This is a genomic window from Cyanobium sp. NS01 (assembly GCF_014280235.1).
GTDB lineage: Bacteria > Cyanobacteriota > Cyanobacteriia > PCC-6307 > Cyanobiaceae > NIES-981.
In genome coordinates this window covers 1,756,885-1,811,394 of record NZ_CP047940.1, presented here as the reverse complement: position 1 = coordinate 1,811,394, position 54,510 = coordinate 1,756,885, and the positions used below count along the sequence as shown (strand labels likewise).

Annotated in this window: 54 protein-coding genes, 1 tRNA gene and 2 pseudogenes (2 of these 57 cut by a window edge); 26 read left to right on the top strand and 31 right to left on the bottom strand. The window is 66.9% G+C overall.

The window, feature by feature from the left end; translation table 11 throughout:
- Positions 1-198: the end of an acyl-CoA desaturase gene (locus CyaNS01_RS09390; RefSeq protein ID WP_186696857.1), read on the top strand. The gene continues 603 nt to the left of window position 1, outside the view; 198 of the gene's 801 nt are visible here — the last part of the coding sequence; the start codon falls outside the window, past its left edge; it ends in the stop codon at positions 196-198.
- A gap of 148 nt (positions 199-346) precedes the next feature.
- On the opposite strand, the gene CyaNS01_RS09385 is transcribed toward CyaNS01_RS09390, so the two are convergent.
- The 3 genes from CyaNS01_RS09385 to CyaNS01_RS09375 all read right to left on the bottom strand — a co-directional run bounded on the left by CyaNS01_RS09385 (position 347) and on the right by CyaNS01_RS09375 (position 3,663).
- On the bottom strand, positions 347-658 hold the full coding sequence (locus CyaNS01_RS09385; RefSeq protein ID WP_186696856.1) for an RNA-binding protein: 312 nt from the start codon (positions 656-658) through the stop codon (positions 347-349).
- Between the two features lie 177 nt (positions 659-835).
- Entirely contained in the window at positions 836-3,244 is a 2,409-nt protein-coding gene (locus CyaNS01_RS09380; RefSeq protein ID WP_225875609.1) for a glycogen/starch/alpha-glucan phosphorylase, read from the bottom strand.
- Between the two features lie 137 nt (positions 3,245-3,381).
- Positions 3,382-3,663, bottom strand: a complete 282-nt coding sequence (locus CyaNS01_RS09375; protein ID WP_186696854.1) for a 2Fe-2S iron-sulfur cluster-binding protein — start codon at positions 3,661-3,663, stop codon at positions 3,382-3,384.
- Between the two features lie 223 nt (positions 3,664-3,886).
- On the opposite strand from CyaNS01_RS09375, the gene CyaNS01_RS09370 reads away from it, so the two are divergent.
- Entirely contained in the window at positions 3,887-4,528 is a 642-nt protein-coding gene (locus CyaNS01_RS09370; protein ID WP_186696853.1) for a histidine phosphatase family protein, read from the top strand.
- 19 nt (positions 4,529-4,547) lie between these two features.
- On the opposite strand, the gene bioA is transcribed toward CyaNS01_RS09370, so the two are convergent.
- Positions 4,548-5,861, bottom strand: a complete 1,314-nt coding sequence (gene bioA, locus CyaNS01_RS09365; RefSeq protein WP_225875608.1) for an adenosylmethionine--8-amino-7-oxononanoate transaminase — start codon at positions 5,859-5,861, stop codon at positions 4,548-4,550.
- Positions 5,862-6,025: 164 nt separating this feature from the next.
- Between bioA and CyaNS01_RS09360 the strand changes: the two genes are divergently transcribed.
- Entirely contained in the window at positions 6,026-6,778 is a 753-nt protein-coding gene (locus tag CyaNS01_RS09360) for a phycobilisome rod-core linker polypeptide (protein WP_186696852.1), read from the top strand.
- Positions 6,779-6,782: 4 nt separating this feature from the next.
- Here CyaNS01_RS09360 and CyaNS01_RS09355 read toward each other — a convergent pair whose 3' ends face one another.
- The 6 genes from CyaNS01_RS09355 to CyaNS01_RS09330 all read right to left on the bottom strand — a co-directional run bounded on the left by CyaNS01_RS09355 (position 6,783) and on the right by CyaNS01_RS09330 (position 11,774).
- Positions 6,783-7,466 carry a hypothetical protein gene (locus tag CyaNS01_RS09355; RefSeq protein WP_370561499.1) on the bottom strand — a complete coding sequence of 228 codons (684 nt, stop codon included), beginning with the start codon at positions 7,464-7,466 and terminating at the stop codon, positions 6,783-6,785.
- Positions 7,467-7,487: 21 nt separating this feature from the next.
- On the bottom strand, positions 7,488-8,123 hold the full coding sequence (locus CyaNS01_RS09350; RefSeq protein ID WP_186700576.1) for a TMEM165/GDT1 family protein: 636 nt from the start codon (positions 8,121-8,123) through the stop codon (positions 7,488-7,490).
- A 64-nt stretch (positions 8,124-8,187) separates the two neighbouring features.
- Positions 8,188-8,634, bottom strand: coding sequence for a universal stress protein (locus tag CyaNS01_RS09345; protein WP_186696851.1), 447 nt, complete (start codon positions 8,632-8,634; stop codon positions 8,188-8,190).
- A 95-nt stretch (positions 8,635-8,729) separates the two neighbouring features.
- On the bottom strand, positions 8,730-10,817 hold the full coding sequence (locus CyaNS01_RS09340; RefSeq protein ID WP_225875607.1) for a cation:proton antiporter: 2,088 nt from the start codon (positions 10,815-10,817) through the stop codon (positions 8,730-8,732).
- A 3-nt stretch (positions 10,818-10,820) separates the two neighbouring features.
- On the bottom strand, positions 10,821-11,492 hold the full coding sequence (locus CyaNS01_RS09335; RefSeq protein ID WP_186696850.1) for a ParB-like protein: 672 nt from the start codon (positions 11,490-11,492) through the stop codon (positions 10,821-10,823).
- Between the two features lie 75 nt (positions 11,493-11,567).
- A complete protein-coding gene (locus CyaNS01_RS09330) occupies positions 11,568-11,774 on the bottom strand; it encodes a chlorophyll a/b-binding protein (RefSeq protein WP_186696849.1) in 207 nt (68 codons plus the stop codon).
- Between the two features lie 202 nt (positions 11,775-11,976).
- Here CyaNS01_RS09330 and CyaNS01_RS09325 point away from each other — a divergent pair, with 202 nt between their 5' ends.
- Both CyaNS01_RS09325 and CyaNS01_RS09320 read left to right on the top strand, forming a co-directional pair.
- Entirely contained in the window at positions 11,977-13,083 is a 1,107-nt protein-coding gene (locus CyaNS01_RS09325; protein ID WP_186696848.1) for a sirohydrochlorin chelatase, read from the top strand.
- A 382-nt stretch (positions 13,084-13,465) separates the two neighbouring features.
- Positions 13,466-13,708 carry a DUF2811 domain-containing protein gene (locus CyaNS01_RS09320; RefSeq protein ID WP_225875606.1) on the top strand — a complete coding sequence of 81 codons (243 nt, stop codon included), beginning with the start codon at positions 13,466-13,468 and terminating at the stop codon, positions 13,706-13,708.
- A 250-nt stretch (positions 13,709-13,958) separates the two neighbouring features.
- Here CyaNS01_RS09320 and CyaNS01_RS09315 read toward each other — a convergent pair whose 3' ends face one another.
- Positions 13,959-15,593, bottom strand: a complete 1,635-nt coding sequence (locus CyaNS01_RS09315; protein WP_225875605.1) for a GMC oxidoreductase — start codon at positions 15,591-15,593, stop codon at positions 13,959-13,961.
- 10 nt (positions 15,594-15,603) lie between these two features.
- Positions 15,604-16,935 (bottom strand): Zn-dependent hydrolase, encoded by a 1,332-nt coding sequence (locus CyaNS01_RS09310; RefSeq protein ID WP_186696845.1) that lies wholly within the window; start codon positions 16,933-16,935, stop codon positions 15,604-15,606.
- Positions 16,936-17,142: 207 nt separating this feature from the next.
- On the opposite strand from CyaNS01_RS09310, the gene CyaNS01_RS09305 reads away from it, so the two are divergent.
- On the top strand, positions 17,143-17,895 hold the full coding sequence (locus CyaNS01_RS09305; protein ID WP_225875604.1) for a DUF1028 domain-containing protein: 753 nt from the start codon (positions 17,143-17,145) through the stop codon (positions 17,893-17,895).
- Here CyaNS01_RS09305 and asnB read toward each other — a convergent pair.
- The 10 genes from asnB to CyaNS01_RS09260 form a co-directional block, all read right to left on the bottom strand.
- Complete coding sequence (gene asnB / locus CyaNS01_RS09300) at positions 17,865-19,931, bottom strand: asparagine synthase (glutamine-hydrolyzing) (protein ID WP_186696844.1); 2,067 nt, start codon at positions 19,929-19,931, stop codon at positions 17,865-17,867. The two genes, CyaNS01_RS09305 and asnB, sit on opposite strands and share 31 nt — an antisense overlap.
- A 73-nt stretch (positions 19,932-20,004) precedes the next feature.
- The gene (locus CyaNS01_RS09295; protein WP_186696843.1) at positions 20,005-21,090 is read right to left on the bottom strand and encodes an aspartate carbamoyltransferase; all 1,086 of its coding nucleotides are present in this window, start codon (positions 21,088-21,090) and stop codon (positions 20,005-20,007) included.
- Between the two features lie 183 nt (positions 21,091-21,273).
- Entirely contained in the window at positions 21,274-21,465 is a 192-nt protein-coding gene (locus CyaNS01_RS09290) for a hypothetical protein (protein WP_186700885.1), read from the bottom strand.
- A gap of 3 nt (positions 21,466-21,468) precedes the next feature.
- Positions 21,469-22,902: an urea transporter gene (locus CyaNS01_RS09285; RefSeq protein ID WP_186696842.1), complete on the bottom strand. Its 1,434-nt coding sequence runs from the start codon at positions 22,900-22,902 to the stop codon at positions 21,469-21,471.
- 12 nt (positions 22,903-22,914) lie between these two features.
- A complete protein-coding gene (locus tag CyaNS01_RS14790) occupies positions 22,915-23,043 on the bottom strand; it encodes a hypothetical protein (RefSeq protein ID WP_255460020.1) in 129 nt (42 codons plus the stop codon).
- A gap of 78 nt (positions 23,044-23,121) precedes the next feature.
- Positions 23,122-23,198: transfer RNA gene (locus tag CyaNS01_RS09280), tRNA-Met, on the bottom strand.
- Positions 23,199-23,244: 46 nt separating this feature from the next.
- Positions 23,245-24,216, bottom strand: coding sequence for an asparaginase (locus tag CyaNS01_RS09275; protein ID WP_186696841.1), 972 nt, complete (start codon positions 24,214-24,216; stop codon positions 23,245-23,247).
- A gap of 27 nt (positions 24,217-24,243) precedes the next feature.
- Entirely contained in the window at positions 24,244-24,738 is a 495-nt protein-coding gene (locus CyaNS01_RS09270; RefSeq protein WP_186700572.1) for a CGLD27 family protein, read from the bottom strand.
- Positions 24,739-24,746: 8 nt separating this feature from the next.
- The gene (gene rsfS / locus CyaNS01_RS09265; RefSeq protein WP_225875603.1) at positions 24,747-25,205 is read right to left on the bottom strand and encodes a ribosome silencing factor; all 459 of its coding nucleotides are present in this window, start codon (positions 25,203-25,205) and stop codon (positions 24,747-24,749) included.
- Positions 25,198-25,833: a DUF3318 domain-containing protein gene (locus tag CyaNS01_RS09260; RefSeq protein WP_186696840.1), complete on the bottom strand. Its 636-nt coding sequence runs from the start codon at positions 25,831-25,833 to the stop codon at positions 25,198-25,200. Before CyaNS01_RS09260 ends, rsfS begins: the two co-directional genes overlap by 8 nt.
- A 125-nt stretch (positions 25,834-25,958) precedes the next feature.
- Here CyaNS01_RS09260 and carB point away from each other — a divergent pair, with 125 nt between their 5' ends.
- The 3 genes from carB to CyaNS01_RS09245 all read left to right on the top strand — a co-directional run bounded on the left by carB (position 25,959) and on the right by CyaNS01_RS09245 (position 31,502).
- Positions 25,959-29,279: a carbamoyl-phosphate synthase large subunit gene (gene carB / locus CyaNS01_RS09255; RefSeq protein WP_186696839.1), complete on the top strand. Its 3,321-nt coding sequence runs from the start codon at positions 25,959-25,961 to the stop codon at positions 29,277-29,279.
- 44 nt (positions 29,280-29,323) lie between these two features.
- Positions 29,324-30,040: a DUF3386 domain-containing protein gene (locus tag CyaNS01_RS09250; RefSeq protein WP_186696838.1), complete on the top strand. Its 717-nt coding sequence runs from the start codon at positions 29,324-29,326 to the stop codon at positions 30,038-30,040.
- Between the two features lie 97 nt (positions 30,041-30,137).
- Complete coding sequence (locus CyaNS01_RS09245) at positions 30,138-31,502, top strand: alanine/glycine:cation symporter family protein (RefSeq protein WP_370561820.1); 1,365 nt, start codon at positions 30,138-30,140, stop codon at positions 31,500-31,502.
- A gap of 31 nt (positions 31,503-31,533) precedes the next feature.
- Here CyaNS01_RS09245 and CyaNS01_RS09240 read toward each other — a convergent pair whose 3' ends face one another.
- From CyaNS01_RS09240 to CyaNS01_RS09230, 3 genes are read right to left on the bottom strand one after another with little or no spacing between them, the layout of a single operon-like run.
- A complete protein-coding gene (locus CyaNS01_RS09240) occupies positions 31,534-31,755 on the bottom strand; it encodes a DUF6447 family protein (protein WP_186696836.1) in 222 nt (73 codons plus the stop codon).
- A 22-nt stretch (positions 31,756-31,777) separates the two neighbouring features.
- Positions 31,778-32,140 (bottom strand): hypothetical protein, encoded by a 363-nt coding sequence (locus CyaNS01_RS09235; RefSeq protein ID WP_186696835.1) that lies wholly within the window; start codon positions 32,138-32,140, stop codon positions 31,778-31,780.
- Positions 32,137-33,921 carry an ABC transporter ATP-binding protein gene (locus CyaNS01_RS09230; protein ID WP_186696834.1) on the bottom strand — a complete coding sequence of 595 codons (1,785 nt, stop codon included), beginning with the start codon at positions 33,919-33,921 and terminating at the stop codon, positions 32,137-32,139. The genes CyaNS01_RS09235 and CyaNS01_RS09230 overlap by 4 nt, the downstream gene beginning before the upstream one ends.
- 24 nt (positions 33,922-33,945) lie before the next feature.
- On the opposite strand from CyaNS01_RS09230, the gene CyaNS01_RS09225 reads away from it, so the two are divergent.
- The 3 genes from CyaNS01_RS09225 to folP are packed head-to-tail and all read left to right on the top strand — an operon-like array spanning position 33,946 to position 35,787.
- On the top strand, positions 33,946-34,155 hold the full coding sequence (locus tag CyaNS01_RS09225; RefSeq protein WP_186696833.1) for an RNA-binding S4 domain-containing protein: 210 nt from the start codon (positions 33,946-33,948) through the stop codon (positions 34,153-34,155).
- Between the two features lie 45 nt (positions 34,156-34,200).
- A complete protein-coding gene (tpiA, locus tag CyaNS01_RS09220) occupies positions 34,201-34,941 on the top strand; it encodes a triose-phosphate isomerase (RefSeq protein ID WP_186696832.1) in 741 nt (246 codons plus the stop codon).
- Positions 34,942-34,944: 3 nt separating this feature from the next.
- The gene (gene folP, locus CyaNS01_RS09215) at positions 34,945-35,787 is read left to right on the top strand and encodes a dihydropteroate synthase (protein ID WP_186696831.1); all 843 of its coding nucleotides are present in this window, start codon (positions 34,945-34,947) and stop codon (positions 35,785-35,787) included.
- On the opposite strand, the gene CyaNS01_RS09210 is transcribed toward folP, so the two are convergent.
- Both CyaNS01_RS09210 and CyaNS01_RS09205 read right to left on the bottom strand, forming a co-directional pair.
- A complete protein-coding gene (locus tag CyaNS01_RS09210; RefSeq protein ID WP_186696830.1) occupies positions 35,784-36,554 on the bottom strand; it encodes an SDR family NAD(P)-dependent oxidoreductase in 771 nt (256 codons plus the stop codon). The genes folP and CyaNS01_RS09210 overlap by 4 nt on opposite strands.
- A gap of 25 nt (positions 36,555-36,579) precedes the next feature.
- Positions 36,580-40,587 (bottom strand): magnesium chelatase subunit H, encoded by a 4,008-nt coding sequence (locus CyaNS01_RS09205; protein ID WP_186696829.1) that lies wholly within the window; start codon positions 40,585-40,587, stop codon positions 36,580-36,582.
- Positions 40,588-40,690: 103 nt separating this feature from the next.
- Between CyaNS01_RS09205 and dapB the strand changes: the two genes are divergently transcribed.
- The 5 genes from dapB to CyaNS01_RS09180 all read left to right on the top strand — a co-directional run bounded on the left by dapB (position 40,691) and on the right by CyaNS01_RS09180 (position 44,137).
- Positions 40,691-41,572: a 4-hydroxy-tetrahydrodipicolinate reductase gene (gene dapB / locus CyaNS01_RS09200; protein WP_186696828.1), complete on the top strand. Its 882-nt coding sequence runs from the start codon at positions 40,691-40,693 to the stop codon at positions 41,570-41,572.
- 34 nt (positions 41,573-41,606) lie between these two features.
- The gene (locus tag CyaNS01_RS09195; RefSeq protein ID WP_186696827.1) at positions 41,607-42,254 is read left to right on the top strand and encodes a hypothetical protein; all 648 of its coding nucleotides are present in this window, start codon (positions 41,607-41,609) and stop codon (positions 42,252-42,254) included.
- A gap of 112 nt (positions 42,255-42,366) precedes the next feature.
- Entirely contained in the window at positions 42,367-42,612 is a 246-nt protein-coding gene (locus CyaNS01_RS09190) for a high light inducible protein (RefSeq protein WP_186696826.1), read from the top strand.
- Positions 42,613-42,708: 96 nt separating this feature from the next.
- Positions 42,709-43,899, top strand: a complete 1,191-nt coding sequence (locus tag CyaNS01_RS09185; RefSeq protein ID WP_225875602.1) for an FAD-dependent monooxygenase — start codon at positions 42,709-42,711, stop codon at positions 43,897-43,899.
- A gap of 25 nt (positions 43,900-43,924) precedes the next feature.
- Positions 43,925-44,137, top strand: coding sequence for a DUF2949 domain-containing protein (locus tag CyaNS01_RS09180; RefSeq protein ID WP_186696825.1), 213 nt, complete (start codon positions 43,925-43,927; stop codon positions 44,135-44,137).
- A 14-nt stretch (positions 44,138-44,151) separates the two neighbouring features.
- Here CyaNS01_RS09180 and CyaNS01_RS09175 read toward each other — a convergent pair whose 3' ends face one another.
- Complete coding sequence (locus CyaNS01_RS09175; protein WP_186696824.1) at positions 44,152-44,676, bottom strand: adenine phosphoribosyltransferase; 525 nt, start codon at positions 44,674-44,676, stop codon at positions 44,152-44,154.
- A 41-nt stretch (positions 44,677-44,717) separates the two neighbouring features.
- On the opposite strand from CyaNS01_RS09175, the gene CyaNS01_RS09170 reads away from it, so the two are divergent.
- From CyaNS01_RS09170 to CyaNS01_RS09155, 4 genes are all read left to right on the top strand, one after another.
- Positions 44,718-45,278 carry a DUF3038 domain-containing protein gene (locus CyaNS01_RS09170; RefSeq protein WP_186696823.1) on the top strand — a complete coding sequence of 187 codons (561 nt, stop codon included), beginning with the start codon at positions 44,718-44,720 and terminating at the stop codon, positions 45,276-45,278.
- A 7-nt stretch (positions 45,279-45,285) separates the two neighbouring features.
- Positions 45,286-45,906: a DUF4335 domain-containing protein gene (locus CyaNS01_RS09165; RefSeq protein ID WP_186696822.1), complete on the top strand. Its 621-nt coding sequence runs from the start codon at positions 45,286-45,288 to the stop codon at positions 45,904-45,906.
- Positions 45,907-46,011: 105 nt separating this feature from the next.
- Positions 46,012-46,260: a hypothetical protein gene (locus tag CyaNS01_RS09160; protein ID WP_186696821.1), complete on the top strand. Its 249-nt coding sequence runs from the start codon at positions 46,012-46,014 to the stop codon at positions 46,258-46,260.
- Positions 46,257-46,613, top strand: a complete 357-nt coding sequence (locus tag CyaNS01_RS09155) for a hypothetical protein (RefSeq protein WP_186696820.1) — start codon at positions 46,257-46,259, stop codon at positions 46,611-46,613. Before CyaNS01_RS09160 ends, CyaNS01_RS09155 begins: the two co-directional genes overlap by 4 nt.
- 22 nt (positions 46,614-46,635) lie before the next feature.
- On the opposite strand, the gene CyaNS01_RS14785 is transcribed toward CyaNS01_RS09155, so the two are convergent.
- Positions 46,636-46,764, bottom strand: a complete 129-nt coding sequence (locus tag CyaNS01_RS14785; RefSeq protein ID WP_255460158.1) for a hypothetical protein — start codon at positions 46,762-46,764, stop codon at positions 46,636-46,638.
- Between the two features lie 87 nt (positions 46,765-46,851).
- Between CyaNS01_RS14785 and CyaNS01_RS09150 the strand changes: the two genes are divergently transcribed.
- The 3 genes from CyaNS01_RS09150 to CyaNS01_RS09140 all read left to right on the top strand — a co-directional run bounded on the left by CyaNS01_RS09150 (position 46,852) and on the right by CyaNS01_RS09140 (position 50,030).
- Positions 46,852-47,205, top strand: coding sequence for a hypothetical protein (locus CyaNS01_RS09150; protein ID WP_225875601.1), 354 nt, complete (start codon positions 46,852-46,854; stop codon positions 47,203-47,205).
- A gap of 8 nt (positions 47,206-47,213) precedes the next feature.
- Positions 47,214-48,851, top strand: a complete 1,638-nt coding sequence (locus CyaNS01_RS09145; protein ID WP_186696819.1) for an alpha-amylase — start codon at positions 47,214-47,216, stop codon at positions 48,849-48,851.
- Between the two features lie 300 nt (positions 48,852-49,151).
- Positions 49,152-50,030, top strand: coding sequence for a hypothetical protein (locus tag CyaNS01_RS09140; protein ID WP_186696818.1), 879 nt, complete (start codon positions 49,152-49,154; stop codon positions 50,028-50,030).
- A 1,666-nt stretch (positions 50,031-51,696) separates the two neighbouring features.
- Here CyaNS01_RS09140 and CyaNS01_RS09135 read toward each other — a convergent pair.
- Entirely contained in the window at positions 51,697-52,950 is a 1,254-nt protein-coding gene (locus CyaNS01_RS09135; RefSeq protein ID WP_186696817.1) for a class I SAM-dependent DNA methyltransferase, read from the bottom strand.
- A gap of 346 nt (positions 52,951-53,296) precedes the next feature.
- Between CyaNS01_RS09135 and CyaNS01_RS14990 the strand changes: the two are divergent.
- A pseudogene (locus CyaNS01_RS14990) lies at positions 53,297-53,395 on the top strand (hypothetical protein); the annotation flags it as partial.
- Positions 53,396-53,438: 43 nt separating this feature from the next.
- Here CyaNS01_RS14990 and CyaNS01_RS09125 read toward each other — a convergent pair.
- Positions 53,439-54,002 (bottom strand): annotated as a pseudogene (locus CyaNS01_RS09125) (ISAs1 family transposase); the annotation flags it as partial.
- A 148-nt stretch (positions 54,003-54,150) separates the two neighbouring features.
- Here CyaNS01_RS09125 and istA point away from each other — a divergent pair.
- Positions 54,151-54,510: the 5' end (the start) of an IS21 family transposase gene (istA, locus tag CyaNS01_RS09120; RefSeq protein WP_186696815.1), read on the top strand. The gene runs 936 nt beyond the window's last position; the window shows 360 of its 1,296 coding nt (coding positions 1-360); its start codon is at positions 54,151-54,153; its stop codon lies beyond the right edge, outside the window.

The following is a 54,510-nucleotide window of genomic DNA, read 5'->3' as shown; positions in this document are numbered from 1 at the left end:
ATCACCCTGGGTGAGGGTTGGCACAACCTGCACCATGGCTTCCAGGCTTCGGTGCGGCAGGGGTTCACGCTGCGCCATGGCAAGGTGCGCCGGCTGCCTGATCCCACCTACAGCTTCGTGCGCCTGCTGCAGAAGCTCGGCTGGGCCAGTCAGTTGCGGCTGCCGAGTGATCACGCGCTCCTGGCCAGGGCACGCTGAGGCTGGCGCCACTGCGGCCCCTGCCGGCGCCGTGAGTCACACAACAGGTCACAGCAAAAAGCCGCCCCCGAGAGGGACGGCTAGGTGGGCTGAATCAATGCGTGCCGGTTGAATCAGCTGGTGAGGCCAGCCGAGTCAACCGGTCTGATCACCAGCGGCTGCCGCCGCCACCGCCACCGCCGCCGGCGCCGGCGTACTGGCGGCCACCGCCACCACCGGTGCGGGGCTCAGCCTTGTTGACACGGATGTTGCGGCCCATCCATTCGACGTTCTGAAGATCGTCGATGGCCTTGGTCTCGTCGGCCTCGTTGGCCATCTCAACAAAGGCGAACCCGCGCTTGCGACCGGTGTCACGGTCGAGGGGCAGGGTGCACTTGCGCACAGCGCCGTATTCGGAGAACAGGTGCTGAACGTCTTCAACCTCAGCGTCGAACGAGAGGTTGCCTACGTAAATGGTCATGAAATCTGGTCTTTGAGTCAATGAATCGATTCGTCGAAGCCCTGAGAAAAGTTGCTGGCCTAGTGGAGAAACCTTGTTGGAGCCGCCGTTTCGGAGAGAAACCTGCTGAAGACTGCTTTTGAATCCCTTTCACCCTACACGACTGAAGCAGGACGCTCCGGAAGCTGGCCCAGGGCCTCAGGCCTTCTGGAAGGCGTTGGTTGTGGCCTCCACGGCGATGGGCTGCACGTTCCAGATCCGCTCGGCGTACTCCTGAATCGAGCGATCGCTGGAGAAGAAGCCGCAGCCCATGGTGTTCGCCACCGACATGCGCGCCCAGCGGGTCGGGTCCTGCCAGCAGGCATCCACCTGCTCCTGGGCCAGCCGGTAGCCGCCGATGTCGGCCATCACCTTGAACGGATCGTGGCTGGTGAGGTTGGCCAGCAGTGGATGGAAGAGGTCGCGATCGCCCTCACTGAAGTGGCCGGCGCCGATCAACTCGATCGCAGCACGCACCACGGGGTCTTTCTCGATCCAGGGCATGGGGTGGTAGCCCATCTGATCGAACTCCTGCACCTGTTCAGCGGTGTGGCCGAAGAGGAAGAAGTTCTCGGCGCCTACCCGGTCGCGGATTTCCACGTTGGCGCCATCGAGGGTGCCGATCGTGAGGGCGCCGTTGAGGGCCATCTTCATGTTGCCCGTGCCGGAGGCCTCCTTGCCGGCGGTGGAGATCTGCTCGGAGAGGTCCACGGCGGGATAGATCTTCTGGCCGAGGCTCACACTGAAATTCGGCACGAACACCACGCGCAGCCGCCCCTCCATGGCGGGATCCATGTTCACGATTTCAGCGATGCCGATGATCAGCCGGATGATCAGCTTGGCCATGGCATAGCCCGGAGCGGCCTTGCCCCCGAAGATCACCGTGCGTGGCGGCAGGTCCTCGCCGTTGCGCAGCCGCAGATAGCGCTCCACCACGTGCAGAGCCGCCAGGTGCTGGCGCTTGTACTCGTGGATGCGCTTCACCTGCACATCGAAAATCGAGGCCGGATCGAGCAGCAGTCCCTGGCTCTGGTGGATGTGGTGCACCAGGCGCTGTTTGGAGGCGTCACGCACCTGCATCCAGCGGGCCAGGAAGCCCGGATCCTCCATGTGGCCGGAGAGATCCTGCAGATGGGTGAGATCACGGCGCCACTGGCTGCCGATCACCTCATCCAGCAGGCTGGCCAGGCCGGGGTTGGACACCAGCATCCAGCGCCGCGGTGTGACGCCGTTGGTGACATTGGTGAAGCGATCCGGCCAGAGCTCGGCGAAGTCGGCGAGCACGTGGCGGCGCAGCAGGTCGCTGTGCAGTTCGGCCACCCCGTTGGTCTGGTGACAGCCCACCACGGCCAGGTTGGCCATGCGCACCTTGCGCTGCGGACCCTCCTGGATCAATGAGAGGCGCGCCAGCTTCTCAGGCTGGCCCGGGTACTTGATCCGGGCCATGCGCAGGAAGCGCGCGTTGATCTCGTAGATGATCTGCAGGTGGCGCGGCAGCAATTGCTCGAACAGCTCCACCCCCCAGGTTTCGAGGGCTTCCGGCAGCAGGGTGTGGTTGGTGTAGCTGAGGCTGGCGGTGGTGACTCCCCAGGCGGTCTCCCAGTCGAGCTGGTGCTCATCCAGCAGCAGCCGCATCAGCTCGGCCACGGCAATGGCTGGGTGGGTGTCGTTGAGCTGGACGGCGAACTTGGTGTGGAAGGCGGTGGCGGGCAGCCCCTGACCCTTGAGGATCCGGAACATGTCCTGCAGAGAGCAGCTCACGAAGAAGATCTGCTGGGAGAGGCGCAGGCGCTTGCCCTGCTCCATCTCGTCGTTCGGATAGAGCACCTTGGAGAGGGTTTCCGACTGCATCTTGTGCAGCACGGCCTTGGTGTAATCGCCGGCGTTGAAGGAGGCGAAGTCGAGGGCCTCAGGCGCTGCGGCGGCCCACAGGCGCAGGGTGTTGGCGGTGCGCACCCCATAGCCGAGGATCGGCGTGTCGTAGGCCACGCCGATCACCGTGTGCTGGCCGATCGTCACCGGGTAGCTCCACTCCGGCCGGATCACTTCCCAGGGGTTGCCCTGGGCCAACCAGGCATCGGTGATCTCCTGCTGGCCCCGGGAGGTGATCTGCTGACGAAAGATGCCGAACTCGTAGCGGATGCCATAGCCGATGGCCGGAAGCTCCAGCGTGGCCATCGACTCCTGGAAACAGGCGGCCAGCCGGCCGAGACCGCCGTTGCCCAGCCCCGGTTCCGGCTCCTCGTCGATCAGCTTCTCCAGGTCGAGCCCCAGTTGGGCACAGGCGTCCTCGGCCTCCTGGCGCAGGCCCAGGTTCACCAGGTTGTTGTCGAGGTGAGGTCCAAGCAGATACTCCGCCGACAGGTACACCGCCGTGCGCACCTGGGCGCGGGTGTAGGTCTCGGCGGTGTCGACCCAGTTGTGCAGCAGGCGATCGCGCACCGCCAGGGCGAGGCTGCGGTAGTGGTCGTGGCGGGTGGCCAGCGAGGGGGCCTTGGCCTGGCTGAAGAACAGATGCCGCTGCATGTCTTCGGCCAGGGGCCGGTGGATGAAGCAGCTTCGGCTCATGGAGCTGGGATCGGCCATGGGAGCCGGGATGGGCTGAAAGAAGATCCGTTCTGCTTCTGGCGCAAGTTTGGTGCTGTCGGGATCACTACAGAAGGCCGGCCCTGTGAGGGAAGCGGGTCAGGTCTTGCCGGGGCAGCTCAGAGTTCGCTCTCCATGTCGGGCTTGATTGAGCAGTCGCTCTGGGGGTAGCTCACACACAGCAGGGCAAAGCCGGCTTCGATCTGTTCGTCGTCCAGGAAGCTCTGGTCCGACTGGTCGACGCTGCCGCTGAGCACCTTGCCGGCACAGGTGCTGCAGGCGCCGGCCCGGCAGGAATAGGGCAGATCGATGCCCGCCTCTTCAGCCGCATCCAGGATGTAGGTGTCGTCGCTGCAGCTGAAGCTGCGGCCGTCGTCGAGGCTGATGGTGAAGCTGGCCATGGCAAGGGAGCCCAGGGGCGCTCGGTGGGAGAGCTCCATTGCATCCCCGGCGCCGTTCCCATCCTGTGATCGGGAACACCGCTGTGATGATTCGATCACATCGGCTTCCCTCCCCCGTGCCCCGATGGGGCGTGGGGGAGCAGGGACACACCGCTCGGCCCTCAGTCGCTCGGGCCCGGCGGCAGGCTGGTAGCCCATCACCGCCGCCGCAGGCCCCTGAGCGATGACCGCCCCGGCTCCGCCCCCTCCTTCTGGTCGCCAGCCATCCCCGCCAGCTGCTGCGACGCCCCATGAGGTGCTGCTGGTGCGCCACGGTGAGACCGCCTGGAGCCTTTCGGGCCAGCACACCGGCCGCACCGATCTGCCGCTCAGCGCGCGGGGCGAAGCCGAGGCGCGTCAGCTGCAGCCGGCCCTGGCGGCGCGGCCCTTCGCCCTGGTGCTCTGCAGCCCGCTGCAGCGGGCACGCCAGACCTGTGCCCTGGCGGGGCTGGCGGAGCGGGCCGTCATCGACCCCGATCTGAGGGAGTGGGATTACGGCCGCTACGAGGGGCTGACCACAGACCAGATCCACGCCGAGGCGCCGGACTGGCTGGTGTTCCGGCATGGCTGCCCGGAGGGGGAATCCCCGGGCCAGGTGGCCCGCCGGGCGGATCGGGTGATCGCCAGGGCCCGCGCGGCCGAGGGGCCGGTGGTGCTGTTCGCCCACGGTCACCTGCTGCGGGTGCTGGCGGCCCGCTGGCTGGAGCTGCCGGCGGCGGCCGGTGCCCAGCTGCTGCTCGACACCTCCTCACGCTCAGTGCTCTCGTGGTATCGGGGCATCCCGGCTCTGGGCTGCTGGAATGCCCCCGTGGCGGGCCCCGGCTGACGGGGGCTTCGGCTCTGTTTCAGAGCTGATCGAGAGCTGAGTGCAGAGCGCTGTAACAGCGCTCCAGCTGGGCCTCGTCGAGGCAGAGCGGCGGCAGGAGGTACACCACGTTGCCGAGGGGTCGCACGTACACCCCCTCCGCCAGGCAGTGGCGCTGAATCTGGCGGCCCACCGCGCTGAGGTAGCCCGGTTGGTTCACAGCCACGTCAAAGGCCGCCACGGTGCCCAGGCAGCGGGGACGCCGCACCAGCGGGTGGCGGCTGAGGGCCTCCAGCCGGGGCCGGTGGCGAGCCTCGAAGCTGCGATAGCGCTCTGGGAAGGCCTCCAGCAGGTCAAGGCTGGCCAGGGCCGCCGCGCAACCCAGGGGATTGGCGGTGAAGCTGTGGCCATGGAAGAAGGTGGCCATCGGGTCGCTGCTGACGAAGCCCTGGTAGAGCCGCTCGCTGGCCAGGGTCACCCCCATGGGCAGGAAGCCGCCGGTGAGCCCCTTGGAGAGGGCCATCAGGTCGGGCTGGAGGCCCGCCCGCTGGCAGGCGAACAGGGCGCCGCTGCGGCCGAAGCCGGTCATCACCTCATCGGCGATCAGCAGGGCGCCACTAGCCCGCACCCTCGCCTCAACCGCCTGCAGAAAGGCCGGCCGCACCATCGCCATGCCGGAAGCTCCCTGGATCAGGGGTTCCAGGATCACCGCCGCCGTGGGCACGGCCAGGGCCCGCTCCAGGGCCTCCAGGGCCGCCTGTTCCCTGGTCTCCACGCTGGCGTCGTGCCAGCAGGTGTGGGGCCAGTCGACCCGGGCCACGCAGAACAGCCATGGATCGAAGGGGGTGGTGAACAGGGAGCGGGCCCCCACGGCCATGGCCCCCACGGTGTCGCCGTGGTAGGCCCCCTCGAAGGCGACCAGCTGGCGGCGCTCCGCCCCCTGGTTGTGCCACCACTGCCAGGCGATCTTGAGGGCCACCTCCACCGCCGTGGAGCCGTTGTCGGAAAAAAAGAGCCGCTCCAGCCCCGTCAGGGCGCTGAGCCGCTCCGCCAGCCGCTCGGCCGGGCCATGGCTGAAGTCGGCGAAGATCACCTGCTCGAGGGCCTGGCTCTGGGCGCTGACGGCCGCGGCGATGCTGGCCTCGGCATGGCCATGCAGGGTCACCCACCAGCTGCTGATGGCGTCGATCAGGGTGCGGCCGTCATCGAGCTCCAGCAGGGCGCCACGGCCGGCCACGGCCCGCAGGGGTACCGGCGCCGTGGCCACCTGGGTGGTGGGGTGCCACAGGTGCGGATGCCAGCGGGGCTGAGGATCGAAGTCCTGCGGCATGGTCAGCGGCACGTTCAGCTGCATGGTGGGCTGTCTCAGACGGGCTGCGTGCCGGCCGGGGGAGAGTCTGCTCGGCCGCGGCAACAAAGGTCCATGAACTGAGGTCACGCTCTGTGAGTTTTTACCCAGGCAGCGTCCGATTTTGGACGGAGCTGGATACCTTCCCTCAACGCCCTCTTCTCTCTTCCATGGCTCTGCCCCTGCTGGATGTCAAGCCCACGGCCGTGAACGCCCGGGTCGCCAACTTCATGCCGGCCACCGAGGAGTCGCCGCTGAGGGCCCCCTTCGCCCTGACGCCGACCCAGGATCCCGCCAGCGTGGATGTGCAGATCGACCAGGCCTACCGCCAGATCTTTTTCCACGCCTTCCGCAGCGACCGCGACCCCGTGCTGGAGTCGCAACTGCGCTCAGGCCAGATCCGCATGCGCGACTTCATCCGGGGCCTGCTGCTCTCCGAGAAGTTCCGCCAGGACTTCTACCGCTGCAACAGCAACTACCAGATCGTGGAGCAGGTGGTGGGCCGGGTGCTGGGCCGGCCGGTGTACGGCGACCAGGAGCGGATCGCCTGGTCGATCCTGATCGCTGAACAGGGGCTGCCCGCCTTTGTGGATGCCCTGCTGGAGTCCGACGAATACCTCTGCCAGTTCGGCGACGATCAGGTGCCGTTCCAGCGCTCCCGCACCCTGGCCGGCAAGGCGGTGGGCCAGGTCCCCTTCAACCAGCAGGCTCCCCGTTACGGGGCCTACTGGCGCGACACCAATGCCCGCCGCCTGCCCTCCGCCGGTTCCAGCCCCTGGCAGCCCGGTGTGCCCAGGCCCGCCTGGCTGCGCGATCAGCCCAGCCCCCTGGCCCGCAAGATCTGGTCGGGCACGATCCTCTTCGGTGTGGGCTTCCTCAGTGTCGTCAGCCTGATCACCGTGGTCGCCATGCTGCGCACCTGAGCCCTCAGGGGCTGGGGGGGGCTGGCTTGTTGCTGTCCTGGAGGGAGGGAAAGCTCTCCCTGATGGCGGCGGCCAGCTCCTGACGGATGCTGGCCCGGAAGCTCCTGGCCGCCTCGGCCGTCAGCACGGGATAGCTCTGGTCGCTGTTGGCCTCGCCGCGCAGGGGCTTCCAGCTGGTGCTCTCCCGTGCTTTCAACTCCGCCACCGGGGCCTGGAAGTCGAAGCTGAGGCTGGAGGCTGTCTCGTCCAGTGCTGCGATCCAGGCCTCCCGCCGCTCCTGCAGGGTGCGGGCCTTGAGGGTGTCGGGCAGGCCGAGCACGGGTTGGTAGTGATCGAGCACGGCCAGCTCCTCTTCCAGCAGCACGCGCCAGGCACCGATCTCCCCTTCGGCCAGCTGCTGCTCGGCCGGGCTGGCCGCCATGGCGTCCCGGTGCAGAGCCAGCCAGCGGTAGTGGGACTTCTCCTGGAGGGTCTTCTTCTGGGCCGACTTCCCTTTCTGGCGCTTGGGCAGCAGGGCCTCGGCCTTGCGCAGGAAGGCCCGATCCTCCGGCTCGAGGTTGATCGCTCCCCAGCGCTGGCGGTACTCCCACAGCTCCTCATAGCGGCGCAGGTCCTCCGCGGACCAGCCCAGGGCCTGCAGTTCCTCGGTCCTGCTGCTCTCGTCCTTCACCACCACCAGCTCACGCAAGGTTGGTGGGCAGCGTAAGGGTCAGCCCAGGGCCTGGTGGAAGGCCACCACGGCGAACAGCAGAAACAGGCCGCCCCCCAGGCGGTAGAGCAGTCGTTCATCCACCCGGTCGCCGATCCAGCGGCCTGATCCCACAGCCAGGGCCGTCACCAGGGCGTGGCCCAGCAGGGTGCCGGCCAGCAGTCCGGCGAAGGTGAAGCCGGGGGCGGTGGCCAGCACGATCGTGGCCAGCTGCGTGCGGTCGCCCAGTTCAGCGATGAACACCAGGGCGAAGGCCTCCCAGATCACGGCCAGGGGGCGGCTGCTCAGCAGCTGGCGATCGGCGGCGATCACGGCCTGCTCCGCTTCCTGGGCCTCGCCGCGGGCGGCATCGGCCGGCAGGGCCTGGGCCTCCAGCAGCAGCCGGATGCCGAACACCAGGAACAGGCCCCCCGCCAGCCAGGGCAGCAGGCGCACCGGCAGCAGCTCCCGCAGGCCGTAGCCCACCCCGAGGGAGAGCAGGGTCACCACCGCCAGGGCCGCGAAGCTGCCGAGAAACACCCAGCGGCGCGGGTGCCGCACCGCCAGGATCAGGGCCATGAAGAAGGTCTTGTCGCCGAGCTCCGCCACGGTGATGGCACTCAGGCCGGAGCCGAAGGCAGCCAGGCCCGGATCCATGCTCACCGCCCCAGCCCCCAGCGAATCCTCTTAATACCACCAAAGCGGCTGCTGCCACCCCCGCTCAACGCACCACCAGCACCGGACAGGAGCTCTGGGTCAGAACCCGCTGGGTCTCGCTGCCGAGCAGCAGCCCCTGCAGCCCGCGCCGGCCGTGGGAGGCCATCACGATCAGGTCGCAGGCCTGGCTGCGGGCCTCCTCCAGGATCGCCATGGAGGGCTGGGCACTGATCCGTTTCACCACCTCAGCGCTCACCCCGGCCTGTTCCGCCGTGGCGGCGGCGGTGTCCAGGATCTGCTGCGACTGCAGCTGGGCCGCCTTCATCAGCGCCTCGATGGCGCCGGTGTCCACCAGTTCTCCCGCTCCCACCAGGGAGACCGGCAAGGTCCCCTCCACCGTCAGGATGCGCAGCCGAGCCCCCAGGGCCTTGGCCAGAGCCAGGGCCTGCAGCAGGGCCCGCTGCGACAGCTCCGAACCATCGGTGGCGACAAGCAGGTGTTGAAACGTCATGGTGAAGCCCGGTGCCTGACTCCGGTTTAGCCCCGCCATTGGCCTGGCGCCCGGGCTTCGCGCACTCCCGCTGCAGCGGATTCAGGGCAGCGCCTTCAGTGCAGCGGATCACTGATCACCAGCACCGAGATGCTCAGGCGTCGCATCAGCCCTCCCATGCGGCCGCCGGCGGGAATGGGCAGGCCGGCCACCAGGCGGCGCTGGGACCGCAGGATCACCAGGTCGTGGCTGCGGGCGGCGTCCTCGATGCTGGTTTCGATGTTCTGGTCGGGCCGGATGTCCACCTTGATCGCCACCGAGACCGCCTGGCCCTCGGCGCCGGGCTGCCAGCGGGCCAGCTGGGCCTCCACCTCAGCCCGCTGCTGGCTGCTCTGCCCCAGGTCGGGCACGTGCAGAAGGGTGATGCTGCCGCCGAGGGCGGCGGCCAGCCGCTCGGCCAGCTGAAACTGCTCCAGGGCGCCGGCGGTGACGTCCTTGATCGGCACCAGCAGCCGCTTCAGGCTGGCGGGATCGCGGCGCAGACCGGCCACCACCACCGGGCAGCTCACCTGGCGGCAGGTGGCCTCCACCAGGTCGCCGAACAGCCACTGGCCGAACCTGCCGGGGCGGGCCAGGCCCATCAGCACCAGGTCACTGGCCTGCTCCATCGCCACCCGGGCGATGCCGGCGGCCACATCGCTGTCCACGCGCAGCAGGGGCTGGCAGGGCACCTGATCGGCCTCGGCGATCGAGCTGGCGCTCTGGAGCAGCTCCCGGGCCCTGGCCAGGCTCGCCGCCATCGCCAGGGGGCTGGCGTGGCCGGCCTCCGCCTGCCGCGGTGACACCACTGCCAGGGGCAGCACCAGGCCGGGATCCTCGGAGGAGCCCCCGATCAGCAGCCCGGCCAGGGCGAACAGCCGCGCCTCGCTGCTGGGGTTCGACACCGGCAGGAGCACCCGCAGCGAGCGCCGCACCAGGGCCAGGCGACCGGCCCCCTCCGCGGTCAGCGACGCGGCGGTGGCCTGGGCCAGCCTGGGGATGGCCTGGGCGGTGAGGGCAGGGCCGAGGGTGGCGGTGACCACCATCATCGCCAGCACACTGTTGAGCACCGCGGCGTCGAAGAGGCCGGCGCGAAACCCCACGAAGGTGGCGGCCAGGGTGGCCGCCACCTGGGGCAGCGACAACGACCACAGGGTGAGCACCTGGGTGCTGTTGTAGCGGTAGATCCGGCCGGCCCAGAGGGCGGCGAGCCCCTTGGTGGTGATCAGCGTGGCGATCAGGGCGATCGCGAAGGGGCTGCCCAGGATGGTGCTGAAGAAGGTGGGCAGGTTGAGCAGCAGCCCCAGGTCGATGAAGAAGATCGGGATGAACAGGGCGGCCCCCACGAACACCACCTGCTCCTTGACCCTCCCTTCCGGCAGGACGCGGTTCACGGCCAGGCCGGCCAGGAAGGCCCCCACGATCTTCTCCACGCCCGCCAGTTCAGCCCCCAGGCCGGCCACAAACAGGGTCAGCAGCACGGCTACGAAGAGCTGGCTGTCGTTGTTGACGCTGCGGCGTACCAGGCCCGTGCCCAGCTGGGTGATCGTGCCCACCAGCAGCAGGGCGAACAGGGCCACCTTGCCCAGCAGCAGGGCCACGGCCGGCGCTGAGAGCTCCCCGCGGCTCAGCCCCATGCAGAGGGCGAGCAGCAGCAGGGCGGCCAGGTCGGTGAAAATCGTGCCGCCGATGGCCACCACCACCGACTCTTCCCCCACGGCGCCGTAGCTGCGCACGATCGGATAGCCCAGAGGGGTGTGGGAGGCGAGCACCGAGCCCAGCAGCACGGCGCTCAGGGGCGCGTAGCCGTAGGCCAGGGCCAGGCCGGCCCCCCCCAGCAGGGGCAGGCTGAAGGTGAGCAGGCCGAACTGGAAGGAGCGCTGGCGGATGCGGGCGAATTCGGCCAGATCGATCTCCAGTCCTGCGATGAACAGCAGGTAGATCACGCCGATGTCGGACAGCAGCCCCACGGTGGGGCCCTCGGTCTGCAGCCACCCCAGAGCATGGGGGCCGATCAGCACGCCGGCGGCCAGCAGGCCCACGAGATCGGGCAGCCGCAGCCAGCGGGCCAGGGGCGGAACCAGCACGCTCAGGCTGAGCAGCAGGGCGAACACCGCCAGGGGCGATCCGTGCAGGAAGGCGGCCATGCCGCTGCTGGGGGGCATGGCTCAGGGGCTCTGCCGCCGCAGGGCGCTCTTCCAGCCGGCCAGGTGGCTGGCGGCGGCGGAGCGGGCCAGGGTGCGGGCGGCGGGCAGGGCCGGCTGCAGCTGAGCCGAGCTGAAGGGGGGCAGGGAGCGGCTGCGCAGCCAGGCGCCCCAGCGGAACTCGTGGAAGGGGATCAGGGGTGCCGGCTCGATCACCCCCTCCTTCTTGAGGCGCCACACGAGGCTGCGGAAGGGGTCGTCCTGCAGGCCCAGCAGCTGGTCCGGCAGCACCGAGGCAGGCAGGGGACCGAGGCCGCGGCCGTCATAGAGGTACAGCCAGCCGAGGCCCAGCAGGTGCTGGAGCACCGCGGCGCGGTCGGCCGTGGGCAGATCCAACACCACATAACCAAAGGCGGTGGCGGCGGGGTCGAGCTCCAGCAGGGCCCTGAGGCGGTGGTGGCGATCCACCATCCACACCTCCCCTGCTCCACTGCGGACCAGGGGCACAGGCTTGGTGCCCAGGTAGCGCTGGCGTTCGCCGCGGTCTTCAGCCTGAAAGTCGTTCTGGCGGCTGCGCACTTCGGCCATGCCCACGCAGAGCTGGGTGGGCCGCAGGCTGGCCACAGGCAGCTCGATCAGGGGTGTGTCCGGCCGGGGTGGGGGCAGCTGCTGATAGGGGGGAAGGCGCAGCGCCATCGGCGAGGACGGACCGGATCAGTGCCATCCTCGCCTGGAAAGCCGCCGTGACCATCCTGTGGCGCCGGAAGGGCCTCAGCCCTGGCTCAACAGGGTGCCGAGGCCGATCTGGTGCAGGATGCCCTGGCCGGTGATGGCTTCGGTGAGCACGCCGATCACAAAGCCGAGCATGGCGGCGCGGCCGTTGAAGCGCTCGGCCCGCTGCAGCTGCTCGGCATGGATCTGGGCAGCGGCGGCGTTCAGGAACCAGCGCTCGTCGGCTTGGGGGGAGGAGGACGTCATGGGAGCCATGGCAACGATGGGCCAATGTTACGAATCAATGCAGGATCTTGACCACTAATGGGTTTTGATCTGCTTATTTTTGGCCTTAGCAGCGCTGATCGGTTCGCCCCGGGCCCGCCCCTCCTGCGTCCTGCCGCTCAGCTCGGAGGCCCAGCAGGGCCCGGCTGAGGCGGCGATAGGGTCGTGACAGGCTTCCGTTGCCATGAGTTCACAGGCTTCCGCTTCGTTTCTGGCCGATGCCACCCTCACGGCCGGGGGCCGTTCCCTCGGGGTGCTGGTGTGTGGCCATGGCAGCCGCAACCGCCTGGCGGTGGCCGAGTTTGCCGCCCTGGCCGAGCAGCTGCAGCAGCGGCTGCGGCCGCTGCCCCTGGAATACGGCTACCTGGAGTTCGCCCGGCCGATCCTGCGCGACGGTCTGGAGGCCCTGCGCCGCCGCGGTGCGGAGCACATCCTGGCGGTGCCGGCGATGCTGTTTGCGGCGGGCCACGCCAAGAACGACATCCCTTCGGTGCTCAACACCTACGCTGCAGAAACCGGACTGCGCATCGACTACGGCCGGGAGCTCGGGGTGGATCGCCGCATGATCCAGGCCGCCGGGGCCCGGATCCGGGAGGCCCTCGCCAGGGCCACCGGCTCTGTGCCCCTGCAGGACACCCTGCTGGTGGTGGTGGGGCGCGGGTCGTCCGACCCCGATGCCAACTCCAACGTGGCCAAGGTCACCCGCATGCTGGTGGAGGGCTTTGGTTTCGGCTGGGGCGAAACGGTGTACTCAGGCGTCACTTTTCCCTTGGTGGAGCCAGGCCTGCGCCAGGCGGTGCGACTGGGCTACCGCCGGGTGGTGGTGTTTCCCTACTTCCTTTTTTCAGGGGTGTTGGTGAGCCGGATCGTGCAGCACACCGAGCGCGTGGCGGCCGATCATCCCGAGCTGCAATTCATTCAGGCCGCCTATTTAGGTGACCATCCCCATGTGCTCGACACCTTCGAGGAGCGGGTGATGGATGTGGTGCGGGGCGACACCGCGATGAACTGCTCCCTCTGCAAATACCGGGCCCAGGTGCTCGGCTTTGAAACGGATGTGGGGGCGCCGCAGCACAGCCACCACCACCATGTGGAAGGGCTCACGGATGGCTGTGACCTGTGCGAGCGCGAATGCACCGGAGCCTGTCAGCCCGATGGGGTTCCCATCCCCTTGGGGGCCGCGGCCAGCGAGCACGGCCATGGCCATGGCCACCACCACCACCCCGTCTACCCCCACGCCGACCACCCCCTGGGCCCCCGCACCCTGCGCTCCGGTGGCGCGACGGCGTAGCCAGCCGCACCTGGCGCAGTTGTCTCGCGTGGGAGCTTCGCGGCTCCAGGCCCCCAGATCAGCAAGGCTGATCATTGAAGCCTTTCCCCATGTTTCGGGGCTTTTCCCCAGATCCGCAGGGGGTTTTCCCCAGAACGGTGCTCCCGATGACCGTTGCGGCGGGGGTGCTGGGGATTTCGGCGATCTGTTCAGCGTCGTCTTGACACCGTGGCGCTGGGGCGCTCCCGGGTCGCCGGCTGTTGGTTCAGCTGATCAACAGCTGCTGCGCGGCAGCAAGTCTCAGCCTTGAACGCCCTGCCGTGGTCAGGGCGCCCCGGCTTTGACGAAGGCTCGGGGATGTGGCGTACTGAGCCCCACTGCCGCAGCGCTGATGCCGATGGACTTGACCCCTCCCCCTGCCCAGGAGCCTGAGGCTGGTGATGGCGCCAGGGGAGAGTCCGCGACGGTGCTGGAGAGCGAGGTGGCGGATGTGGTGTTCAGCGCGCTGCAGCGCTTTCTCGCCACCCACCCGGGCTGGAATCAGCATGGCCTCACAACTTCGGCCCTGGCCACATTTCTGTTCCAGAACGGTTGCACCGATGCCTGCGTGCAACAGCACTACCTGAACAGTTTGTTCCTGCTCTGAGACGCAAACACGACGCCCACTCAGAGCGTCCACTCCGAGCCAGCCGCGCCGAGCGAAGCAGCAATCGCCCATAAAAAAAGAGCGAAGGCGCCAACCTTCGCTCTCGTTCTCCCTTGCCCGACCCGGTTAAAGGTCGCCCCGCCATTGTGCGGACCAGTGGCCTCAGCGGTTGTGCCAACAGACACAGGATCTGCTCTGCTGTGGCTGACTCCTGACGCAGGGGCTTCAGATGTTCCCCCCGGCACCGGGGTCAGTCCCCCCGGCGCAGTCGCCTGGTGGCGGCCTCGCAGGCCCGCCAGGTGATCGCCATGGCCGTGAGGGTGGGGCTCTGCCAGCCGGCGCCAGGCCAGCAGGCCCCATCCACCACCAGCACATTGGGGGCGCGCCAGCACTGGTTGAAGGCATTCACCACCCCCTCCTCCTCCCTGGCGGCCATGCGGGCGCCGCCCAGTTCATGGATGTAGTAGCCGGGGGGCGCGGCGCCCTGGCCGGTGGCGTGGCTGGAGCGGATCCAGGGCTCCAGCAGCGGCAGCACGAACAGATCCTCCAGCGGACGGATCGCGCCCCCGGCCGCGGCCACCACGGCCTCCATGCGCTGCTGCATATGGGCCACCATCGCGCCTTCATTCGGCCCCCAGCCCATGGAGATGTGCGGCGTCGGCAGCCCCCAGGCATCCACCTGATCGCCGTTCAGGCTGACCCGGTTGTCAGTCCGGGGCAGCACCTCGCCATGGCCGATCAGGAAGCCAACGGCCTCACCGCGGCGTCGCTGCAGCAGGCTGGGCGGATCGAAGCGCTGCACCGCCGCCCAGAGGCCGTAGCCGCGCTGGAAGCCCTCCTGGCTGGCCCCATCCAGGTTCACGGTGTTGGGGATGAAGCAGCTGCCGGCGCCGGAGAGCTCGGCGGGTTCAGGGGGCGGGGCCAGGCCGGGCACCGAGAAGAAGCGGCTGCTGGACACGTGGTCCATCAGATAGTGCCCCAGGCTGCCGGAGGGATCGATCAGCCCGCCGCGCCTGCAGGCCTCGCCGGAGTGCAGCAGGATCCGCAGCGTCTCGATCGTGGAGGCGCACAGCACCACCAGCGGCGCCTGCAGCTCCTGCCGCTCGCCGCTGTGACTGTCGACCACCACGACCCCGCGGGCTCGCTCCTGGCCCGGCTCCATCACGAGGTGGCTCACCAGGGTGCCGCTGCGCACCACGGTGCGGCCAGTGGCCACGGCCCGGGCCAGGGTGCTGCCGGGGCTCGATGAGCGGCACCAGCCGGGGCCGCGGTGAAGGTTGAAGCCCCGGGAGTGGATCAGGGGCAGACCCAGCTCGCGGCCGATCGCCTGGCGCAGGTGCTGTTCGCCCGGGGTGAGGGGCAGGGGATCGAGGAACTGGCCGTCGGGGAGCTGGGGCAGGCCGTCGGCCCGGCCATGCACCCCCAGCAACCGCTCCAGGCGGTCGTAGTAGGGCGCCAGATCCGGCTCGTCGATCGGCCAGCTGGGCCCTTGGCCATCGCGTTCACCGGCCTTGAATTCGTAGCGGCTCAGCCGCAGGGTGATGCCCCCCCAGGTGAGGCTCTTGCCGCCCAGCTGGCGGCCGCGGGTCCAGAGAAAGGGGCGGTCGGGCGGGGTGGAATAGGGGTTGAGGCGCTCGTCGGCGAACAGTTCGGGGTTGTGCTTCCAGTAGCCGGGGTGGTGGGCCTGCAGGCGCTGCCGACCGCTGGCGAGGTGGGCGAGCCGCCGCAGGCTGTTGAGCGGCTCGGCGCCACGGGCACGGGCGGCGCCCAGTTCCGCCCCGGCCTCGAGCACCAGCACCCGAAGTCCGGCCTCCGCCAGCACCATGGCGGCCACCCCCCCGGTGGCGCCCGATCCCACCACGATGGCGTCAGGGCGCTCGGTCATCGGCCCGGGTTCAGCTGCCGGAGAGGCTGGCATCCAGACGGATCAGGCTCTGCAGCAGCACATTCACGCCCTGTTCGCACTGCTCCGGCGTGGTGTACTCGTCGGCCGAGTGGGACACGCCGTCGCGGCTGGGCACGAAGATCATGCCCATGGCGGTGAGGCGGCCCAGCTCCTGGGAGTCGTGGCTGGCGCGGCTGGGCAGGTGGGTGTGGCTCAGCCCCAGCTGCTGGCAGCTCTCGGTGATCAACGCCTGCACCATCGGATCGGCGGGGCTGGGATCCACCACGAACTGGGGCGTCATCGCGATCCGGGTGCGGCTGGCCACGGCGATGTTCTCGATCTTGCGCTCCAGGTGGGCGCGCATGTGGTCGATCACGCTGTGGGAGAGGTCGCGCATGTCGAGGGTGAACTCCACCCGTCCCGGCACGATGTTGGCGGCATTGGGCCACACCTGCAGCTTGCCCACCGTGGCCACCGGATCGCCGGGGAAGTGGAGGGCCATGTCCTCCACCGCCAGGATGATCTGGGCTGCTGTGGTGAGGGCATCGCGCCGCATGCCCATCGGCGTGGTGCCGGCGTGGTTGGCCTGGCCGGTCACGCTGATCGTGTAGCGCTGCTGGCCCACAACGCCCTCCACCACGCCGATGTCCTTGCCCACGGCCTCCAGTACCCCCCCCTGCTCCACATGCAGCTCCACGAAGGCGGCGATCTCGCCGGGCGCCCGGCGGGCGCTGGCGCGGTGCTCCCAGGAGCCGCCGATGCTGGCCAGGCCCTCCTGAATCGGCACCCCCAGGGCTGTGGTGTAGGCGCTGGGGTCGTCGGAGGCGCGGCCCACCAGGTTCTTGCAGCCCACCATGGTGCTCTCCTCATCGGCGAACACGATCAGCTCGAGCGGGTGCTGCAGGCGCTGGTTGTGCTCCGCGAGCACCTGCACCACCTCCAGCCCGGCGAGCACCCCGAGGGCTCCGTCGTAGTGGCCCCCCTCTGGCACCGTGTCGATGTGGGAGCCGGTGGCCAGCACTGGGGCCGTGGGCTGGAGGCCCTCGTAGCGGCCGATCATGTTGCCGGCGGTGTCGATCCGCACCGCCATGCCCGCCTGCTCCATCCAGCCCTGCACCAGGGCGCGGGCGGCGCGGTCTTCATCGCTGAAGGCCAGCCGCCGCACGGCCCCGGAGGGCACCCGGCCGATCGTGGCCAGGGCTTCGAGGTTGAGGGCCAGGCGCTCCCCGTCGGCCCGCAGCGCCAGCAGCGAGCTGACCGCCGCCAGGGAGGCGGTGTCGCTGCCGAGATGGCCGTTGCTGAGAGAGCCTGAGCCCAGGGGAGCGGCGCTAAGCTGAGTCATGGAAGGGACCGTATCGGCTGAGGAGAATCGGCTGATCAGGGTGCGGACGATCCCGTTGATCGACTCGGCCGGGGGCGGGTCTGATCAAAGGTGCCGTTAGGCACAAACTCACGGACCAGGATCGTCAATCATCACCAGAACCTAATTCTCCGCACCATGCGTGGTGGGCCTCCATGGCTCCCATCACGTCCTACCCACCCACCCGCGATGACCTACTCGATCGTTGCCTGGGATCGCCCCACCGGGATGACCGGGGTGGGCGTTGCCACCCGCCACCTGGCCGTGGGTTCCCTCGTACCCCATGCCCGATCAGGCGTGGGAGCTGTGGCCACCCAGGCCAGCACCAACCCCTACTTCGGTCCCTGGGGGCTTGACCGGCTGGAGCAGCTTCAGCTGCAGAGCGGCGGTGAGCTGGGCGCCGAAGCGGTGCTGGAGTCGCTGCTGCAGGACGATCCGGGTCGCGACGGCCGCCAGGTGCACCTGGTGGACAGCCAGGGCCGCACCGCCGCCTGGACGGGCCCTGACTGCGCCGGCCTGGCGGCCCATCGCTGCTACCCGGGCTTTTCGGTGGCGGGCAATTACCTGGCCTCCGAGCTGGTGCTGCTGGCGATGGCCGAGGCCTACATGGCTGCTGAGCGCCACGGCCTCGCCCTGGAGGAGCGCCTGATGGCGGCCCTGGAGGCCGCTGAAGCCCACGGCGGCGACTACCGCGGCCGTCAGTCGGCGGCCCTGCTGGTGATGCACCAGGAGAGCTACCCCCACATCGACTTCCGGGTGGACCATCACCCCGAGCCGCTGCTGGCCCTGCGCGAGATCCTGGCCGAAACCAGCGAGACCTATTACAGCGGCTTCCGCGCCACCCTGCCCACCACCCTGGGGGTGGCCCAGACCGCCGAGCTTCCGGCGGCGGCGGCAGCCGTGGATACGGCTCAGCCACCCGACATGCCGATCAGCGCATAGGCCGGCTCCGCCTGATCGGCGGCGCCCGGTCGCCAACCCAGCCGGTCGGCCAGTTCCCGGGCCTGGGCCGGCACATCGGCGGCCACGAACAGCTGGTGCATGATCTGCACGCCGATCAGGTGATTGATCACGGCGTCGAGCTGCACCCGCGTTGCCGGGCTGGTGGCGGGATCGTCGTGGCGGGCGAACAGTGCCGCCACCCCGGCTGGATCCAGCAGCCCCGCCTGCTCGATGGCCTCAGGGCTGAGGTGGCGGTCGGCCAGCACCTGCATGGCGGCGCGCTTCTCGGGGTCGGCGTGGGCCGGTGGGGCCATGAAGGCGAACTTCTCGCGGCGGTAGAGCTGCTCGGGCAGCAGGCCGCGCATGGCCTCCCGCAGCACGTACTTCTCCGTTTTGCCCTTGATGCGCAGCTCCGGGGGCACCTGCACCGCCACAGCGGCCAGATGGTGATCGAGGAAGGCGGGGCGCGCCTCCATGGCGTGGGCCATGTCCACCCGGTCGCCGCCCCAGGTGAGGATCTGCCCCTCCAGCATCGTCTTGATCCACACGTACTGGGCCCGGTCGAGGGCATGGCGGCCCTCCAGCTGGGAGGCATCGAGGGTGGCGGCGATGGCGGCCCCGGGCTGGTAGCCCGTGCAGGCCTGGCGGTGCTGCGGTGCCAGCAGATCGGGCACCAGGGGGGCGCAGGCCAGCCAGGGCTGCAGGCAGCTGGGCGTGAAGCCCACCACAGCCTCCAGGGCTGGATCGTGCACCTGCTCCTCGGCCAGCATCGCCCCCTGCACCAGCTGATTGGCCTCCTGCAGCAGCTGCTCCCATTCCTGGCGATCCGCCTCCGGCAGGTCCTGCAGCCCATGCAGAAACATGTCGCGGCGGAAGGCGGGATAGCCCCCGAACAGCTCATCGGAGCCCTCGCCGGTCATCACCACCTTGTAGTGGGAGCGGTTCACCTCGCGGCTCATCAGGAACTTGGCCACCGCCAGGGTGTTGTAGATCGTGCGCTCGGTGTGCCAGATCGTGGCCTCCAGATGGCCATAGAGCTCGTTGCCGGAAAGCCGCATCACCAGCTGATCGGCGCCGGTGGCCTCGGCCATCGAGGTGGCGATCGGGGTTTCGTCGTAGCGGCTGTCGTCGAAGCCGATCGTGAACGCCTTCACCGGGTTCTGGCTCACCGCGGCGGCCAGGCCCAGGATCGAGCAGGAGTCGATACCGCCGGAGAGGTAGCAGCCCACGGGCACATCGGCCACCATCCGCACCTCCACCGCTTCCAGCAGGGCCTGGCGCACCGCGGCGATGTGGTCGGACTCGCTGCGGCCGGCATCGCGCTCGCCGCTGCGGGGGAAATCCACGTCCCAGTAGGGCTGATCCTCGATGCTGAAGCGGCCGTCGCGGCGGCGCACCGTGAGCACGTGGCCGGGTTTGAGCTGGTGCACCCCCTCGAAGGCCGTGGTGCCCGGCACCATGGTCTGCATCAGCTGGTGAAACAGGCCTTCGGAGCTGAAGCGCCGTTGCACACCGGGATGGGCGAACAGCACCTTCAGCTCGGAGCCGAACACCAGGCCCTCCTCGGTGAGGGTCCAGTACTGGGGCTTGACGCCGAAGCGGTCGCGCACCAGGTAAAGCGTGTCGAGGCGGCTGTCGAACAGGGCGAAGGCGAACTCTCCGCGCAGCAGCGGCAGGCTGGCTTCCAGGCCCCGCTGCTGGTAGAGCCGCAGCAGGATCTCGGAATCACTCTTGCTGCTGAAGTGATGGCCCTGGGCCGTGAGTGAGGCCCGGATCGCCTGGAAGTCGTAGAACTCACCGTTGTGGGCCATCAACAGCTGGCCGTCCTCAGACACAAACGGCTGGCGGCCGCGGTTGGCATCGAGGTCGATGATCGAGAGGCGGGCATGGCAGAAGCCCACGCCCTGATCCGGCAGGCCCCTCACCCCGAAGCCATCAGGGCCGCGATGCACCTGGATCGCCGCCATGTTGACGAGCACCTGCTCGTCGATCGGCTGCTGGGGCTGGAGTTGGAACACTCCCCCGATGCCACACATAGACTGTCTCCTGGATGAAATCTCGAAATGCTGAACGTGAGGGGATCGGCCTGAACGGCGCACCCGCTGGACCTCAGATGATGTCCATCACCTGGTCTGTGCGCTCCACCATGCAGGTGAGCAGGGCCATGCGGATGAACACGGCACCGCGCGCCTGGGAGAAGTACCAGTTGTGGGGGGTGCCATCGAGACAGGTGCCCAGCTCCGCTCCCCTTGCCAGGGGGTGGAGGATGATCGCCTCAGGCCGGTAGGACAGATCGGCGGTGAGGTGGAAGCTGCGGCCGTGCACCTCGTAGTTGTCCCCCACCCAGGCGATCGCATTGATGTAGATCACATCGAGGTCTGGAACGGCGGCGCTGAGATCGTCGCTGGTGAGCACCTTGATGCCGGCCTGCTCAAGCTCCTCCCGCTGGCCTGGATCAAAGTAGCTCTCAGCTTCGCCGGGGTCGATTCCCGGCTCGTGAAAGAGCACCAGCTCATCGATCATCTGAGGGAACTTGGTGAGGATGCGCAGCAGTGATCGCACCGTGCGCATGCGCTTCGGGATGCCCACGATGCCGATGCGGATGCGTTGATCGGTGGGCACATCCTTCTCCACCAGCTGGGGACGCCACTTGAAGATGGTGTAGAGGTCGGCCATGGCCTGAGTGGGGTGCTCATCGATGCCATTGCCGGCATTGATGATCGGAATCCGCAGCGATTCGGTCATCTGGTAGATGGCCTCAGCGTTGGTATCCCGTAACACCACACAGTCGCCATAGTTGTTGAACATCTCCGCCACATCCCGCAGCGATTCCCCCTTGGCGATGCCGGTGGTGCTGCGATCCGTGATCGTGATCGTGTCGCCGCCCAGCCGGTGCCAGGCGCTGTCGAAGGAGAGCCGGGTGCGGGTGCTGGGCTCGTAGAAGGCGTTGATCAGGATCTTGCGCTGCAGCGGGCTGTTGAAGCGGATGTAGCGCTCGGGGTTGCTCTCGAACTTCGCCGCCAGCCGAAACACCTGCAGCAGCGAGTTGGCGCTGTACTGCAGCGTGGAGATCACATGCTGGTTCATCAGATCGCTCAGCGCCCCGCCGTGCTCGCGGATCTGCTCGAGCAGGGCCTGTGGGTGGGCGTTCCCATAGACATCAGGACCGAGCCGATTGAAGTGGGGAGAGTGCATCGTCAAAGGTGATCCCGGGGGGCTGGGGATGTTGTGGTCGAACGGGGTGGAAGGCTCCATCTTCCGCCTCGATCGGGTGACTGACTGGAAAATCTTGTGTTTTCTGCAACATCGGAAGCGGCAGAAAGTAGCGGTATTTACCGTTTCCGAGGAGCTCGCGCTGACGGCCAGCCCGCTGCGTCGCTACCAGACCCGGCCATTGCGCCACTCCACAAACCAGATGCCCAGGATCACCAGCACGGCCAGCACCAGGCCGGCGATGCTGCCGTACACCACCAGGCCGAACCACCAGCCGGAGATCAGCCACGAGCCGGCCGGGGCGCTGGTGCTGAGCAGCAGGGAGGGAAACAGGGCCATGGCTTGGGGGATGGACACGACTCAGGGACTCTCGGGTTCGCCGGCCAGCTGGCGCCAGTCGTACTGCTCGGGCCAGTAGTGGCTGCCCAGGCCCATCACCAGGGCCGAGACGGCGGCGGACACCAGGGCGGCGCAGTAGGGGGCGATCAGCCAGTAGGCCAGCAGGCCGCTGATCGAGCCGAGCAGCATGGCGGCGCTGGCCGCCTGGCGGTTGGCCTGGCGCCAGTAGAGCCCCATGGCGATCGGCCAGATCGTGGAGGCCACCAGGGCGCCAGTGAACAGCAGCAGCTGGTACATCGAGGTCACGTACTGCCAGGAGAGCAGCATGGTCAGCAGTCCCAGGGCCACCACCACCCGGCGGGCGGCCTGGCGGATCTGCTGGTCGGTGGACTCGGGTCGCAACCAGTGGGCGATCACATCCTCAGCGATCAGATCGGCCGTGGCGGCGAGCAGGGAGTCGAGGGTGGAGGTGAGCGAGGCGAAGATGATCACGAACACCACCGCGGCGCCGCCGCTGCCGAGCAGCTGGGCCGTGACGATCGGGAACACCATGTTCACCTGGGGGATCTCGAGGTTCTGGGCCAGGGCCATCAGGGCGATGGCGCCCGTCACGATCGGCACCGTGACCCAGGCGAAGCCGCCGAGCACGAAGGAGCGGAACACCACCGAGGGGCGGCTGGCGAACACCCGCGACCACCAGATGTTGTTGTGGAACACCTCGCCCATGCTGAACAGCCCGGTGTTCCAGGCAAACAGCAGCCCTGCCGGCAGCAGCAGATTCAGGCGGCCGGGATGCTCGCTGGCCAGAGCCGTGTACACCTGATCGGTGCCGAAGCGGCTGAAGCCGAGCACGGCCACCAGCACCAGCAGCGCCATGATCAGCAGCGACTGGATGAAGTCGGTGCCGACCACCGCCCGCATGCCGCCGAACAGGGTGTAGGTGGTGGACACACCGATCACGCACACCATGCCGAGGCGGTAGTCGAAGCCCGAGAGCGACTGCAGCAGCAGGCCGGCTCCCATCCCCTGGGTGATCAGAAAGCCCAGGGTGTAGGCCATGGTGATCAGCAGGAACAGGGCCCAGCAGAGCCGCCCGTAGCGCAGCCGCACGAAGTCGCCGCTGGTGCGGGCCCGGGGCATCAGCCGCTTGATCCGCACCGCCAGGGGGGCGAACAGGAACAGCCCCAGGCCGGCGAGGGCGTAGCCGAACATGCCCCAGAGGCCGAGGGTGTAACCCACTTCCGGCGCCGCCAGGGTGGTGTTGCCGGTGACCCAGCTGGCCATCAGGGTGGCCGTGCTCAGGGCCAGGCCGATGTTGCGGCCGGCCAGCAGGTAGTCGTCGGCGTCGCCACTGCCGCGCCTGCCCCACCAGATGCCCAGGGCGATCCAGAGCACGGAGAAGCCCACCAGGAGCAGCCAGGCGGTGCCCGGCGCCAGCATCGCGTCAGTTGTCATGGGCGGAGGGCATCAACCGGGGTCATCGAAGGGATCGCGCTGGTGCCAGCGCCGGTGGCCCCGCAGCACCATCACCACCGTGGCCAGGGTCACCAGGCCGCCGAGCAAGAAGATCAGCAGGGCCCGTTGCAGCTCGGTCATGGCGCCAGCCTCCAACGCAACACAGCCTGAACACAAAAAAAGCCCCGGAAAACCGGGGCCTGTTGGAGAGCAAACAAGTGGTGGCGGGGGCGAGATTTGAACTCGCGACCTTCGGGTTATGAGCCCGACGAGCTACCAGGCTGCTCTACCCCGCGGCACCAGAGGAGTGTACCAGCCGGTGTCCTGCGCTACAGGCTGAGCTCAGTCGAAGCGCAGTTCGCCGCGCACGTCCAGCTTCAGATGGGGTGCCGGCTCCAGGAAGGAGCGGCGCAGCTCCTCCAGGGTCATCGGCGTCAGCCAGTCGAGCTGCTCGAGCAGGTGCAGGGCCACGGCGTGCTTGGCCCGCCCGGCGCCGTCCTCCACCTTGATCGCCACCCCCATCCCCTCGCCCACCCTGGTCAGGCACTGGATCCCCTCGGCTCCGCCCTTGCTGAGCACCTGGCCATGGCCCAGGCGCATGAGCTCGGTGTCGAAGCGGCCCTCGCCCGCCACCAGCTCCGGGTGGCTGAGCATCGCCCGGCTGAGCCGCTCCAGGTCGGGCTGGGCCCCGGCTCCCAGGTGGGCGTAGAGCAGGGCCATCTGGGCCAGCTGCAGTTGCAGGGTGGGGGCGCCGCAGTCGTCGCGGGCGGTGATCAGCTCAGCGGCGGGCAGGCCGAGCAGTTCGGCCACCCGCTTGAGCACCTCCTGCTGCAGGGGATGCTCCGGTTGCAGGTAGCCCTCCAGGGCCCAGCCCATGCGCCGGCAGGTGGCCAGGAAAGCGGCGTGCTTGCCGGAGCAGTTGTGCTCCAGGGGGCTGCTGCCGTGCTCGGGCACCGGGCTCTGCAGCTGCTCGGCCTCCACCTCGGCGCCCCACAGCAGCCGGAAGGCCTCGCGGGCATGGCTGGAGGTGCCGGCATGGGAGGCGCAGGCGATGGCCAGGCCCCGCTCGCCGCAGTTGATCTGGTCGGCGGTGCCGCTGGCCACGAACACCGAGGCCTGAAACGGCTTCAGGGCCGAGCGCACGAAGCTCAGCTGCTGGGGATCGCCGGCCCGCATCAGCACGCGGCCCCGGCCGTCGCACACCACCGCATGCACCCGGTGGCGGGATTCGGCAATGCCGTTGCGCAGCAGCCTCACTTCCAGGGGCGGGATGGAGCTGCGGGCCGATCCGCCGAAGCTGGGGGGCAGGGACATACGGGGAGGCGGTCGATCTGGCCGTGCTCAGAGAGCCTGACAGAGGCTCGCCCCCAGCAACATCAAGGTGGCCGCCAGGCCGATGGCCTGCTGCAGCCGGGCCAGGATCGGCCGCACCTGGTGCTGGGCCACGAGCAGATCCTGCTGCCGCCAGGACAGGGGCTTCTCCCAGACCTGGCCGTCGTACCAGCCGGACTCCTCGTAGTCCACCCGCTCGCTCACCAGGCGCCTGTGGATCGTGCTCCAGCCCAGCCACTGGCGCACCAGCAGCAGGGTGGGCAGGGCGATGGCGGCGGCCGCCCCTGCCACCACCATGCGGGCCGGATCGTGACGCAGCACCCAGCTGCCGCTGGCCACCAGCACGCTCAGCGGGGCCACCAGCAGCCAGCTGATCAGCAGGGGACGCATCAGGCCATCGAGGCTTTCAGCAGGCCAGGCGAAGAACCAGGAGCCGCGCAGCTCTTCGTACTGCCTGAGCGGGCGCTGGTCCGGCGGTACCGGGCAGGGCCCGAGCAGCTCCATGGTCACGCTCAGGCGTTGAGATCTGCAGCTGAGCCTACGAAGGGCACCTGTTCGCCGTGGCCCCAGAACGACTCCAGGTCGTAGTAGCTGCGTTCTGCCGGGGTGAGCACGTGCACGATCACCTCGCCGTAGTCGAGCAGCACCCAGCGGCCCTCGGCCTGGCCCTCGCGGCGCAGGGGCAGGCGCCCCTCCACCTCCTCGAGCCTGTCTTCCACGGAGCGGGCGATGGCCCGTACCTGCACGTCGGAGAGGCCGCTGCAGATCACGAACCAGTCGGCCAGGGACGACACCTCATCCACCCGGATCAGGCGGATGTCCACGGCCTTGCGGTCGTCGCAGGCGTCAGCCACCAGCCGGGCCAGGGCTTCGGTCTGGGGGTCGCGGGGGGAGTGGAGCGGGGCGGTGGCCTGGGCCGCGGGCACTGGCGCGGCCGGAGGCCATGGGGCGGCGTTGATCGGCTCAGCCATAGACGTTTTCACTCGTGACCGACTGCCGTGATCCCTGTTGCTGGGCCATCTCGGCCCGGGCCTTGCCGGCGCTCTTGCGCAGGGCTTCGAGGCGGTCTTCGTAGAAGGTGCGCTTCTTCTTCTTGCGGGTCTGCTCGGCCAGCTCCTTGAGGGCACCGCCGAGGCTCTTGTAGGCGTTGGGCAGGGTGTAGCCGAAGCGGCAGGCCAGATCGATCGCCCGCTCATCGGCGCTGATCGCATCCTGCAGCCGCTTTTCGGAGTTGTTCTTGAGGTAGAGCCGGTAGCCCGCGAAGCCCGACAGGCCCAGGGCCATCAGCAGCAGCAGACCATCCTGAACCCAGAGCTCACCGATGGCGCCGCCCAGGCCGATCGCCAGCGCCGCCATCTCCCAGCCGTCCCGGGGCACGGCGTCGTTCTGAACCCGGCCCACCTCGTGCCAGAACAGCAGGTTGCGGTGGTCGAGGGCGAGGCCATCCCAGGTTTCGAGGTCCACCTGGATCTCGATCTCATCGCGACCGATCTCCTCGATGGTGATCAGGGGAGGTTCAACCGAAGCTGCGGCTTCCACGAACACCCAGCTCTGCATTTCCGGAGGCAGCAGCCCCTTGAGGCGCTGGAGTTCGCTCATCGACAGGAATGGTCATCTGGAGAACATGCAGCCTAGCCACCATGGCGGCCTGGCTCGGTTGGCGCTGAACGTCAGGGGCCACCAGAGCATGAGAGCCTGATCGGGTTTGGCCGCCGACCACGCCCATGCCCCGCCGCACGGACCTGAAGCGGATTCTTCTGCTGGGCTCGGGACCGATCGTGATCGGTCAGGCCTGCGAGTTTGACTACTCCGGCACCCAGGCCTGCAAGGCGCTGCGGGCCGAGGGGTTTGAGGTGGTGCTGGTGAACAGCAACCCGGCCTCGATCATGACCGATCCGGACATGGCGGATCGCACCTACATCGAGCCCCTCACGCCCGAGGTGGTGGCCCGGGTGATCGCTGCCGAGAAGCCCGATGCCCTGCTGCCCACCATGGGCGGCCAGACCGCCCTCAACCTGGCGGTGACCCTGGCCGAGAACGGCACCCTGTCCGAGCACGGCGTGGAGCTGATCGGCGCCGATCTCAAGGCGATCCGCATGGCGGAGGACCGGCTGCTGTTCAAGGAGGCGATGGGGCGCATCGGCGTGGCCGTCTGTCCCTCCGGCATCGCCAACAACCTCGAGGAGGCGGAGTCGGTGGGCGAGGTGATCGGCACCTTCCCGCGCATCATCCGGCCGGCCTTCACCCTGGGGGGCAGCGGCGGCGGCATCGCCTACAACCCGGAGGAGTTCCGCTCCATCTGCAAGAGCGGTCTGGAGGCCAGCCCTGTCTCCCAGATCCTGATCGAGCAGTCGCTGATGGGCTGGAAGGAGTTCGAGCTGGAGGTGATGCGCGACACCGCCGACAACGTGGTGATCGTGTGTTCGATCGAAAATCTCGACCCGATGGGGGTGCACACCGGTGATTCGATCACCGTGGCGCCGGCCCAGACCCTCACAGACCGGGAGTACCAGCGCCTGCGGGACCAGTCGATCGCGATCATCCGCGAGATCGGCGTGGACACCGGCGGCAGCAACATCCAGTTCGCGATCAATCCCGCCAACGGCGACGTGGTGGTGATCGAGATGAACCCGCGGGTGTCGCGCTCCTCGGCGCTGGCCTCCAAGGCCACGGGCTTCCCGATCGCCAAGCTGGCGGCCCGGCTGGCTGTGGGCTACACCCTCGACGAGATCACCAACGACATCACCGGCGCCACGCCGGCCTGCTTCGAGCCCACGATCGACTACGTGGTGACGAAGATTCCCCGCTTCGCCTTCGAGAAGTTCCAGGGCAGCCCGGCGGTGCTCACCACCTCGATGAAGTCGGTGGGGGAGGCGATGGCGATCGGCCGCTGTTTCGAGGAGTCGTTCCAGAAGGCCCTGCGCTCCCTGGAAACCGGCCATGCCGGCTGGGGCTGTGACCGCCCTGATGCCAGCCCTGAGCCCGCCGCCCTGAACGCGGCCCTGCGCACGGCCACGCCGGAGCGGATCTTCGCGGTGCGCACCGCCATGGTGGCTGGCCTCGATGACGCCGAGATCCACCGCCTCAGCGCCATCGATCCCTGGTTCCTGGCCAAGCTGCGCGGCATCCTCAGCGCCGAGCAGCAGCTGCTGCGGGGGCGCAGTCTCGAGCAGCTGGAGGCCGGCCCCCTGCTGCGGCTCAAGCAGCTCGGCTTCTCCGATCCCCAGATCGCCTGGGCCACCGGCAGCGACCAGCTGGCCGTGAGGCGGCACCGCCAGGCCCTCGGGGTGAATGCGGTGTTCAAGACGGTGGACACCTGCGCCGCCGAGTTCGCCTCCCACACCCCATACCACTACGCCACCTACGAGCGACCGCTGGAGCGCATCGCCGCCGATGGCAGCCTGGCGGCGCTGCCCCCGGAGAATGAGGTGCAGCCCGAGAGTCGTCAGAAGGTGATGATCCTGGGTGGCGGTCCCAACCGCATCGGCCAGGGCATCGAGTTCGACTACTGCTGCTGCCACGCCTCCTTTGCCCTGCAGGACGAGGGCTTCGCCACGGTGATGGTGAACAGCAACCCGGAAACGGTGTCGACTGACTACGACAGCAGCGACCGCCTCTACTTCGAGCCGCTCACCCTCGAGGACGTGCTCAACGTGATCGAGAGCGAGAAGCCCACCGGCGTGATCGTGCAGTTCGGCGGCCAGACGCCCCTGAAGCTGGCCCTGCCCCTGCTGCGCTGGCTGGCCTCGGCCGAGGGCCAGGCCACCGGCACCCGCATCTGGGGCACGTCTCCCGAATCGATCGACACCGCCGAAGATCGCGAGCAGTTCGAGGCGATCCTGCGGCGGCTGGAGATCCGCCAGCCCCGCAACGGCCTGGCCCGCAGCGAGCCGGAAGCCCTGGCCGTGGCCGAGCGGGTGGGCTACCCGGTGGTGGTGCGGCCCAGCTACGTGCTCGGCGGCCGGGCCATGGAGGTGGTGTTCAACGCCCAGGAGCTCAACCGCTACATGGCCGAGGCCGTGACCGTGGAGCCCGACCACCCCGTGCTGATCGACCAGTACCTCGACAACGCCGTGGAGGTGGATGTGGATGCCCTCTGCGACAGCACCGGCACGGTGATGATCGGCGGCGTGATGGAGCACATCGAGCCGGCGGGCATCCACTCCGGCGATTCGGCCTGCTGCCTGCCGACGGTGAGCCTGGGGGAGGAGAGCCTCGCCACCATCCGCGCCTGGAGTCGCGATCTGGCCCTGGCCCTGAACGTGCGCGGCCTGATCAACCTGCAGTTCGCCGTGCAGCGCAGCCCGGACGGGGCGGAGCGGGTGTTCATCATCGAGGCCAACCCCCGGGCGTCCCGCACCGTGCCGTTCGTGGCCAAGGCCACCGGCGTGCCCCTGGCCAAGGTGGCCAGCCGCCTGATGGCGGGGCGCACCCTGCACGAGCTGGGCCTGAGCAGCGAGCCGCAGCCGCCGCTGCAGGCGGTGAAGGAGGCGGTGCTGCCCTTCAAGCGCTTCCCCGGTTCTGACAGCCTGCTGGGCCCGGAGATGCGCAGCACCGGTGAGGTGATGGGCCTCGCCGCCAGTTTCGGCATGGCCTACGCCAAGGCCGAGCAGGGGGCCGGCGAGAGCCTGCCCACCGGCGGCCGCGTGTTCCTCTCCACCCACGACCGCGACAAGCCGGCCCTGGTGCCCGTGGCCCGCGGCCTGGCCGACCTGGGCTTCGAGCTGATCGCCACCGCCGGCACCGCCGCGGTGCTGGCCCGGCAGGGCCTGGCGGTGGAGGTGATCCTCAAGGTGCATGAGGGGCGGCCCAACATCGAGGACGCGATCCGCTCCGGTCGCATCCAGCTGGTGGTGAACACGCCGATCGGCCGCCAGGCCACCTTCGATGACGCCTATCTGCGCCGGGCGGCCCTTGACTACGCCGTGCCCACCCTCACCACCCTGGCGGGAGCGCGGGCGGCCGTGGAGGCGATCGGGGCCCTGCAGAAGCAACACCTGACGGTGACGGCCCTGCAGGACATCCATCCGATGGCGAGGGTCTGAGCCAGCTCCGCCGTTCACCTGGGTAGCGTTGGGGCCCTGCGCCCATGCCCGTGACCGCCACCACCAGCTCCGCCAGCACTGCCGCCACGACGGCCAGCACGACTGTTGCCGCCATTCCAGAAGGCAGCGACTGCACCGCCGCCTTCCGCGCCGCCTACGAGAACCGCTACACCTGGGATCCCGGCTTCGCGGGCTACAAGGGCCGCTGCTCCTGGGAGCAGGCTGATCGCCGCGCCGAGGGCCATTTCAGCGTGGGCGCCGACCTCAAGGCCCAGGTGGAGGGCATCGCCGACGAGGAGATCCACAAGGCGATGGCCTCCCAGCTCTGGGAGGTGGCGATCCACCGGGTGCGCCGCAGCTTTGAGCAGACCCACGGCGCCAACACCTTCACGGCTGGCAGCACCGATGCCGTGGGCACCGAGGTGATCGTGGGCGGCAAGAACAGCGGTGACCGCTACCGCATCAAGGACGACGTGGTGACGATGGTGCACCGCCATATCCACGGCACGGTGGTGACGATCTTCACCGAGTCGGTGACCCACACCGGTGCTGGCTATCTGAGCCGCTCCTACACCAGCCAGTACGCCGATCCGGCCACCGGCGCCGCCCGCGGCGGCCTCAGCCGCTTCACCGACACCTTCGTGCCCCTCTGCGACGGGGGCCCCTGGGTGCTGAGCGAGCGGGAGGTGGCCACCGAGGCCCATGGCGAGACTCCGGCCAGCCGCCAGCTGTTCAGGTTTCTGGATCTTCAGGCCTGCTGAGCACGGCTGCGTTGCCCGAAGGCGTTGCCTGTGACACCATCCACGCACCACCGTGCGCTCCGCCTTGGGTATTCCCACCGCCCCTGTTGGCAACCCCCTGCCACTGGGGCAACTTCCCGTCGGCCTTGAAGACACGATCAGGGCCATCAACGCCCCGATCAACAACTTCGCCTGGGGCTGGCCCACGGTGACCCTGATTGCCCTCACCGGCCTGGTGATGATGGTGGGGCTGGGGTTCATGCCACTGCGGCGGCTCCCCTATGGCGTGCGCATGACATTGGGCCACGCCGGCTCCGCCAAGGACGGTGAGATCTCGCCGTTCCAGGCCCTGATGACCTCGCTCTCGGCCACGATCGGCACCGGCAACATCGCCGGTGTCGCCGGTGCCATCGCCGTTGGCGGACCTGGGGCGGTCTTCTGGATGTGGCTGATCGCCATCTTCGGCATCGCCACCAAGTATGCGGAGGCCGTGCTGGCCGTGCACTTCCGCGAGTTGGATCCCCTCGGCAACCATGTGGGCGGGCCGATGTATTACATCCGCAACGGTCTTGGCCCTGGCTGGGCCTGGCTCGGTGGCCTCTTTGCCCTGTTCGGCATGCTTGCCGGCTTTGGAATCGGCAACGGTGTGCAGTGCTTTGAGGTTTCGAGTGCTCTGCAGACCGTGGGGATCCCGCGTCTGGTCACGGGGGTGGTGCTGGGCGCGCTGGTGTTCGGTGTGATCATCGGCGGCATCAGCCGGATCGCCCAGGCCGCATCCGCTGTGGTGCCGACCATGGCCATTCTCTACGTGGTGGCCTGCCTCCTGATCATCCTGGCGAATGCTTCCGAGATCCCTGCCGCCTTCGGCACGATTTTCTCCAACGCCTTCACCGGCAAGGCCGCGGCAAGTGGCACCCTGGCCCAGGTGATCCTGATGGGCTTCAAGCGGGGCATCTTTTCCAACGAGGCGGGCCTCGGCAGCGCGCCCATCGCCCACGCCGCCGCCAGCACCCGCGATCCTGTGCGCCAGGGCACGGTGGCGATGCTCGGCACCTTCATTGACACGATCATCATCTGCAGCATGACCGCGCTGGTGATCATCATCACCGGTGCCTATGAAAGTGGTGAATCCGGCGCCAATCTTTCGATCAGTGCCTTCAACATCGGCATCGCCGGCAGCGGTTGGATGGTCACCGTGGGGCTTGTGGTCTTCGCCTTCACCACGGTGCTGGGCTGGAGTTTCTACGGCGAGCGCTGCACCGAATATCTCTTCGGGGTGAAGGCGATCCTGCCCTTCCGGCTGGTGTGGGTGGCGGTGGTGGTGATCGGCTCGGTGGCCGGCGACCGCGGCGCCGTCTGGGCCGTGGCCGATACCCTCAATGGCCTGATGGCGATCCCCAACCTGATCGGTCTGCTGCTGCTCTCCGGCACCGTGTTCCGGCTCACCCGGGCCTACCGCTTCGATGGGGAGGCCCGCAGCTGAGGGCGGGCCACCGCTGGATCGGGGCAGGGGCTCAGGGCAGGGGTGCAATCGCCTTGAGCTTGTCGTTCAGCTGGCTGGCCATGGCCTGACGGCCCACGGCCAGCACCTTGAGGGTGTCCTCGTGCATGCGCAACTGGGCATCGGCCACCTGCATGCCCTTCACCAGTTCCTTGAGCTCACTGGGCAGGCTGTTGAGGTCGTAGCGCTTGCCCTCGAAGGTGAGGACGGGAGGCTGCTGGGGGGTGGAGGTCAAGATGCGCAACGCTGAGGTGCCCTCAGGTTACGGACGGACCTGCCCCGGGATCAGCGCGAAGGGACCCTCCTGCGCTTGCCAGGGGCCGCTTGAACACGAACATCAGCAACGGCCCCACCTGGGCGGCCTCCACCATCTCCCAGTGCTCCCGGCCCAGGGCATTGAGGAAGAACTGCAGCTGCTCGGCGGGGTGCCGGGGGGTGCTGTTGAGGGGGCTGTACTGCTGGGGGAACTCCCGCTCCAGGAACTCAGGGCTGAGGGCGCCGCCCAGCCGCTCGCTGTCGCTCTGGGGCGAGGGCGGCTCCGGCGGGTTGCCGCTCTCCACATCGATGTGGATCACGCGGTATTCCCAGCCGAATGCCGAGCCGATGGGGCTGCCGGTCATGGTTCGAGGTGGATGAACTGGCGGCGGCACAGCTGCCGGTAGCGACCGTCCTGAGCCATCAGCTGATTGTGGCTGCCCTGCTGCACGATCCGGCCCGCCTCCAGCACCACGATGCGATCCGCCTTCTGCACGGTGGAGAGGCGGTGGGCAATCACCAGCACGCTGCGGCCGGCCATGGCGGTCTGCAGGCCGGCCTGCACGGCCTCCTCGGCCTCGGCGTCGAGGGCACTGGTGGCCTCATCGAGCAACAGCACGGCGGGATTGCCCAGCACGGCGCGGGCGATCGCCAGCCGCTGCAGCTGGCCGCCGGACACGTTGCGGCCCCGTTCCTCCAGCCGGCTCTGATAGCCGTGGGGCAGCTGGCTGATGAAGCCATCGGCGTTGGCCAGGCGGGCCGCCTGGCGGATCGCCTCGGCGGTGGCCGGCCGCCCGAAGGCGATCGCCTCGGCCACCGTGCCCGAGAACACGCTGCTCTGCTGGGGCACCAGGGCCACGGCCTGGCGCAGCTCCCGGGCGCGCAGGTCGGCCAGGTCGTGGCCATCCAGCAGCACCCGGCCCCGCTGGCAGTTGTTGAAGCGCAGCAGCAGCGAGAACAGGGTGCTCTTGCCGGCTCCGGAGGGGCCGACCAGGGCCACCACCTGGCCGGGCTTCACCTCCAGGCTCACCTGGCGCAGCACCGGCTCGCCGTCGCCGTAGGCGAACCACACCTGCTCGAGCTGGAGGGCGCCGCGCACCGGACCCAGGGGTTGCGCCTGGGGACTGTCGGGGGTTTCGACGGGCTCGTTCTCGATCGCCCGCAGCCGCTGCAGGGAGGCCTGGCCCTGCTGGAATTCGTTGAAGTTGGTGGTGAGGTGGGCGATCGGATCGATCAGCATCAGCAGGGCGGCCACGTAGCTGCTGAAGCCCTGGCTGTCGAGCTGCCCCGACTGGATCCGCCAGGCGCCGATCCAGAGCACGGCCAGGATCCCGGCGGCCTCGAGGAATCCCACCACCGGATGCTGCAGGGCCAGCAGCCGCAGGGTGCGGTAGCGGGCCCGGCGGTGCAGGTCGATCTCCTGGTCAAAGCGCCGCTGCAGCCAGGGCTCGGCGGCGAAGGCCCGCACCAGCGGCAGCCCGGAGATGGCCTCGCCCAGCAGGCTGGCCAGCTCGCTCACCTGCTCCTGGCTGCGCTCGGCGGCCCCCATCACCCGCGCCCCGAAGCCGCTCACCAGCAGGGCCACCAGGGGGGCCAGCAGCAGGGTGGCCAGGGCCAGGGGCCAGTCGAGCCACACCATGTAACCCAGCACCGCCACCAGCTGCAGGGCACTGGGGGTGGTGTCCTGGATGGTCTTGTAGATCACCTCGCCCACCCGGTCGGCATCCTCGGTGAGGCGGTAGGTGAGGTCGCCGGCGGAGAGTTTCTCCAGGGCGTTGAAGTCGAGCTGCTGCAGCCGCGCGAACAGCTGCTGGCGCAGGGCCTGGCTGACCCGCAGGGCCGGGTTGGCCAGCAGCGTGTCCTGGCCGTACTGGGCCGCCTTCTGCACCATGAACACCGCCAGGGCGGCCAGGATCGACTGCAGGGTGAGCCCCACATCACCGGCGCCGATCGCCGGAATCAGCCGCCCCGCCAGCCAGGCCAGCACAGGCCAGCAGAGCACGAACACCAGGATGCAGGCGCCGCCGGCCAGCAGGCGCCGGCGGTGGGGTCTGAGCAGGGGCCACAGCCGTCGCACCGTGCCGGCCAGGCTGGGGGCAGAGGTCCGCTGCAGCTGGGGCAGGCTGTCCGGAGGCGGTGCGGGCATCAAGGCACGCTATCGCCCGTCCCCATGGCCAGATTCGCCGTGAAGCTCGACCAATTCCTCAAATATCAGGGGCTGGCAGCCACCGGCGGCGAAGCCAAGCTGCGCATCCAGCGCGGTGATGTGCGCGTCAACGGCCTGATCGAAACCCGCCGGGGCCGCCAGCTGGCCCTCGGCGATGCGGTGAGCGTGGACGGCCGCGAGCTGATCGTCACGCCCACGGCCAACGGCCGCTGACAGGCGGCCCATTAGCTTTTGCAGCACGTCGCTGGGAGAGGACCCTTGGCCAAGGCTGTCATCGCAGGTAACTGGAAGATGCACATGACCTGCGCCCAGGCGCGGGAGTTCGCTGCCGCCTTCCGGCCCCTGATCGCCGACCTGCCGGGGGACCGCCAGGTGGTGATCGCGCCGCCGTTCACGGCGATCCCCACCCTGAGCCGCCACCTGGAGGGCGCCGGCGTGGCGATCGCCGCCCAGAACGTGCACTGGGAGGAGCAGGGGGCCTACACCGGTATGGTGTCGGCGCCGATGCTGGTGGAGCATGCCGTGACCCACGCGATCGTGGGCCACAGCGAGCCGCGCAAGTACTTCAGCGAATCCGACGAGCAGATCAACCTGCGGGCCCGCACGGCCCAGAAGCACGGGCTGGTGCCGATCCTGTGTGTGGGCGAGAGCCTCGACCAGCGCGAGACGGCGGAAACCGAACGGGTGATCCACCGCCAGATCGAGCAGGGGCTGGAGGCGGTGGATCCGTCGCGGCTGATCGTGGCCTACGAGCCGATCTGGGCGATCGGCACCGGCAAGACCTGCCCCGCCGAGGAGGCCAACCGCATCTGTGGCCTGATCCGCGGCTGGGTGGGCAACCCCGAGGTCACGGTGCAGTACGGCGGCTCGGTGAACCCCGCCACCATCGACGATCTGATGGCCCAGAGCGACATCGATGGCGTGCTGGTGGGTGGCGCCTCGCTCGATCCCGAGAGCTTTGCGCGCATCGCCAACTTCCGGGTGTCGGCGGCGGTGTGAGCCATGGCCAGCCAGCCGCCGCGCTGGGGTGAGCGCACGCTGGTGATGGGGGTGCTCAACCTCACCCCCGACTCCTTCAGCGATGGCGGCCGCTACCTGGATCTGGAGCCGGCCGTGGCTCAGGCGGTCCGCATGAGCCGCGAGGGTGCGCACGTGCTCGATCTCGGCGGCCAGAGCACCCGTCCTGGCGCCAGCGAGGTGGGTGCTGCCGAGGAAGCCGCCAGGGTGCTGCCGGTGCTGCGCGCCCTGCTTGAGGGCCGGCTGCCGGCGAACCGGCCGCTGCTCTCGATCGACACCTTCCGCGCCGCGGTGGCGGAAGCCGCCCTGCAGGCCGGGGCCGACTGGATCAACGACGTGAGCGGCGGCCGACGCGATCCCGCCCTGCTGCAGGTGGTGGCGGCGGCGGGCTGCCCGCTGGTGCTGATGCACAGCCGCGGCGACAGCCGCAGCATGGATGGGCTGGCCCTCTACACCGACGTGGTGGCGGAGGTGCGCCAGGAGTTGCTGCGGGCCACCGACGCCGCTCTGGCGGCGGGGGTGCGGGCGGATCAGCTGATCTGGGATCCGGGCCTGGGCTTTGCCAAGACCACCGAGCACAACCTCTCCCTGCTGCGGGGGCTGGCGGCGCTGCGGCAGGAGGGCTTCCCCCTGCTGCTGGGCCCCTCCCGCAAGCGCTTCATCGGCGCAGTGCTGGAGGAGCCCCGACCCCGGGCCAGGCTCTGGGGCACCGCGGCGGTCTGCGCCCAGGCGATCAGCGCCGGCGCCGATGTGCTGCGGGTGCACGACGTGGGGCCGATCGTGCAGACCGCCCGCATGGTGGATGCGATCGTGCGGGTTGAGCCCTAGGGGGCGATCAGCAGGCCCCCATCCAGGGGCAGGCACACGCCCTGGATGAAATCAGCAGCGGCACTGGCCAGGAACAGGGCCACCCGGGCCACCTCCTCGGGTTCTGCAAAGCGGTGCAACGGAATCCTGCTTTCCTTGGCTTGTCTGGCTGCCTGCATGGCAGGGCTGTCCCAGAGCTCATGGCCCAGCTCGGTGAGGATCACGGTGGGACAAAGGGCATTCACCTGAACATTGGCCGGCCCCCATTCCACGGCCATGGTTCGGGTCAGCTGGTTGATGGCGGCCTTGGAGGCGGCATAGGCGCCTAATCCAGGGGTGCCAAGAAAGGCACCCAACGACGAGATGTTCAGCACCTTGCCGCGGCCTCTGCTGATCATCTGGGGAACGATGTGTTGGGAGAGAATCAGGGCCGAGTGCAGGTTCACCGCGAAGGTGTGCTGCCAATCGGCTTCGCTGATCTCCAGGATCGGAGCGGGCCTGGCGATGCCGGCGTTGTTGACCAGCACATTCCATTGCGGAAAGAACTCCAGGGCTGTTTCCCCGGCGCGCCTGGCACCCTCCACCGAGCCGAGATCGGCTTCGATCAGGCAGCAGTGGCGCCCGTAGCTCTCGACAACGGCCTTGACCCTGTTCAGGCCGTCGGTGTCCCTGCCGATCAGGCCGATGTCAGCACCGGCCTCGGCGAAGCTGCTGGCGATGGCCGCCCCCAGGCCCTTGGAGCCGCCTGAGATCAGGGCGCGTTGGCCATCCAGTCGAAAAGCCTTCATGGTGGCGGGATCCGATGGCAGGACCTCAGGGGGCCGTGACCCCCTCGATCCGGTCTTCGATCTCCTGGTAGATCTCCTGGAGCTGCTGGATGTTCTCGTCTGAGGTCTCCCAGTAGCCGCGGCCGTTCACTTCCAGCAGGGTGCCCACGATGCGGCGGAAGCTGTGGGGGTTGAGCTCCATCAGCCGCTGGCGCATCTCCGGATCGTTGATGAAGGTGTCGTTGGCGTCTTCGTAGACGAAGTTGTCCACGGCGCCGCTGGTGGCGCTCCAGCCGAGGGTGAAGTTGAGCCGTTTGGCCACCTCCCGTACGCCCTCGTAGCCGGAGTTGAGCATGCCCTCATACCACTTGGGGTTGAGCAGCTTGGTGCGCGAATCCAGGCGGATCGTTTCGCTCAGGGAGCGCACCTGGGCGTTGGCGGTGGTGGTGTCAGCGATGTAGCTGGTGGGGGCCTTGCCGTCGTCGCGCAGGCCGGCGATCAGCTTGGTGGGGTCGGAGTCGAAGTAGTGGCTCACATCGGTGAGCGAGATCTCGGCGGAATCCAGGTTCTGGAAGGTCACGTCGGCGGTTTTCATCGCCGACTCGAACACGCCCCGCTTCTGGTTCATCTCGCCGGGGTTGTCGGCGTTGAAGGCGAAGGTCTTGCGGGAGAGGTACATCTCCTGCAGTTCATCCTCCTCCTCCCAGGTGCTGTTCTCCACCGCCAGGTTCACGTTCGAGCTGTAGCTGCCGCTGGCATTGGAGAACACCCGGGTGGCGGCATCGCGCAGGGAGATGCCCTCCTGCTCGGCCTGCTCCTGGGCGTGCTTGCGCACGAAGTTCAGCGCCAGCGGCTCATCGGCCTCGGCGGCCATCTTCACGCCCTGGTCGATCAGGCCCATCTGGTTGATGAACAGGTCGCGGAACACGCCGCTGCAGTTCACCACCACGTCGATGCGGGGCCGGCCCAGCTCTTCGAGCGAGAGCAGCTCCAGCTTGTTGACGCGGCCCAGGGAATCGGCCACCGGGCGCACGCCGATGAACCAGAGGATCTGGGCCAGCGACTCGCCGTAGGTCTTGATGTTGTCGGTGCCCCAGAGCACGCAGGCGATCGTTTCCGGCCAGGTGCCCTGTTCGGCCTTCTGGCGCTCGATCAGCCGGTCCACCACCACCTTGGCGGCGGCGATGGCGGCCTTGGTGGGGATCGCCTGGGGATCGAGGGCGTGGATGTTCTTGCCGCTGGGCAGCACGCCGGGGTTGCGGATCGGATCACCGCCGGGGCCCGGCAGCACGTATTCGCCATCGAGGGCCCGCAGCAGGCTCTGCATCTCGAAGTCGGCGCAGATCTGCTCCAGGCAGAACTGCAGGTAGCCGAACAGCTGATCGAGGTCGGCCTGGTTCACCTGGGCGAAGCCGGCCGAGCAGCAGGCACCCAGCCAGGGGCTGGGCAGCTTGAAGCCGAAGCGCTCCAGCAGGTTGAAGAACCAGGCGAAGTTGCGGCGCAGGGTGACGCGGCCATCGCTGCCGGTGACGGCCTTTACCATCGCCCCCACGGCGGCGCGGCAGGTTTCGGTGATCTCCCGATTGAGCTCCACGTCGGCGAGCACGCCGTCGTCGTTGCCCTTGTAGACCTCGGCAATCGTGCGGCCGCGGCTCTCGGCCAGCAGGGCTGGCAGGGAGCGCAGGCCGTCCTCCTCGCGCTCGAGGGCGGCGATGTTCACCAGGGTGGCGATGGCCTCCTCGGCGGTGGGGGGCTTGCCGATGGTGTGCAGCCCGCAGGGCAGCAGGCGGCTCTCGATCTCCATCAGCTGGCGGTAGATCTGGCCGATCACCGCGTCGCGCGCGGCCAGGTCGAGCTCGGCGGCATCGCCATCGGGCAGGGCCACGTCCTTGTCGAGGTTGCACTGGCGGGCGGTTTCGACCGCCGCGTTGACGATCTGCACGCCGCGGCTGCTCTCGCGCAGCTGCTGGTAGGAGCCCACCAGCTCACCCAGCTCCTTGAGGCCGCGGTAGAGGCCGGCATTTTCGGCCGGTGGCGTGAGATAGCTGATCGTTTCGGCGTAGCCGCGCCGCTTGGCGATCGTGGCTTCTGAGGGGTTGTTGGCGGCGTAGTAATAGAGGTTTGGCAGGGCGCCGATCAGGGAATCGGGGTAGCAGGTGTCGCTCATGCCCATCTGCTTGCCGGGCATGAACTCCAGCGAGCCGTGGGTGCCGAAGTGCAGCACGGCGTCGGCGCCCCACACCTTCTCCAGGTAGGTGTAGTAGGCGGCAAAACCGTGGTGGGGGCTGGCGCTGCGCGAATAGAGCAGCCGCATCGGATCGCCCTCGTAGCCGAAGGTGGGCTGCACCCCCACGAACACGTTGCCGAAGTGGCGGCCGTAGATCAGCAGGTTGGTGCCGTCGGAGTTGAGGTTGCCGGGGGGCTTGCCCCAGTTCTCCTCCAGCCGCTCGGAGTAGGGGGTGAGCTGCTCGTACTCCGCCACGCTCATGCGGTGGGCGATGGCCAGTTCGGGGGCACCCTCCAGGGCTTCGGGGTCCTGCAGCACCGACTCCATCAGCTCTTTCGGCGTGCGGGGCAGGCTGCCGAGGTCGTAGCCCTGGGCTGCCATCTCCTCCATCACCCGGTGGATGGAGCCGAACACATCGAGGTAGGCGGCGGTGCCCACATTGCCCTTGTCGGGCGGGAAGCTGAACACAGTGATTGCCAGCTTCTTGGTGGCCCGGGGCTTGATGCGCAGGGAGGCCCAGCGGATCGAGCGCTCGGCGATCGCCTCCACCCGGTCTTGCAGGGTGTGGGCCTTGCCGGTGGCGTCATCGCGGCCACTGAGCACGATCGGCTCGATGGCGCCATCGAGCTCGGGGATGGCGATCTGCAGGGCCACCTGCACCGGGTGCAGGCCCAGGTCGCTCTCCTCCCATTCCTGGGTGGTCTGGAACACCAGTGGCAGGGCCACCATGTAGGGGCGGTTGAGGCTCTTGAGCACCTCGATCGCCTTGGGGTGGTCCTGGCGGGCCGGACCACCCACCAGGGCGAAGCCGGTGAGCGACACCACCCCATCGACCAGGGGGCTGCCTGGCTTGAGCGGGTCGTAGAAGAAGGCGTTCACCGGACGGGTGAAGTCGAGGCCGCCGCAGAACACCGGAATCACGGTGGCGCCGCGGTATTCGAGTTCCTGGATCACGGCCACGTAGTGGGCCTCGTCGCCGGTGACGATGTGGCTGCGCTGCAGCACCAGGCCGATCACCGGGCCGCTGCGGGCCTTCTCGCTCAGATCAGTGCGGCTGGCGCTCCAGTTGAGGTATTCCTTGAGGTCCTCGAACATCGACGGCGCCAGGGGGTGCCAGATGCCCAGGTCGGGGAACACCACCGGTTCGGCCACCGCCACCGCCGCCCGCTCACTGCCGCTGCCGCGGGGGAACACGTACTTGTCCGCCAGCATCAACAGGAAGTTGCGCAGGTTGTCCGGCGTGCCGCCCAGCCAGTACTGGAAGCTGAGCATGAAGGAGCGGGCGTCCTGGGCCTTCTCCACCGGTAGGTACTTGAGAACCGTGGGCAGGGTGTTGAGCAGCTTGAGCATCGCGTCCTGGAAACCGGCGCCGCCGGCCTCCTTCCGCTTCTTCATGAAGCCGGCGATGGCGCTCTTGCTCTGGCCCAGCTGGGCCATCGAGAAGGTGCCCAGCTTGTTGAGCCGCATCACCTCCGGCATGGAGGGAAACACCACGGCCGCCTTGAGCTTGTCGCGGTGGGGGGCCACGGCCTCCACCACCTTCTGGGCCAGATCCTCGATGAAGATCAGCGAGGCGATGAACACATCCGCCGCCGCCACATCGGCGCAGAAGTCGGCGTAGTTGGTGGGATCGCGCAGCTCCTCGATCAGATAGCCGCTCAGCTCGATCGCCAGGGGACCGTTCTGGTCGTTGAGCGCCGTGGCTGCCTGGGTGAGGGCGTTCTGGTACTGGGGCTCCAGCACAACGTAGACGGCCTTCATCACCGCACCGCAATGGGAGGCGGCAGGGCTGACCCGACGGTTGGCGGAGCGGACCTGCGTGAACATGCGGGCGTGAAAGTGGGTGGGCTGAGTTTACGAACCCTCTCCCTGGGGCGGTGGCTGCCCCATAGGCTCTGCAGCAAGCGTTGATGAGAACGGTTTCGAGGCCATGACCAGCACCGCCGCCAGTGCCCCCACCGCAGCGTCCAGCAGCCCCGCCTCGATCGCGGTGGTGGTGGCCGGCGCCCTCGGCCGCATGGGCGCCGAGGTGATCCGGGCCCTGCTGGCTTCGCCCGACTGCCGCCTGGTGGGGGCGATCGACACCACCCCCGGCAAGGAGGGTGCCGATGTGGGTCTGGAGCTGGGCCTGGGCGAGCTGGAGGTGGCCGTGACGGCTGACTTCGAGGGCTGCCTCTGCCAGGCCAGCCAGCTGGTGCGCCAGGACGGCCCCGGCCAGGGGGCGGTGCTGGTGGACTTCACCCATCCGAAGGTGGTGTATGAGCACACCCGCGGCGCCATCGCCTATGGCGTGCACCCGGTGATCGGCACCACGGGGCTGAGCCCGGAGCAGCTCAACGATCTGGCGGTGTTTGCGGGCAAGGCCTCGATCGGCGGCGCCGTGATTCCCAACTTCTCGGTGGGCATGGTGCTGCTGCAGCAGGCCGCCGCCGCCGCCGCCCGCTTCTACGACTTCGCCGAGCTCACCGAACTGCACCACAACCGCAAGGCCGATGCCCCCAGCGGCACCTGCATCAAGACGGCCGAGCTGATGGAGGAGCTGGGCAAACGCTTCAATCCCCTGCAGGTGGAGGAGCACGAAAGCCTGGCCGGCTGCCGCGGTGGCCAGCGCGAGAGCGGTCTGCGCCTGCATGCGGTGCGCCTGCCCGGGCTGGTGGCCCACCAGCAGGTGATGTTCGGCGCGCCGGGCGAAACCTACACGCTCCGCCACGACACGATCGAGCGGGCCGCCTACATGCCGGGGGTGCTGCTGGCGGTGCGGCGGGTGCGGTCGCTGCCGGGCCTGGTGTATGGCCTGGAGCGCCTGCTGTGATGGGCGCCAGGTTCAGGCCCGGCAGGGTGGGGCGATGCTGATTCCGTTGAAGCCGGGGGAGCTGACCAGGCTGATTCCGGCGGTGGCCACCGGCCCCCAGTTCAACGCCTGCAGCGGCTCGCCCCGCAAGCTGCTGCAGCGCTTCTTCATCTCGGTGATCGGGGGCGTGATCAGCCTGCTGGTGAGCCAGACCCTGCTGTTCTCCAGCCAGGCCGGCCCGATCATGCTGGTGACGGGCTTCGTGTTCCTGCTCTACATGCTGTGGGGGCCGATCCTGGAGGCCGGCCGCCGCAACGCCATCCTGCGCAAATACCCCGCCGCGGCGATCTTCGAGGGCCAGGTGGGCGACTTCTACACCACCGAGGTGGTGGAGAACCGGCGCGAACAGGCCGACAAGGGGGGGCGGCTGGAGCTGGTGGAGAACCGCCGCACCTGGCTGACGCTGGAGCTGGAAGACGAAGAGGGCTACCTGGGCAAGCTGCGCTTTCCGATGGACAAGAAGCATCAGCTGATCCGGCGCGGCCAGGTGGTGCGGCTGCTGGTGCTGAGCGAGCGACGCGACTTCTCCCGCATCGGCGCCATCACCGACGCCTGGCTGCCCCAGTTGAAGCTGTGGGTGGGCGAGTATCCCTTCCTGCTCAAGCCGGCCTTTGAGGAGCTGTGCTTGCGGCGCCTGAGGTAGGGGCGAGCCGACCAGGACGGCCCAGGGCCGCCAGATCAGCCAGCCCCGGAGCAACAGCTCGTCACACAGCGCAACAATGTGTTACATTTCATGCAGTGAACGACGTTCCCGCATGACCCAAGCCAATCCCGCCATCATCCGCGGCGCCACCGTGACCACCGAAGACGGTGGCCGCCTCAACGCCTTCGCCAGCGAGCCCCGCATGGAAGTGGTGAGCCCCGAGAGCGGCTGGGGTTTCCATGAGCGTGCCGAAAAGCTGAACGGCCGCATGGCCATGCTGGGCTTCATTGCCCTGCTCGCCACCGAGCTGGCCCTGGGCGGCGAAGCGTTCACCCGTGGCCTGCTGGGCATCGGCTGATCCCATCTGCTGGCGCTGCTCTGAGGGCGCCTTTCTGAGCGCGGCTCTCTGAGCATCCTTTCTCCCTGAGCCGCAGACTGTTCTGCGGCTTTTTTCATGGCCGGCTCCGCGATGGCGAACACCCCCTATCGGGCCCTGGTGCACGGGGCCGGCCCCACCGGCTCCCTCAGTGCCCTGGCCCTGGCCGAGGCTGGCTGGCAGGTGACCCTGACTGACCCCCTGGACGCCGAGCAGCTCTGCAGCCGCCAGCGGGCCTACGCCTTCAGCCACGCCAGCCGGCGCCTGCTGGAGCAGCTCGACCTCTGGGGGGCCCTGCAGCAGGTGATGGTGCCGTTTCGGCGCCTGCTGCTCTGTGATCAGGCGGTGGGGGCGGCGGTGCCGTTCGGGCTGGGCGATCTGGCCCCGGCCCTGCGCCGTGGTGCCGGAGCCGCCGTGGGCTGGGTGGGCTTGCACCGGCCCCTGATGGAACTGCTGCTGGCGCGGCTGCAGGCCCACCCGGCGGTGTCCCTGCAGCTGGGGAGTGTGTTGGAGCCCGCTGCCTGCCTGGAGGCCGAGGCGGGCCGCGAGGCCCCCGATCTGGTGGTGGCCGCCGATGGTCCGCACTCCCCCCACCGCGAGGCCCTGGGCATCGGCGTGTGGCAGCACACCTACCGCCAGAGCTGCCTCACGGCCCAGGTGGCCCTGCGCGGCGCCGCCGCCGATGAGGCCTGGGAGCTGTTCCGGCCTGAGGGACCTTTCGCCGTGCTGCCGCTGGCGGCCGGCCAGGCCCAGATGGTGTGGAGCGCGGCCAGTGGCCGCTGTCGCCGGCTGGAGAGCCTGGGCTCCAATGCCTTTCTGGATGTGCTGGCCGCCAGCCTCCCGGGCAACCTGCAGCCCGATGCACTGCTGGATCAGCCGAGGGCCTTTCCTGTGGGTCTGCTGCTGGCCCGCCGGCTGAGCTCCGGCACCACGCTGCTGGTGGGGGAGAGCGCCCACCGCTGCCATCCCGTGGGTGGCCAGGGGCTCAATCTCTGCTGGCGCGATGTGGCCGTGCTGCACCGCCTGGCCCGGCGGGCCACCGCCGGGCGGCTACGGCCCGAACGGCTGCCGGCGGCCTATGGCCGCCGCCGCTGGCCCGACCTGCTGCTCACCCTGGCGGCCACCGATCTGCTGATGCGCCTGTTCTCCAACCGTGCCAGGCTGCTGCTGCCGTTGCGGCGGCTGGGCCTGGCGGGGCTGGCCTCACTGGCTCCATTGCGCCGGCTCAGCCTGGGGGCCATGACCCACGGCCCCTGCCAGCCATGGTGAGGTCTCTGCTGATGACGCCCTGACCATGGTCATCAGCTCCAGCCCCCAGTCGCCGCCTCCCCAGGCCCTGCTGCGCTATCTGCGCAACCAGCTGGGCCTGAGCGAGAGCGCCCTGGCGCTCGGCATCAAGCAGTCCCAGCTGGAGCAGGCGCCCCTGCCGGCGGTGCTGTGGCGCTACGGCCTGATCAGCCTGGAGCAGCTCGAGCAGGTGTGGAGCTGGCAGGACAGCAACCTCTAGGCCAGGCTCTGATCTCAGTCGTAAATGATCAACGAGGTGATCGACTGGGCCTCGGGCAGGCGGCTGCGGCCGGCCAGACCAGCCAGTTCGGCCACGAAGCTGAAGCCGCACAGCTCGCCCCCGGCACTGCTCACCAGTTCGGCGCAGGCGGCGGCGGTGCCACCGGTGGCGAGCAGATCGTCCACCACCAGCACCCTGGGGCTGCCCTGGAGGGCATCGCTGCAGATTTCGAGCCGGTCGCTGCCGTATTCGAGGGCGTAGTCCACCCCGGTCACGGCGCCGGGCAGCTTGCCGGGCTTGCGCACCGGCACGAAGCCCAGCTCCAGGCGGGTGGCCAGGGCCATGCCCACGATGAAGCCCCGCGATTCGATGCCCACGATCAGATCCGGCTGCAGCGCCGTGGCGGCCAGCTCCAGCTGGCGGATCACCTCCTGCCAGCCCTGGGGATCGCGCATCAGCGGCGTGAGATCGCGGAACAGGATGCCGGGCTTGGGGAAGTCGGGCACGTCGCGCACGAACCGGCGCAGATCAACGGCCATCGGCGTGACGAAGGGGGGCGGGAGCTGGCATCATCGCAGCCATGAGCGACCCTGCTGCAGCACCGCCAGCCCCGCCCCGGCCCGCTGAGCAGACCAGGCTGCCCCGGCGGGGACTGGAGCGGCTCGACCTGCTGCTGCTGAGCGTGGAGGCCCTCGACCTCAACGGCGGCGAGGCGATGGTGTGGATGAGCGAAGAGATGGGCTTCACCGGCCTGTTCCCCAACCGGGTGGAGCTCTGGAAACGGCGCTGCTACAACCCCCTGCGCCGCACCACCCGCCGCGGCGAGCTCGATCCGGCCGAGACAGACGCCCTGATCCGCATCCTCTGCGCCCTGGCCGACCGCCTCTACCCCCTGCTGCGGGCGTTGCTGTCGGAGTCCGAATCGCCCCAGGTGCGCGAGCAGCGCTGGCAGCTGTTCCAGGGACGCCTCGCGGCCCTGCTCAACGAACGCATGAATCCCCGCCGGGTGGGGGTGCAGCGGCTGCTGGATCCCGTGCTGGGGGCCCCCCAGCGGTATCAGCTGGTGCAGACCCTGGCCCTGGGCGGCGGCATCGGCGGCTTCGAGCGGGTGCGCGCCAGCCTGATGGACCCCGGCGGCTGAGCCCACCATGAAACAGACCCTGCGCTTTGAACAACTCAGCTGCCGCTTGCAGGTGGAGGGTCTGCCCGACGTGTCGGTCGGGCAGCGGGGCGAGGCGATCGGGATCATCACCGGCTGGAGCCTGCGCTGGGCCGGCCGGCCGGAGCTGGAGGGGCGCAAGGAGCACCTGCTGGCTCTGATGCAGGTGGTGTTGCCCTATGCCCGCCACCTGATCAGCGGCGTGCGCCGCCGCTTCGGCGGCCCGCCCCTGCCGGTGGAAATTGGCCCCGCAGGGGCGACCCACACCCTGTTGCTGCGCAGCAGCCAGCCCGACACCCCGCCTCTCACGATCGGACTGGATGACGCCGAGCTGGCGGATCTGGTGCGGGTGCTCGACCAGCTGCGCCTCGACCCGCGCCTGCAGATGCCCCTGGATCTGCCCGCGCCCCAGCCCCTGAAGCCCCGGGAGGTGCAGGGGCGGTTGCCGCGGCGCCAGCGCCTGGCGGCTCCGTTGGGCGGTGCCGTGGCCCTGGCCTTCGCGGCGGGAGTGAGCCTGTTGCTCCCCGAACCCCGTCCCCAGCCCACGGCTGCCCCACAGGCCCCGGCCGCTGAGCCAGACCCCTCGCCTGAGCCCCGTCCCAGCCCCTGAGCTTGACGCCGGCGCCTGGCTGGTCACACTGAGGCCAGGATTCAGGTGGGCTCGGCCTCAGGGCGCGGTCTTTCGTCCTGTTCTCTCCGCTTGCTCTGCCCGCCGATGACGACACTGAGCTGGTCTGAGTTGCGGATCCGGGTGGCGCGCCTGGGAGCCACGCTGGATGTGGTGGTGCGCAGCGACCCCGAGGTCTGTGGCCTCAGCGGCGAGACGTTTCGGCTCACCCTCCATCACGGTGGCCAGGGCGACTGCTCCGTGGGCGGTCTGCATCTGATCGACTGCCCCAACGAGCTGGTGCTGATGGAATTCGAGCGCTGGATGCGTGGCGCCGGCCACCCCCTTGAGGCATGACCTCCTCCCGCCGCCCCCTGCTGCAGCTCCCCCAGAAACCGGGTGGTCCGCGCAAGGTGTTCCGGCGCAGGAACCGGCCGACGCGGCTGCGGCAGTTCGGCTCCGGGCTGCTGCTGGGCGCCCTGGGCTGTGGCTTGCTGGCGGGGCTGCTGCAGATCCCCACCCGGCTGGATGCGTTTCTGCTGCTCAGCGAGGCCACGGTCCACCTGATCGAGGGCGTGAGCACCTTCCTGCTGGGGTTTGTGCAGCTGCTCGCCGTGGTGCTGCTGGTGGTGGTGACCCTGGGGGCGCTGGTGCTGGTGGTGGGGGGTGTGGTGCGGCTCGTGCGGGCCTGCCTGCCGCGCCGCTCCTGAACCCCGGCGGCGAGGCCCCGGTTCAGCCGTGCAGACGCGAAAACCAGAGGCCGGCCAGCTGCCAGCTCGACCACAGAAAGGCGGCCAGAAACAGCCAGTTGAGCCAGGCGGGGCGCTGGGGGGGCTCCTGGGCCATGGGAGTGGCGGGCAAGGGATGCTCTCAGCCTGCCATCTGAGCGGCTGTGTCGTTCCTTGTCTGTTTGGCTCTGAAGCTGGCCAGGTGCCTAATCTCTGTGCCATGGGCAATCCGATCAGCCGGGACTTATTTCTGGAGCGGGCCCGTTCGCGCTTTGGCGATCGCTATGACTACAGCGAAATCATCTATAAAAGCTATAAGTCGCCCATCAAGATTCGCTGCACGATGCATCCGGTGAAGCAGATCTGCATCACCCCTGAAAAACATCTGCAAACCACCGGCGGTTGCAAGTACTGCCTGCGCGAGATGCGGATCCTGATGCTGGAGCGGGAGCTGAATCGGCAGAGCGCCCAGCATCCGCCCGTCCAGGCTGGCGAGGCCCCTCGGCTGGAGCGCCGAACCGCCGGCCCGGGGCCCCAGACGCCGCCGCCGCAGGCCTCACCCCCTGCCTCCTGAACAGCCGCATGTCGCCCGTCGCCCGGCAGCTCAAGACCCAGGCCCTGGAGGTGTTCCGCGACCCCGCCCAGGACACCGCCTCCGGGGTGGCGACCCTGCTGCGCAGCTGGCTGCAGCGGGAGGGGCCGGCCACGGCAGCACGCCGCAGCGCCGAGCCCACGGAATTCAACGGCACCTTGATGCAGTGGTTCCACTGGTACAGCGAGGCGGATGGTGGCCACTGGCGCCGCCTCGCCGCCGAAGCCCCAGCCCTGGCCTCCGCCGGGATCACGGCCCTGTGGCTGCCGCCCGCCACCAAGGGGGGCAGTGGGTACGACGTGGGCTACGGCACCTACGACCTGTTTGATCTGGGCGAATTCGACCAGAAGGGCACGGTGCGTACCAAGTACGGCACCAGAGCGGACTACGAGGCGGCCCTGCAGGCCTGCCGTGAGCACGGCATTCAGGTGTATGCCGATGTGGTGTTCAACCACAAGCTGTTTGCCGATGCGGAAGAGGAGTTCCAGGCCACCCCCTTCGATCCGCAGGACCGCACCCGCAAGCTCGGCGATGAACGCACCATCCGCGCCTGGACCCACTACCGCTTCGATGGCCGCGGCGGGCGGTATTCAGAGATGCAGTGGCACTGGTATCACTTCGACGCTGTGGACTACAACGGCTTCGAGCGCGACTACCAGGCGGTGTGGCAGGTGAAGGGGGCGCTGCGGGAGCACAACGTGGCCCTCGAAAAAGGCAACTACGACTTCCTGATGGGCGCCGACCTGAACCTCAACCACCCCGAGGTGCGCGGCGAACTCAAGCACTGGGGCCGCTGGATGCTGGACAGCTTTGGGGTGGATGGCTTCCGCCTCGATGCGATCAAGCACATCGCCAGTGATTTCTTCGTGGACTGGGTCGACCACCTGGAGCAGCACGTGCAGCGCGATCTGTTCGTGGTGGGCGAGTACTGGACCTACGACCTGGCCAGCCTCCAGTGGTATCTGGCCAACACCGGCGGCGCCATGAGCCTCTTCGATGCGCCGTTGCATCTCAATTTCCATCAGGCCAGCCTCGGCGGCGGCCAGTACGACATGCGCCGGCTGCTGGATGGCACCTTGATGAAGGAAGCGCCGCTGCTGGCCGTGACCCTGGTGGACAACCACGACACCCAGCCGCTGCAGGCCCTGGAATCACCGGTGCAGGACTGGTTCAAGCCGCTGGCCTACGCCTTCATCCTGTTGCGCGATGAGGGCTATCCCTGCATCTTCCATGCCGATTACTACGGGGCCACCTACAGCGACAGCAAGAACGGCCAGAGCTACAGCGTGTCGATGGCCTCCCACCGCGGCCTGATCGATCGCTTCCTGCTGGCCCGCACCCAGTGCGCCTATGGCCCCCAGTACGACTACCTCGACCACTTCAACACGATTGGCTGGACCCGCCTCGGCAGCCCTGGCCATCCCCTGGCGCTGGCGGTGCTGATGAGCGATGGCCCCGCCGGATCGAAGTGGATGGAAGTGGGCAAACCCCACACCCGCTTCCGCGACCTCACTGGCCACCACCCCGCCGTGATCAGCACCAACGCCCACGGCTGGGCCGAGTGGCACTGCCAGGGAGGCTCGGTGTCGGTGTGGGTGGAGGAGAGTTGGTGGGAGCTGCAGCAGTAGTGGAAGAAACCCTCACGAGATCTGAGGTGCTGCATGAGCCATACCCCTTTGCTCAACCTGGCGCGCTGAGGGCCTTCAACCAGTGGACATTTTGTAGCCAATCGAACAAGTGGTTTGCGGACCCTTGAACCACATTTAAGCTTGGTGAAGCAATGCTCAAATCCTATGCTGAGCCAGGGATTTCCAGAAGCGGGCGAGGACTGCTGGGAGTGGTTATCGGAAGGGGGGAGGCCGGGCGGCTGTGGTTCACGGAACCATCCAATGACTAGTTAGCTTGAACAAGCTTTTAGCCAAGCAGCAATGACCCAGATTGACCCTGCAATCCTTCTACAGCAGACGCCTTTGTCGAATGCGGCAAAATCTGCACGAAGACTCTTTTTTACGTCATTAGAACAGTCTTTGGCTGAGCGTGGCTACTTTCATGTGGACTGGATGTATGGGGCTGGGAGCTCAGTATTACTTAGGTTTGGTGGGGTCTTCTTCTTGTTGACCGCTAAACATGTTCTGACCAACAATATGCCCGAGGGCTTCCTGAATGAGTCTCCGTTCTGGGTTTCAATGCACTCCCGTCCACGATGGGACTCTCTCCTAGACTTTATGTATCCAAGGAGGCTGTGGAATATTAGTGAACGAATCAGGCACGAAATACCACTTGTAGATCACGAAGATATTTGCTTAATCGAGCTATTTGATCCCTTTCCAGGATCTGCTCCCGACTGCTTTATCGACCTTGACGGTGAAACGCCTCCCTGCCTTAATCAGGATCAGTTCTTCGAGGGTCAATTCTTAACTGTTTGCGGGTATCCCTTCCGTCTTAATGAATTCGCGCATGATGATACCAGGAAAGGGTTCACTCATATGACCACCGTTCACAAAAGTCTTGTTACCGGCGTTCTTCTCATTGAGGATAACCATGAAATGCTGATTTCCTTTGATGTCTCCGAGTCCGAGGTAAATCATGATTGTCTAAATGGCATGAGTGGTGGCCCTATTGTTAACCTCATGCCAGAAGCCTCTGACACGAAGCTCGCTGGCATTGCCATCTCAGCTGGCGATAATATCTGTAGATTCTATCCTTTCTTTGCAATTTATCCGGCAATCAGGGAATACCAGCAATGCTCATGCCAGATCATTGATCCTCTATCTGATTTGACGAATCCTGGTTTAGTGGGTAAGTGACTATGGGCGGCGTGATGCGTCTAGGACAGTATGCAGGCTAATTCCGCGTTAGTGGTAGGCAAGTAAGCTCCTTGAAGTGAGCCATGAATATGTCGGCAACCAAGCTAACATCAAGATGCAGCGGTCGGGTCCAATAATTCCCTTTCTTTGTGTTCGGCTTCTTGCCCGCCGCTGATCTTGAGCGTTAGACCTTTTCGATTCAAGCATCCAGAGTTATACCCAATCGCCAATGTCAATGATCTTCATTTAAGCCTAATAGCATCTTGACAGGTGAGGCAGATTCTCAACGCCCACCAAAGTAGTACGCCAATACTAAGGTCTTATGATATACACTGGATCGGATTAGAGGCCATAGGCTTTGGCAACCTCAAGCGAAGCATTGATCCAATGCGCTGTTTTAGTCAAAGATCAGATTAATCTTTTTACCCTAGAGCACTTCTGCATGAGAGGCGGTCGGATTGGCAGTGGGCTTGGGCTTGTAATGGAATCGTTGTGGGGATTCTACGCAAGTCAACATCTCCGCACTATGGATGTATCACTGGCTTGGATCCCCAATCATGAATTCAATGACTTTGCATGTATATCGGATGTAACTCCATGGGGACCTGAGACTAAGACTGGTGAACTCTTCAGAATCGAAGTTAAATCTATGGTCATTAACGCAGACGAGTCCAAGGCGCACTTTGACTCATTAATCAGCGAGATTGGCGAGGACGATCTTCTTGTGGTTATTACATGGGGATGGGCAGAGACTGGTGGAATCCATGTGTACCCACGAATAGATGAGATAGGATTGTTTCGATCTAGATCAATTGCCAGTCTAAGGGACTTACTTCACATTGAACGCGGTGGATCATTTGTTGACAGGGGTTCGTGTCCAGATGGATGCGATCCCTCGCGTTGCGTTCACCACGGAGAACCAGTTAATGCAAGCAATGTAAGAGAGAGAAGGACAGGGCCAATTAGCCTAAGAGGCTCCAATGTATCATATGCGCAAAACTTTGGGGGACTAGTACGAATGGTTGCTACAAGGTCATTAGCAGCCAAGGATAAAAGAGCTGAGCTGGCATCAGCAGATCCAGAGATGAAGAGATATTTGGAGTTTGTTGAACGGCTCAAGACTGTACGCCGAGGACAAGCATAAGCCTACAACAAAGAAGAGATTCTGGCCTCTAAGTGCCGGCACTTTGCCTCTACATCAAGAGCGCTAAGCCTAAATGTTGCCAATAGAGTAGATAACTCTTGAAGTTCCTTCAGAAGATAACCTGAACACCAATTCATGTTAAATCTTAGAATGTCATCCTCTCGAACTCGAGGAAGACTCGTTCCGGTTCGTAAAGAACTAAAATAATCGGCCGCTCTATCACTTCGCAGTACGAGTGCTATTGCATTAGCTTGGGCCTCGTCTACTGGAATAAAGACTGAGATATCAGTTGAGCAGATTCCCTCGCATGAACTAACGCCGACCTTGCGGAGTTCGGGGCGTATCTTGCCAAACAATAATGCCCCATTTGGAAAGAATGTCTTTGCAGATGAAGGCTTCTCATCAGAGGTTAAAGATGGCTTGACGACTCCAGTATTCTTTTCAATATGTTCGAGGCCAACATAGTACTTGTGTAAACCAAACTCGCCTGGAGACACTCTGATGCGCAATGGTGAAACAAGATCACAGAGCAACATCGACTGCATCCTCCTTCATTTTCGTAGGGCACTGTGTTGAACTCTTGGCAAAGGTAGACAGTCTTAACATAACAGACTGTAGCTTATTCACCGCGACGAAAAGCTCATCAATCTCAGCACGACATTCGTCCTTAAGCGATCGCTTCTTTCTTTGAAAGCTAATTGCGCTTGATGCTAAGCTATTAATTCTTGATGGAACTAGTCTGAGGTAGTCATCAAGCTCTTGTATTGATGATTCCCTGCAGAAACTACTCCCTGGCGAGAAGATTCCAAGGTCAATACACCTTGCAATAATAGGCAGAGTAGATGTTCCTGTTGGTTTTCTGGCATCATCTAGAGTAAAGCCATCATCGGTGCAGACAGCAGATATAAACTCAGATGTTCCTCTTCTGTCTTTCTCAAAAAAGATGATTACAGTCTTGGCATCAGTGTACGGCAAGAAGCTTCCTCTAGGAAGTTCAACAATCGCCTTGATGGAAGCATTCCTCAGAAGAGCTTTGCGAACTTGTACAAACTCTTTACTGGTATTCGAGGCCACACCGAGAGGAAGCACAATCGCGCATCGACCACTTTCTTCTAGCAACTCAAGGCATTTGCATAAAAATGCGAGCTCGGTCTTGCTTGTTGTTAAGCCCGCAATATCCGAGAAATAGGGCTCATCAAAGGTTCCAGAGAAAGGAGGATTTGTGGCGATTAAATCAGGCTTTAGATCGGCTAGGCCAATTCCAGATTGGCGCATAACATTTAGCCTTTCAATTCCATGAAGCTTGCCGTTGGCAACAGCCAGTTCAAAAACAGACCTATCAATTTCGCACCCAATAAAGTGACTATCCGCTTGCCTCTTATTGGCTTCAATCAAAAAGCCGCCAGTACCACATGCTGGGTCTAAAATCGTTCCCTGGGAAAGCGGGGGAAAGACATCATAAATAAAGTTAATTAGATGAGTGGGTGTACGGAACTGGCCAAAGTGGCCAGCCGTTGAGAGATGTGAGAGGATATACTCGTAGATATCTCCTAGGTGATCTCCCGATGAGCTATCATTTAGCAAGTGAGCAAATGTAGTAGACGCCCTTTCAATGGCTCGTGAAAGCCCTTGGTCAACTTTCAGTTGATCTATAAGAGTGGTGCTATTAGTGCGAGATCTGCTAGTGGCAATCTCGGAAAAGATTCGGGATATATCGATTGGATTGGTAATGCCAGCCGACCAAAGATCATTCCACGCTGAATCAACCAGGTTCACAAGGACTTCTCGGGTAGTACAACTGTACTTCACTTGAGGCGCACCTGGTTCTGGGTTTGCAAATCTTAGCGTACTGATTGTGCTAGCAGTATCATTGAATCTGTTGGCGTTGATAATGATATTGGGATTAAGGACAAGATGTTCTAGTCAATTATCCTGATGCTTTGGCTCAAAGGTCTAACAATGCCATGCACCTGAGCCGCCACCAAGCGCACCTTGTATATCCCCGTTGGTTGTTGCGGCCAGGTGATGGCAAGCGTTGGAGAGATGGGACAAAGGCCAACGAGGCAAAGAGTGGTGTAGTCAGCCACAGCTGGGCATGTAGACGGAGGTTCAGAAGTGGGGGAACAGCCTTGGCGTGAGGATTCCACGCGGCTTGGCTGAGGAGGTGGGGATGAGGGCCTGCACCGAGGTCAGCCTCACCGCGAAGGTCGGTGAACTGGTCTTGAGGCCCTCTGTGCCAAGCCCAGGGCTGCCTAAAAGTACGATCAAGCCGAGCTCGCTCGAGCGGCCACGCCGCCAAGCGCCAGCATCCCTTGGATGTCGTAGGCCAACTCCCGGAGCCCCTGCCGGATCGAGCGGTAGCCGCCTCGCCGCAGCAAGTTCATCACGATGGTGCGCAGGACGGCGAACACCGGGGCCCCGATCCGGTTGGCGTAGCGATGAGCGTCCTCACCCAGCTGGGCGTCGCGGGCCCAGTGCCACTCGTTCTCAATGCTCCAGCGCTGCCGGATCAGGCGCAGCAGGGCTGGTGGCGTGGTGCGCACGCTGGTGAGAAACAGGTGCCGCCGCACGCTGCGCTTCCCTTTGCGGCTCAGCGTGTCGGTGATCACCTCCACGATCCAGGCGCTACCGGGCCAGTTGGCCTTGATGTGCTCCGGCGCCTCCCGGGCCCGTAGTTCCCAGACGGTGTCGCGCCCATGGCGCTTCTCGTGATCCGTTGCAGTGAAAGGGATGTGACGCTTTCCCTGGAACTGGCAACCGATCTGACGGTAGAGGCTCTTCTGGTTGGACTTGACGCTCAGGAGCACGTCGGCCCCCTGGGCGAGGCACCAGCGAAAAACGACTGGGTGGTGTGGAGCGCATCCGTGTCAGGCGACAGCGAAAACTGGTCCGGAGGCGACACGAAAACTGGTCCACCCCGTGGAGCGAGCCAGGCAGGACGACAAGGCCAGCGGAGGGGAGCCATCTCTGGAGCCGATGGCTGTGGAGACGGCGGTGCAGACCCCTCAGGATGTGGAGGCCATGCAGCGGCTTTCGGCAGCAGGCTGGGGCCGGCGGCGCATTGCCAGGGAACTGGGCTGCTCGCCCGAGACGGTGCGCAAGTACCTGCGGCAGGGTGGCTGGCAGCCCTACGGCAAGCCCTGCCGCAACGCGGTTCTCGACGGCCAGCGAGAGTGGCTGCGGCAGCGGTTTCTGGCCCACCGCGGCAATGCCGATGTGGTGCGGCAGGAGCTGGCCAGTGAGAAGGGAATCGAGGTCAGCCTGCGCACGGTGGAGCGTGCCGTGGAGCCGTGGCGGCGGGAGCTGCGCAACGCGGCCCTGGCGACGGTGCGGTTT

What these genes read in the sequence shown, in the direction of transcription:
- CyaNS01_RS09160 (WP_186696821.1), top strand. Translation starts at nt 46,012, where the DNA reads ATGACGACACTGAGCTGGTCTGAGTTGCGGATCCGGGTGGCGCGCCTG.
- CyaNS01_RS09235 (WP_186696835.1), bottom strand. Translation starts at nt 32,140, where the DNA reads ATGACCGGCAGCCCCATCGGCTCGGCATTCGGCTGGGAATACCGCGTG.
- CyaNS01_RS09260 (WP_186696840.1), bottom strand. Translation starts at nt 25,833, where the DNA reads ATGAGCGAACTCCAGCGCCTCAAGGGGCTGCTGCCTCCGGAAATGCAG.
- CyaNS01_RS09310 (WP_186696845.1), bottom strand. Translation starts at nt 16,935, where the DNA reads ATGACTCAGCTTAGCGCCGCTCCCCTGGGCTCAGGCTCTCTCAGCAAC.
- CyaNS01_RS09230 (WP_186696834.1), bottom strand. Translation starts at nt 33,921, where the DNA reads ATGCCCGCACCGCCTCCGGACAGCCTGCCCCAGCTGCAGCGGACCTCT.
- carB (WP_186696839.1), top strand. Translation starts at nt 25,959, where the DNA reads ATGCCCCGCCGCACGGACCTGAAGCGGATTCTTCTGCTGGGCTCGGGA.
- CyaNS01_RS09250 (WP_186696838.1), top strand. Translation starts at nt 29,324, where the DNA reads ATGCCCGTGACCGCCACCACCAGCTCCGCCAGCACTGCCGCCACGACG.
- CyaNS01_RS09315 (WP_225875605.1), bottom strand. Translation starts at nt 15,593, where the DNA reads ATGACCGAGCGCCCTGACGCCATCGTGGTGGGATCGGGCGCCACCGGG.
- CyaNS01_RS09335 (WP_186696850.1), bottom strand. Translation starts at nt 11,492, where the DNA reads ATGGCGCTGCGCCTTCCCCCCTATCAGCAGCTGCCCCCACCCCGGCCG.
- CyaNS01_RS09150 (WP_225875601.1), top strand. Translation starts at nt 46,852, where the DNA reads ATGGGCAATCCGATCAGCCGGGACTTATTTCTGGAGCGGGCCCGTTCG.
- CyaNS01_RS09295 (WP_186696843.1), bottom strand. Translation starts at nt 21,090, where the DNA reads ATGCACTCTCCCCACTTCAATCGGCTCGGTCCTGATGTCTATGGGAAC.
- CyaNS01_RS09175 (WP_186696824.1), bottom strand. Translation starts at nt 44,676, where the DNA reads ATGGCCGTTGATCTGCGCCGGTTCGTGCGCGACGTGCCCGACTTCCCC.
- CyaNS01_RS09190 (WP_186696826.1), top strand. Translation starts at nt 42,367, where the DNA reads ATGACCCAAGCCAATCCCGCCATCATCCGCGGCGCCACCGTGACCACC.
- CyaNS01_RS09285 (WP_186696842.1), bottom strand. Translation starts at nt 22,902, where the DNA reads ATGACAACTGACGCGATGCTGGCGCCGGGCACCGCCTGGCTGCTCCTG.
- CyaNS01_RS09270 (WP_186700572.1), bottom strand. Translation starts at nt 24,738, where the DNA reads ATGGAGCTGCTCGGGCCCTGCCCGGTACCGCCGGACCAGCGCCCGCTC.
- CyaNS01_RS09380 (WP_225875609.1), bottom strand. Translation starts at nt 3,244, where the DNA reads ATGAGCCGAAGCTGCTTCATCCACCGGCCCCTGGCCGAAGACATGCAG.
- CyaNS01_RS09305 (WP_225875604.1), top strand. Translation starts at nt 17,143, where the DNA reads ATGACCTACTCGATCGTTGCCTGGGATCGCCCCACCGGGATGACCGGG.
- CyaNS01_RS09225 (WP_186696833.1), top strand. Translation starts at nt 33,946, where the DNA reads ATGGCCAGATTCGCCGTGAAGCTCGACCAATTCCTCAAATATCAGGGG.
- CyaNS01_RS09180 (WP_186696825.1), top strand. Translation starts at nt 43,925, where the DNA reads ATGGTCATCAGCTCCAGCCCCCAGTCGCCGCCTCCCCAGGCCCTGCTG.
- bioA (WP_225875608.1), bottom strand. Translation starts at nt 5,861, where the DNA reads ATGCAGCTGAACGTGCCGCTGACCATGCCGCAGGACTTCGATCCTCAG.
- CyaNS01_RS09185 (WP_225875602.1), top strand. Translation starts at nt 42,709, where the DNA reads ATGGCCGGCTCCGCGATGGCGAACACCCCCTATCGGGCCCTGGTGCAC.
- dapB (WP_186696828.1), top strand. Translation starts at nt 40,691, where the DNA reads ATGACCAGCACCGCCGCCAGTGCCCCCACCGCAGCGTCCAGCAGCCCC.
- CyaNS01_RS09370 (WP_186696853.1), top strand. Translation starts at nt 3,887, where the DNA reads ATGACCGCCCCGGCTCCGCCCCCTCCTTCTGGTCGCCAGCCATCCCCG.
- CyaNS01_RS09350 (WP_186700576.1), bottom strand. Translation starts at nt 8,123, where the DNA reads ATGGATCCGGGCCTGGCTGCCTTCGGCTCCGGCCTGAGTGCCATCACC.
- folP (WP_186696831.1), top strand. Translation starts at nt 34,945, where the DNA reads ATGGCCAGCCAGCCGCCGCGCTGGGGTGAGCGCACGCTGGTGATGGGG.
- CyaNS01_RS09385 (WP_186696856.1), bottom strand. Translation starts at nt 658, where the DNA reads ATGACCATTTACGTAGGCAACCTCTCGTTCGACGCTGAGGTTGAAGAC.
- CyaNS01_RS09330 (WP_186696849.1), bottom strand. Translation starts at nt 11,774, where the DNA reads ATGACGTCCTCCTCCCCCCAAGCCGACGAGCGCTGGTTCCTGAACGCC.
- CyaNS01_RS09360 (WP_186696852.1), top strand. Translation starts at nt 6,026, where the DNA reads ATGGCTCTGCCCCTGCTGGATGTCAAGCCCACGGCCGTGAACGCCCGG.
- CyaNS01_RS09165 (WP_186696822.1), top strand. Translation starts at nt 45,286, where the DNA reads ATGAAACAGACCCTGCGCTTTGAACAACTCAGCTGCCGCTTGCAGGTG.
- CyaNS01_RS14790 (WP_255460020.1), bottom strand. Translation starts at nt 23,043, where the DNA reads ATGACCGAGCTGCAACGGGCCCTGCTGATCTTCTTGCTCGGCGGCCTG.
- CyaNS01_RS09155 (WP_186696820.1), top strand. Translation starts at nt 46,257, where the DNA reads ATGACCTCCTCCCGCCGCCCCCTGCTGCAGCTCCCCCAGAAACCGGGT.
- rsfS (WP_225875603.1), bottom strand. Translation starts at nt 25,205, where the DNA reads ATGGCTGAGCCGATCAACGCCGCCCCATGGCCTCCGGCCGCGCCAGTG.
- CyaNS01_RS09375 (WP_186696854.1), bottom strand. Translation starts at nt 3,663, where the DNA reads ATGGCCAGCTTCACCATCAGCCTCGACGACGGCCGCAGCTTCAGCTGC.
- CyaNS01_RS09340 (WP_225875607.1), bottom strand. Translation starts at nt 10,817, where the DNA reads ATGCCCCCCAGCAGCGGCATGGCCGCCTTCCTGCACGGATCGCCCCTG.
- CyaNS01_RS09205 (WP_186696829.1), bottom strand. Translation starts at nt 40,587, where the DNA reads ATGTTCACGCAGGTCCGCTCCGCCAACCGTCGGGTCAGCCCTGCCGCC.
- CyaNS01_RS09275 (WP_186696841.1), bottom strand. Translation starts at nt 24,216, where the DNA reads ATGTCCCTGCCCCCCAGCTTCGGCGGATCGGCCCGCAGCTCCATCCCG.
- asnB (WP_186696844.1), bottom strand. Translation starts at nt 19,931, where the DNA reads ATGTGTGGCATCGGGGGAGTGTTCCAACTCCAGCCCCAGCAGCCGATC.
- CyaNS01_RS09210 (WP_186696830.1), bottom strand. Translation starts at nt 36,554, where the DNA reads ATGAAGGCTTTTCGACTGGATGGCCAACGCGCCCTGATCTCAGGCGGC.
- CyaNS01_RS09145 (WP_186696819.1), top strand. Translation starts at nt 47,214, where the DNA reads ATGTCGCCCGTCGCCCGGCAGCTCAAGACCCAGGCCCTGGAGGTGTTC.
- CyaNS01_RS09345 (WP_186696851.1), bottom strand. Translation starts at nt 8,634, where the DNA reads ATGACGTTTCAACACCTGCTTGTCGCCACCGATGGTTCGGAGCTGTCG.
- CyaNS01_RS09140 (WP_186696818.1), top strand. Translation starts at nt 49,152, where the DNA reads ATGACCCAGATTGACCCTGCAATCCTTCTACAGCAGACGCCTTTGTCG.
- CyaNS01_RS09170 (WP_186696823.1), top strand. Translation starts at nt 44,718, where the DNA reads ATGAGCGACCCTGCTGCAGCACCGCCAGCCCCGCCCCGGCCCGCTGAG.
- CyaNS01_RS09325 (WP_186696848.1), top strand. Translation starts at nt 11,977, where the DNA reads ATGAGTTCACAGGCTTCCGCTTCGTTTCTGGCCGATGCCACCCTCACG.
- CyaNS01_RS09195 (WP_186696827.1), top strand. Translation starts at nt 41,607, where the DNA reads ATGCTGATTCCGTTGAAGCCGGGGGAGCTGACCAGGCTGATTCCGGCG.